The sequence below is a fragment of the Clostridioides sp. ZZV14-6153 genome, assembly GCF_020657855.1.
Taxonomy (GTDB): domain Bacteria; phylum Bacillota; class Clostridia; order Peptostreptococcales; family Peptostreptococcaceae; genus Clostridioides.
The window spans coordinates 230,685-288,355 of the sequence record NZ_JAGWCZ010000002.1; the positions used below are offsets into that span (position 1 = coordinate 230,685).

Below are 57,671 nucleotides of genomic sequence, written 5' to 3' on the forward strand. Positions count from 1 at the left end.
AATAAAAATCATCAAAGTTTTATTTTCAGTTATAAATGGAAGACTACTATCAAGATTGTTTTTTGCAACTAAATCTATACTCTTTTCTAGTTTACCACTATTATATATATTTAAAGTACCAACCTTAGTACCTTTTTTTACAGGCAAATCAATTTTATCTAGTTCAGTTTTAGTATTGTAGTCACCTTGAGATTCATTTTGTCCTAAAGTTATCTTATAACTATGTTTTGGTTCATAAATTAATTCATGCTGTTTTGTAAATAATACTTTTTTAGTATCAGTATATTTTTCTTTATCAACAATAGTAGCACATTTAAAATTATCAAATCCATAATCAATTAAGATGCGTGAATCTAAATATAAATCATAATTAGTTGAATTAAATACAGCAGCAATGACTCTTCTTCCATCTTTTACTGCACTAGATAAAAGGCATTTACCAGCAGCATCAGTATATCCTGTTTTTATGCCATCAACTATGTCGTATTTTATATCTATAGATTGACCTTTATATGTAATCTTATCATGTGATGTTAAAAATTTATTAGTATTTACAAAATATCTTTCATAAGGGTATGCTTTTGTAGCATCAAACTTAAGTGACTTAGTTTTTACAATTTGTCTAAAAACATCATTATTCATAGCTTCTCTAGCCATAAGAGCCATATCATGAGCTGTAGTGTAATGATTTGGGTCTGGTAATCCATGAGGATTGTTAAAATGAGTGCCAGTAGCTCCAATATTTTTTGCCTCAGAATTCATAAGGTCAACAAATTTTTGTACATCTCCTCCACCAACATATCTAGCTAATACAAATGCAGCATCATTAGAAGAATGAATTAAAAGAGCGTTTAATAATTGTCTTACAGTGAAAGCTTCTCCTTCTTTCAGGTACATACTAGAACCCTCTATCTGAGGTAGGTTTTTAATTTCTATTACTTGATTTAAATCCTTAACCTTTTTCAGAACTAAACAAGCTGTCCATGCCTTAGTTGTTGAAGCTGGATAAAGCTTAGAATCTCCAGATTTATTATATAATATTTTTCCAGTTTCATAGTCCATTAAAACGGCATGTTTGGCAACTATAGCTGGTTCATCATCTGCAAAAGATATATCAGAACTTCCTAAAAATGAAGCAAATATCAAGAAACAGATTAATAAAAGCGATAAATTTCTTTTCATTGTGAGCCTCCAAAATTTAAATTCATCTTTTAGTATAGCATATTTTTGTCAATAATTAAAATAAAGGAGTGATTAATATATGAAAAAAAAGGTAAAAATTATTTTGTTTTCCATCATATGTTTTTTAACATTATCAGCAATAATCATTAATCAGCTAGATATCTTTAAAGAAGATATTTATGTTGTAAGTAAAAATAATTCACATAATGAAAAAACAGATAAGGTAGACAAAATAGTTAAAAATGAAGGTAATCAGCATAATAAAGAAGAGGGGAAAATAGATAAAAATATTCAAATTAATAAAATAACTATATACATAAGTGGAGCAGTAAATAGACCGGGGATTGTAACTATAGAATCAGATAAGAGACTTTATGATGCTGTAGAATTATTAGGTGGAACAACAAAAGAAGCTGATTTAAATGGAATTAATTTATCACTAAAGTTAGAAGATGAACAACATTATATAATACCTAAAATAGGAGAAACAATATCTGTTACAAGTAGTAGTGATTCTAATAAATCAAGTCTAAAAAACGAACCTAAAAATGAATCTGAAAGTAAAAATAGTAAAAATCTATCTGATAAATCAAAAATAAATATAAATACAGCAACATTAGAAGAACTGGATGCTTTACCTGGAATTGGAGAGGCTACAGCTAATAAAATTTTACAACATAGAGAAGAAAATGGACAATTTGCTTCAATTGAAGATATAAAAAATGTGAATGGTATAGGAGATAAAAAATACGAAAATCTAAAAGATTTAATTTGTACAGACTAAAAATATAATACAAAACTCACTTATAGATATGGTATTATAAATATGTATGTATATGTGTGTATATGTGGAAATTTAGTAAAGGAGGTACTTTTATGAAGAAGGAACAAAAAAAACTTACAGAGATGACAACAGCAGGTGGATGAGCAGCTAAAATAGGGCCAGAGGTTCTGGCATCAGTTTTATCTCAACTGCCTAAAAATGATAATATAGAAAATTTATTAGTAGGATTAGATACAGCAGATGATGCTGCTGTATATAAATTAAATGATGATATGGCACTTATTCAAACACTGGATTTCTTTACACCAATGGTAGACGACCCGTTTGTGTTTGGTCAAATTGCTGCATCAAATTCACTATCAGATGTATATGCTATGGGAGGAAAGCCTTTAGTTGCAATGAATATTGTTTGTTTTCCATCATGTCATGATATGGATGTACTTGCAGAAATATTAAAAGGTGGATTTGATAAGGTAAAAGAAAGTGGTGCGCTATTAGTTGGAGGGCATACTGTAGATGACCAAGAACCTAAATATGGTCTTTCAGTTTCTGGAATTGTAAATCCAAATAAAGTTTTATCAAATGCCACTGCAAAGCCTGGTGACAAGTTAGTTATAACAAAGCCAATCGGTGTGGGTGTATTAAATACAGCCATGAAAGAAGGTATGGTAGAACAACATATATGTGATAAAGTAGTAGAAATAATGATACATTTAAATAAATATGCAGCAATGAGTTTTGATAGAATTGATGTAAATTCAGTTACAGATATCACTGGATTTGGTTTACTTGGGCATGCCTTAGAAATGGCTAAAGCTTCTGAGGTAAGTCTTGAAATTGATTCAAAGCATGTTCCAATTATCGAGGGTGCTATAGAAATGGCAGAAATGGGAATCATACCTGCTGGAATGTATAAAAACATGCATTATGTATCAAAGGATGTAGAAGTTGTAGGAGATGTAAAAGTTGCAGTTCAAGATATTCTATATGACCCACAAACTTCTGGAGGGTTATTGATTTCTGTAAAAGAAGAACTAGCAGAAGAACTTGTAAGAGATATGAAGTTAAATGGAGCAATAGAAGCAAAAATCATAGGTTCTGTAGTGAAAAAAGGGGAAAAATATATTACAGTTTTATAAAATATTATATATAGAGAAAGAGTGATTATTTTGAGCAAAAGAGAATTATTTGCAATGTTACCTTCAGTTGATGAAGTATTAAGTGATAATAGAATAGTAGAAATAATAGAGGAATATCCTAGAAGTTTAGTTTTAGAATCTGTAAGAGAAGTGATAGATTTTAAGAGACAATTTATATTAAGATTAAAAGAAGATGCATCTAATTCTGTAACAATAGAATTTGATGAAATAATAGAATCTTCAATAGAGAGAGTTAAATTAAATTACTCATTATCATTAAAAAAAGTTATAAATGCAACTGGTACAGTTATTCATACAAACTTGGGGAGGTCTTTACTTAGTGAAGATATAAAAGATGAATTATGGTGTGCTGCTTCAAGATATTCAAACTTAGAATATGATTTGGATAATGGAGAAAGAGGCTCAAGATATTCTCATTTAACTAATACAATAAAAAGACTTACTGGTGCAGAAGATGTACTAGTTGTTAATAATAATGCAGCAGCAGTGCTTCTTGTACTTAGTACAATGGCCAAAGGAGGAGAAGCAATTGTATCACGTGGAGAGCTAGTGGAAGTAGGAGGTTCTTTCCGAATTCCAAGTATAATGGCTCTTAGTGGTGCAGAATTAGTGGAAATAGGTTCAACTAATAAGACACACTTAAAAGATTATAAAGAAGCTATTACAGAAGAAACTAATGTATTGATGAAAGTTCATACAAGTAACTATAGAATTATGGGATTTACAGAGAGTGTATCTATAGAAGAGCTAGTTAATTTGGGTAAAAAATATAAGTTACCTGTAATAGAAGACTTAGGAAGTGGAGTATTTATAGATTTATCAAAATATGGATTATCTTATGAACCAACTGTATTAGATTCTATAAGACAAGGTGCGGATGTAGTTACTTTTAGTGGAGATAAAATGCTTGGTGGACCACAAGCAGGTATTATAGTTGGGAAAAAAGAGTATATAGAAAAAATGAAGAAAAATCAACTTACTAGAGCTCTTAGGGTCGATAAGCTTACAATATGTGCCCTTGAAGCAACTTTAAGAATGTACCTAGATGAAACAAAAGCTGTGGAAAACATACCTACTTTAAAAATGTTGACATATACCATTGAAGAATTAGAAGCAAAGGCAAACAAATTATTTGAAAAAATAACTACCTTGAATCTAAATGCTAAAATAAACATAGAAGATGGATTTTCTCAGGTGGGAGGAGGGTCTATGCCTCTTGAAACGATAGCCACAAAGGTAATAACAATAACTCCTGAGCATATGAATGTTTCGTCTTTAGAAAAAAAATTAAGACTCAGTGAAGCTCATATAATAGCTAGAGTATATGATAATAAATATGTTTTAGATGTAAGAACTATATTTGATGATGAATTTGATGTAGTAGTTGAGGAATTAAGAAAAGCCTTTAATTAACTAAATTTGAGATAGTAATACTGTTAATTTTAATTGAAAATTAGAAGCATTTAAGCTTTGATAGGGGGCAAAAAATGAAAAACGTAGTAATTGGAACAGCAGGTCATATAGACCATGGAAAAACAACTCTTATAAAAGCATTGACTGGAAGAGAAACTGATACATTAGACGAAGAAAAAAAGAGAGGTATATCAATAAATCTAGGGTTTACTTATTTTGATTTACCAAATAATAGAAGAGCTGGTATCGTAGATGTACCAGGACATGAAAAATTTATAAAAAACATGCTAGCTGGAGCATCAGGACTTGATATAGTTTTACTTGTTGTAGCAGCAGATGAGGGCGTTATGCCACAGACAGTTGAACACTTAGATATTTTAAGTTTTTTAAATATAAAAAATGGAATAGTAGTTTTGACTAAATCTGATACTGTAGACGAAGAATTTAGAGAACTAGTAAAAGAAGATATTTGTGAAAAAATAAAAGGTACTTTTCTTGAAAGTGCAGAAATAATTGAAGTTGATTCTGTATCTAAAAAAGGAATAAATACTCTTATTGAAAAAATAGATAAGATGAGTGAGGCAATAGAAGATAAAAACGAAAATTCTCCAGCAAGACTTAATATAGATAGAGTATTTTCTATAAAGGGATTTGGTACTGTAATAACAGGTACCTTAATAGAAGGAAAGATAAGTATAGAGGATGATTTGGTTATATATCCACAAGTATTAAAAACAAAGATAAGAAGTATACAAGTTCATGGGGAAAATAAAGATACAGCTTATGCAGGACAAAGGACAGCAATCAACATATCAAATGTAAAGGTAGATGATATAAAAAGAGGAGATGTCTTGGCGGCTCCAAATTCATTAGAAGAATCAATGATGTTAGATGTAAAATTATCATTAGTAAATCATTTAGAAAAAGGGATAAGACATTGGGATAGATTGAGATTGTATCATGGTACTAGAGAAATACTTTGTAGAGCAGTTCCACTAGATAAAGATTTAATTGAAAATGGAGAGAATGGATATGTTCAGCTAAGACTTGAAGAAAGTATAGTATCTAAGAAGGGTGATACTTTTGTTGTCAGACGCTATTCTCCAATGGAAACTATAGGTGGAGGTGTGATAATTGACCCATCTCCTAAAAAGCATAAGAGATTTGATGAAAAAGCTATAGAGGCATTAAAAATAAAAGAAAAAGGTGAACTTAAAGATATAATAGAAGAATACTTAAAGAGAAACCTAAAAAATTATCCAAATATAAAAGCAATAATGAGCTATAGTGGTGCTCATGAAGAACATGTAAAAAGAGCTATTGAGATACTTATATCAGAAAATAAAGTATTGCCTATTGGAAACATGTACATGCATATAAATCAATATAATAAACTGAAGGAAAGCACGATAAATCTTTTAAGTGAGTACCATAAGAAGTATAGATTGAGAAAAGGTATGTTAAAAGAAGAAGTAAGGTCCAAGGTAGAAAGTAATTTTAAGACTAGAGAAATGGATATTTTACTAGAAAAATTATCTACAGAAAATATTATAAAAATAGAAAATAATATAATATCATTATTTGATTTTGAAGTTATCTTAAATGACAAACAAAGAGAAATAGCAAAAAAAATAGAAAAAAGGCTAAAATCATGTGGAGTTTCTTCAATATTGACAATAGATGAAGTTTCTGAAGGAAATCATAACTATGCTGAAGTATTAGAGTCAATGATAGGTAACAAAGTAGAGAAATTGGATGATTTGTATATAATGGATAAAGATATTTATGAAGATGCAAAGAATACTTTAATAAATTATATAAAAGAAAATAAGGAAATAACACTAGGAGAATACAGAGATTTGATAGATTCTAGTAGAAAAAATTGTATGATTATATTAGAAAACTTTGATAGAAATAAAATAACTAAGAGAATAGAAAACAAAAGAATTTTGTTTTAGCGGAAAATGTCTGTTTTTGCTTTGAGGTATAAAGAAGGAATTATAATGTCGAGTATCGTATAAATTAATTAGTATAAAATATTAATTAAGAGGAAGTGTAAAGTATTGAAGAATATAATACCTGCTGTGAAACCAGATATAAAAGAAAGAGAAGACATGAGCCTTTTATTTATAATAATGGGCTCAGTGCTTTTGTTATTTATTATAAAAGATACAAATAAATATGAAATTTTACTGCATGCTGTATATGCTACATTCTTAATAGCTACAGGGATGATTATATTTAATACTACAAAATTTAAGGTAGATTCATTTTCTACATTTTTGGGGTTAGTATTTGCAGCAACTGGAGTATTGGAGTGTATATATTTATTTAATTGTTTAGGTGCTAGAGAAGAAGTTATAATTGGAACTAACATTACAATATCAGCAATAACAGATTTATTTCCTATACTAGGTGTGTATTTAAGTTTTAAATTTGTTAAAGATAATAAACAAATTCATTCGAGCATAATTTTATTTGTAGTAGCTGTAGTTTTGACAACATCATCTTTATTCATAATATCTGGAATTTGTAACTCTTTAGACAGAGGGACATTACACTATACCTTAGGGGTTGTTACATCTATATTTATGATAATTGCCTCTATTATGAGTGGAATTGAACTAAACTCAAGTTCAAACGTAAATAAATGGGAATATAGTGAAAAAAAGTTTTTTAATAGAATAATAATAATAACAATCTTATCAAGAGTTCCAAATTTACTACATATAGTAATTGGTAATAGGCATATAGAAGGTATGTTATCACAAATAATAATAAATGTATCATTATACTATTTATATAATTATATAGTATCTAAGAATATTAAGAAAACAGCATTGGAATTACATGATACAAATGAAGAATTAACAATAAAAACGGAAAGTTTGAAAGAAAAAAACAAAAAATTAATATATGAAACAGAAAAAATAGAAGAACTTAAAGAAATACTTATAAAAAGAGAATTACGATTACAGTCTACTTTAGATGTTGCTGTAAATAGTATAGTTGTGTTTAGTAAGGATGGAGAAATTACATATGCAAATAAAAGTTTTAGAAATATTTTTGGAGATTATAAAGAACAAGGTAAATTAAGTAATAAAGTTAAAAATTTTAATGACTTAATAGAAAGCATTAATTATGTATTTATCAATAAAAAAAATATAGAAAAATTTATTGATACAAGTGATAATAAGGTTTACCAAGCTATATTTGCTCCTTTAATCATAGCTACACAAATAGAAGGAGTCTTATGTGTATTAAAGGATAAAACTAAGAAAAAGGAATATGAACGAAAATTTATTGAAGCAAATAAGAGAAGTGAAGACTTTTTAGAAAGTGTTGGAGATGGTATAGTAGTACTTGAAGGTAGTAATAAAATATATGTAAATAATGCATGTAGACAAATATTTAAAGAGACGTTAGAAAATATCGATTTTTCATCAATATGTAAAAGTGAAGAAAGTATAGAAAAAAGGTATGTAATAGAGGGTGAAGTAAAATATGTAGAGATGAGTTTTTCTCATTATAATAATGAAGGAACTTATAAAACTATTATTGTAATACGTGATACAACTTCTCGAAAGATATCACAAATAAAACTTGAAGAAAGTCAATCATCTTATTCAAGATTTATAGATATACTACCTGATGGTATATGCTTGTTAAGAGAAGACTTAAGTGTAAATTATGCAAATAAGTCATTTTTAGATATGCTATCTTTTACAAGTATAGATGATGTAAAAGATTCTAATATTAAGATATTAATGAATGCAAATACTGAAGAAAAAATAAAATTTACTGAAAATATGACTAAAGTTTTAAATGAAAATAAAAGTATACTTCTACTAGAATATGAATTAATAAATAATTATGATGATATAGTAGAAGTAGAATTAAGTGCATTACCTTTTGCGATATATAACACTAGATATATAATGCTTATTATAAAAGATTTAGCACATAAAAAATACTCTGAACAAGCTGAAAAAGAGTTGCTTGAAAGATTTAAAACAGATAAAATAAAAACTGAGTTTTTCGCAAATATGTCTCATGAGTTAAAAACACCATTAAATGTTATATCAAGTTCAAATCAATTGGTAGATTCTTTTTATAGAAGCGAAAAAATAAAAGACTATAATAATAATATTAAATCTCATGTTGATTTAGTTAGACAAAGTTCCTATAGACTTCAAAGATTGATAAATAATATTATAGATTTGACAAAGATGGAGTCTGGGTTTTATACACTTAAACTTGCAAAATACAATATTGTATCTGTAATAGAAGATTTGTTTATGAATATAGAAGAGTATGCAAGTAGAAAAGATATAAGAATTCTATTTGATACAGAGCTTGAAGAAATCAATGTTTATGTAGACAAGGCTGAAATTGAGAGAATTATGCTAAATCTATTATCAAACTGTATTAAATTTACTGATAATGGAGGATGGATATACGTAAACATTTATTATAAAATAGATAAAGTAATCATAAGTGTTAAAGATACTGGCGTTGGTATACCTCAAGATAAATTGGAGTTGATTTTTGAAGAGTTTTCACAAGTTGACAAGACTTTATCTAGAAACACTGAAGGAAGTGGAATAGGACTTGCTATAGTTAAGAACCTAGTAAGTCTTCATGGTGGAGATATAGAAGTAATAAGTGAAGTTAATAAGGGTACAGAATTCTTAATTTCACTGCCAATGAAAAGTTTTAGTAATGAGTACTATACAGAAGATAAGAGAATATATAATCTTCAAGAAAAAATAAAAATAGAATTTTCTGATATATATTATTAAAAATTTATTATAATTGTAAAAATAAAATATCCTATATTTAGTATAGTATACTATAAAAGAAAAGCTAGACTATCATAAAAATGATTTTTTATGTTAGTCTAGCTTTTGTTAAAGTTAAATGTATTTTGTATCTATATGTGAGAGCATATAATTTCTAAATTACCTTCAAAGCCAAAATCTCCAAAGTTATTTGGTAATATAAAATGTATACCTTTTTTTAAATCATATTCTATAGAATTGTGTATCAATTTACCAGCTCCATCCAGTACACTGTACAAAGAAAAAGGTGTGTTGTGAGTAAAATTACATTTTCCAAAAATGTCTAATTTATAAACACTAAAAAATTCATTTGATACAAATGTTGTACATTTAAAGCTTGGTGTTGATACAGTTTTATAATCAGTATCAAAATTTGTATGAGGAACATTTGTAACTTCTATTGATTTTTGAACATGAAGTTCACGTTTATTTCCTAAGTTATCGGTTCTATCATAATCATAAACTCTATAAGTGGTATCTGAATTTTGTTGAGTTTCTAAAATTAATGTTCCCTTACATATAGCATGTATAGTTCCGCTTGGAACATAGAAAAAGTCACCTTTTTTTATATTAACTTTTCTAAGCAGTTTGTCCCACTCATTATTATTTATCATTTCTATAAATTCTTCACGAGATTTTGCATTGTGACCTATTATAATTTCTGCATCCTCAGAACAGTCTATTACATACCAACACTCTGTTTTACCTAATTCTCCATTTTCATTTTTTTGAGCATATTCATCATTTGGATGAACTTGAACCGATAAATTGTCATTGGCATCTAGTATTTTTGTAAGTAAAGGGAATTTATCTCCAGGTGTATTACCAAACAATTCTCTATTTTTCTCCCATAATTCAGATAGCTTTTTATCTTTATATTCTCCATTCTCTATCAGACAATCTCCATTTTTATGAGAACTTATAGCCCAACATTCACCTGTTGTTGGTGATTTTATCTCATAGTTAAATTTATCTCTAAGTGCAGTGCCACCCCATATTCTATCCATAAAAATAGGTTTTAAAAATAATGGTTCCATAATATTGTTCCTCCTATGATATTAAATTTATCCTACAAATAATTATATATAAATAGATTATAAAATCAATAGTAAAAAAGTTTTGTCCCTTGAAATGACATAAAGTATAAGGAGTTATGAAACAAGATAAACTATGATATATAATATAAAGGTTTAAATTGGAGTGATAATCATGGAGAGATTTAAAGAAGAAAATCAAAAATATAAAAAAGAATTCTTGAAATTGTTGGAGGAATGGGTAAGTATACCTTCCTTTTATGATAAAAATACTGTATCTAAAGATATGCCTTTTGGAAAAGGTGTATATGATGCATTAAACTGGTTTGAAAATTTAGGTAGAGAAAACAATTTCACTGTTAAAAATATAGATAATCATGCTGTTTATATTGAATATGGAGATGGTAAAGATTATATAGATATATTTGGACATTGTGATGTTGTAAATCCAGGAGAAGGATGGGATAGTGAGCCATTTAAGCTAGATATTATAGGTGATAAATTAGTTGCTAGAGGTGTTTCAGATAATAAGGGTCCTATGATAGCAAATTTTTTGGCATTAAAAATGATAAAAAGTCTAAATATAGATTTAAAGAGAAAAGTTAGATTAATTGCTGGAGGAAATGAAGAAAGTGGATTTAAGTGCATAAAGCACTATTATAGCAAAGAACCACATGGTGTATATGGATTTACCCCAGATGCTAAATTTCCTGTACTAAATGGAGAAAAGGGTGGAGCAATAATAAAGCTAATGCTGGATATAGATGATAAATATCTAGATTTAAGTGGTGGAATAGAGTTTAATACAATTCCAGATAAAGTGTATATAAAAAATATTAAAAATTTAAGTAATGACTATATAAATTCTGATTTTAATAATGTTTCAATAAGTTTTAATGATGGTAAGTATATTGTGAATGGGAAAGGTGGACACTCATCTAAACCTGAAAAAGCAATAAACCCCATATTAGATACAATTAAAGTTTTAGCAGAAAATCTTGATGAGGATTGGGCAAAAGACTTGTATAAGCTAATAAATAAAGATAATATAGATGGAAAACTGTTTGGCTTAAATGTTGAAGGGAAATGTGGAATTCTATCAATGGTTCCGACAATAATAAATATAAAAGATGGAAAGCTTGAAGTAATTTTAAGTGTTAGATATCCTGAAGTATTGACAGTTGAAGAGATAATAGAAAAATTTGATTTGTATATAAAAAGAAATAATATTAATAAATTTGAGTTTATTGGGGAAAATTTAAAGCAAGCAAATTATATAGATGAGAATTCAAAACTTGTAGAGAGTTTACATGAGATATATGTAAAGTATTCTGGAGACTCAAAAAGTGTTGTTAGAGTAACCAGTGCAGGAAGCTATGCAGCTGAAATGAAGAACTCAGTAATATTTGGGTGTGAATTTCCTGATGGTAGTTTTGGAAATGTTCATAGTGCAAATGAATTTGCTAGCTTAGATAGATTTATAACTGCAATAGGTATCTATGCGGAGGCAATAGTTACATTATGTAATAATATATAAATACAAAATGTCCCTTATATAGACATATTATATATATAACTAAAATTTTATTTGATATATAATTGAAATCAAAGAGAAGGTGATACAATGATAACTAAGAAACATGCAGTAATAGTAAAAAGTTTAAGCAATAAAGATGGATATATGACATCAAATGAACTAGCTATTAAATTAGATGTATCTACTAAAACTATTAAAAGATATATAGCAGATTTAAATGGTATTTTGAGTAAGTATGATTTAGAAATCGATTCTTCAAGAGGCATAGGATATAAGTTAAGTGGCTCTAAAACTAACATAGCAAAGGCTGTTAAAGAAGCAAATAAATATATAAATGGTTTCTTGGATGATTCTGAAGAAGCAAGGATATCAAATATAATATGTATGCTGATTAACAGAAATTATATGAGTATAGAAGTAATGGCAGAAGAATTAAATCTAAGTATAGCAGCCATAAATAAATTGTCTAGTAAGCTTAAAAGAAAACTTGAAAAGTATGACTTAGTTATAAAATCTAAACCTTATTATGGAAGCTATATATATGGTGAAGAAATTAATATAAGACAGTTGATTACTGATTATGCAATAAAGTTGGATGAGAAGAGTAAAATCAAAGTATTTTTGGATGATATCAGTGAAAACGATATAAATTCCATAGAAAGTATTTTAGAAAAGCATTTAAGAGAAAAAGAAACAATAATTTCAGATAAAGATTTTAATCTTTTACTTTCAAAAATAATAGTTTCTGTGTTTAGAAGTAAGAGAGGTCATAGTAAAAATATAAATTTAATAGATACAGGATATAGATTTCATAATTACAGTTTTATAGAAAAGCTTATGAAAGAAATATCTGATAAGGTTGGATTTAAACTTATTGAAGATGAAGTAATTTATATTTCAAATTATTCTGGTGTAATAGCATATAGAGGTGCACAGGGAATAAAAAATGCAAGTGAAATTGAAGAAAGAATAAGTTGTGTTATAAGTAGTGCTCTTCAAGATATACTACTTATCTCAGGAAGTGATTATACAAAAGATGAAGAGTTTATGATAGCGATATCTGACCATATAAAGAGGTTTTTAAATAGAGCAAAAGCTAATATAAAATCTAATAATCCACTACTTCATCAAATAAAAGAGAAATTTCCAATAGCTTTTAACTTAGCTGTGTTTTTATCAAATAAGATAGAAACTGAATTTAATTTAAAATTAGATGAGGATGAACTTGGATATATAGCTATTCATTTTGCTGCTTCAAATGAAAGAATGAAAAAAAATACAAGTAAGAAAATTTGTATAGTTTGTCACTATGGTATAGGTACAGGTCAGCTTCTTTCTGAAAAATTAAAGCAAAATATAAGTGATTTAAATGTTGTAGGTGTTTATCCATTTAGATATCTTGATATGGCAATAAGTCAAGATGTTGATTTGGTAGTATCGACGGTTGAATTAAAAGGATATGAAAAGCCAGTACTATATATAGAAAATATTTTTGATGATAGCGTAATTGAAAACGTAAACAAAGCCTTTTATGAAAAGGAAGAAAGAAGAAAAATAATAAGTAATATGTTTGATGAAAGAGCTTTTTTCAGTATAAAAGCAAATACAAAAGAAGAAGTTATACTTTCGCTTTCAAACAAGTTAAAAGAAAGAGACTTTATAGAAGAAAGTTCAATAAAAAGCATAATAGAAAGAGAAAATATTTCATCAACTGAAATAGGAAATCTAGTAGCTATACCTCACACAATAGTGAAGGGAGATAAAAAATCTATAATCGGAGTTGGAATACTTGAAAATCCAATAATTTGGGATAAACAAGAAGTTCAACTAGTATTTATGGTATTTTTTAATACTAAAGAAAAACATAATTTTTCAATATTTAAATACCTTTACAATTTTATAAAAGATGAGGGTGGTGTAAGAGGAATTATTAAAATATGTGACTTTGATAAATTAATGGCACTAATAGGTAATTAAGGAGGAAATTAACAATGGGAACAAACATATTTAACAAAGAATATGTATTTTTAAATACTGAGGCTAAGTCTAAGGTTGAGGTTTTAAAATTTATAGCAAAGAAAGCTAAAGAATTAAATTTAACAGAAGATGAAAATCTAGTATATGAAGGTTTAATAGCTAGAGAAGAGCAATTTACTACAAATCTAGGAGAATCTATAGCAATACCTCATACTAAAAATGATGCAATTGAAAATCCAGCAGTAGTGGTACTAAAGTTTAATGATGATGTTGTTTGGAACGAAGGTGAGGACAATGTCAAATTGGCAATAAGTTTACTTATGCCAGGAAAAAGTAAAGAAAACATACACCTTAAATTATTATCATCTCTTTCAAGAAAATTAATAAATAAAGATTTTAAAGATTCTCTTTTAAAGAGTGATAATGTGGAAGAAATCGCTAATTTAATAAATGAAGCTTTAGGTTTATAGATAAATACTAAGGTTAAAATAAAAAAATAATTAAAGTAAATAGGAGGAATTTAAAATGAATAAAAAATTAGTAGCATTATGTGCTTGTCCAATGGGACTAGCTCACACTTTTATGGCAGCAGAAGCAATAGAGCAAGCTGCAAAGGCATTAGGTTATGAAGCAAAAGTTGAAACTCAAGGTGCAGATGGTGTGCAAAATGAATTAACAAGAGAAGACATATTAGGAGCAACTATGATAATACATGCAGTAGCAATAACACCAGAAGGTATGGAAAGATTTGATGGTTGTGAAGTTTATGAGGTTGAATTACAAGAAGCTATAAAGAATGCAGAAGGTGTTATAAAGGAAATAGAAGAGGATTTAGGAATATAATAAATTTACTGTGGAGGAAATAGAATGGCAATCAAGAAAAAAGTTATAAACAGTTCAGGTGCTTCTACAACAGGAGGCAATAACGCAGGAAAAACTACTCCATCTAATCCAACTCAATCAAAGGGAAATGGAAAGTGGAAAGAAGTTAGTAAACATATAATGACAGGTATATCGTATATGATACCAGTCTTAGTAATGGGTGGACTTATAGGAGCTTTATCTCAATTAATACCATATGCAATATTAGGACTTGACCCATCTGTAGGTATAGTTGATGCTATGAACTCAGGTGAATTTACAGGATTTAAGCTTAGTCTTTTAAACATGGCACAATTAATGTCAAACTTCGGATTTACTCTGTTTGGATTTGCAATACCACTATTTGCAGCATTCTGTGCAAATTCTATAGGTGGAAAAACAGCCTTAATCGCAGGATTTATAGGTGGATATGTAGCTAATAAACCTGTAGGGGTACCACAATTCGTAGATGGACAATGGACAGAAGTTGTACCAGTTGCATCAGGATTCTTAGGCGCAATATTAATAGCATTTATAATAGGATATTTTGTAAAATGGTTAAATAAATCTATAAAAGTTTCTCATAACTGGTTAGCTTTTAAAACAACATTTTTAATACCACTAATAGCATCATTAACTTGTATGGTATTGATGATATTTATAATAACTCCATTTGGTGGATTAATTAATGAAAGTATGAAAAACTTCTTAACAGCAGCAGGAGCAGCAGGAGAGTATGTATATGCAACAGCTTTAGCAGCAGCTACAGCATTTGACTTAGGTGGACCAATAAATAAAGCAGCAGGATTCGTTGCACTTGGTTTGACTACAGAAAATGTATTACCAATAACAGCAAGAACAATAGCTATAGTTGTTCCTCCAATTGGATTAGGACTTACAACTTTATTAGATAAAAGATTAGTAGGAAGAAGAGTATATGATAGACAATTCTATCAAGCAGGAAAAACTTCTATATTCCTATCATTTATGGGTATATCAGAGGGAGCGATACCATTTGCACTTGAGAGACCAGGTTTTGTTATACCTTTAAATATAGTAGGAAGTATAATAGGAGCTATTACAGGTATAATTTTAGGGGCAATTCAGTGGTTCCCAGAGTCGGCTATATGGGCATGGCCTTTAGTAGATAACTTATTTGGATATGTAATAGGTATAGCAGTTGGTGCTATATTCATAGCTGTAGGGAATGTATTTTACAGAAATAAATTAATAAAAGATGGTAAACTTGTTGTAGATTATATTGATTAATTTATAAATTTTACTATCTAGAATAACCTTGGCTGGTAATATTGATTGAAACAATATTACCAGCCTTACCTATATGACTAATTAAGGGTGGTGAAGATAAAATTATGAATAAAATAGAAAAAATAAGAAAGTATCTTAAAGAGTATAATATAGATGGAATTCTTATTAATAGTTCTACCAATAAGTTTTATATTGGAAATTTATTTAGTTCATCAGGCTATGTTTTTATAACAAAAGATAAACAATATATAATAGTAGATTTTAGATACTTTGAAGAAGTTAAAAGAAAATCAGATTTATTTGATGTTATATTAATGGATAAAAATAGAAGGTATTTTGACATAATTAATGATATTTGTAGAAATCAAAATATAAAAGAAATTGGCTTTGAAGGAAGTGAAGTATCTTTTGACTCATATAAAAGTATGAGTAACAAATTAAATGTAACTTTAAAATCAGTTGATTTATCTACTCTAAGAAAAGAGAAAGATGAAGATGAAATAAAATATATAAAAAAAGCTTGTGAAATAGTAGATGCTACATTTTATCATATAATTGACTTTATAAAAGTTGGTATGAGTGAAATGCAAGTAGAAAATGAAATTGTACGATTTATAAAAGAATTAGGTGGACAAAAAGAGTCATTTGATACTATAGTTGCATCTGGTTTGAGAGGAGCCTTACCTCATGGAAAAGCAAGTGAAAAAATTATAGAGTATGGAGATTTTGTTACATTCGATTTTGGAGCAAAGTACAATAATTATTGTTCAGACATTACTAGAACTATTTGTATGGGAACTACAAATAAGGAGCTGGAAAAAATATATAATATAGTAAAGAAAGCTAATGAAGAGTGTATAAAAGTTTTAAAGTCAGGTATGACTACTGGTGAAATAGATAAGGTTGCAAGAGATATAATTAGTTCATATGGATATGGTGATAATTTTGGACACAATCTAGGTCATGGTGTAGGTATTATGGTTCATGAGTATCCAGCATTAGCTCCAGAATCAAATGAAGTATTAAAAGAAGGTATGGTTGTAACTATAGAGCCTGGTATATATGTACCAGAACTTGGAGGAGTAAGAATTGAAGATGATGTACTTATAACTCAAGATGGCTGTATGAGATTGACTACATCTACCAAAGATTTAATAGTTGTAAATTAAAAATAAATTGTAGCTAAGTATTTTTATAATAATAAGAAAAGACGAGGTAAATTTAAATGTATAATTTTGATGATAGACCAAATAGAGTAAGTGAAAAGTGTAGAAAGTGGGATTTGAACATTATAAGAGATAAATTTGGAGATATTAAAGAAGATTTTGTGCCAATGTGGATTGCTGATATGGATTTTAAAATACCAACAGAAATAGAAAATAAATTTATTGAAGCTGTAAAAAGAGGTGTATTTGGATATACATACTGTTATGACGAATTCTATGATTCAGTTATTGGATGGCAAAAAGATATGCATAAAGTAAATGTAGAAAGAGAATGGATTACATTGACTTATGGAACTGTGTCAACACTTCACTATGTAGTACAAGCTTTTTGTAAAAAAGGAGATAGTATAATATTAAATACACCAGTTTATGACCCATTTGAATCATCAGCTAAAAAGCAGGGTGTAAATGTAGTTTGTAATACATTAGATGTGATAAATGATAGATATTATATAAATTTTGATAGATTAGAATCTCAAATTAAAGAAAATAAACCTAAGCTAATGATGTTTTGTACACCACATAATCCATCAGGAAGAATTTGGTCAATTGAAGAAATGACGAAAGTAGCAATTATATGTAAAGAAAATAATGTTATTTTAGTTGCAGATGAAGTACATGCAGAGCATATTCATTATGGAGAATTTAATTCTATTCTTAAGCTTGAAAGGGAACTTTTAGAAAATATTATCCTATTGACATCACCAAATAAAGGTTTTAATCTTGGAGGATTAAAGACTTCTTATTCAATAGTCATAAATAAGGATATAAGAGATATTTTTAGAAATAAATTAAAACAAAATTCTATAACTTCTCCAAATGTGTTTGGAATAATAGGATTAATAACAGCTTATGATGAGTGTAGAGAGTGGTTAAGTGGTGTAAATAAATATATAAAATCAAATTATGAACTTTTAGAAACTTGGGTAAATAAATATAGTAAGATAAAATTGATGAAGATGGAATCATCTTACTTAGCTTGGATGGATATAAGTGGATTAGGTATAAGTGCAAGTGAGTTTACAGATAAGTTGGCTATAGATACGGGAGTATTGTTAGAAGATGGAAGTCATTTTGTAAAAGATGGTGAGAACTATGTTAGAATAAATTTAGGAACTCAAAAAGAAAACGTAATTGAAGCTTTAAATAGAATGGATTTGTTTGTAAAGTCACTATAAAAAGTTAGTTGTATTATTTATTGAAAATATAAAAATGTAGGTTGTTGTAGGGATATACTAAAAAACATCAAAAAATAAGGTTTATAGACAACAAGATGTAATTCAATTGTAAAAGTAAATATATTTAATGATAGGCATTTCTGATGAAATGTCTATTTTTATATATGTTTTGTAAAGTTTCCTTTACAAAAATAAAAGCAAGTGCTATATTATATATGTAAAGGAAACTTTACAAAAAGGAGGAAATATTTTTGAAAAACCGTGTAGAAGATTTAAGAAAGAAAAAAGGTCTTAATCAAGAGGACTTTGCAAAAATTCTTAAGGTTTCAAGGCAGACGATTAGTTCTATTGAAAATGGAAAATATAATCCATCTTTAGAACTTGCATTTCAAATATCTGATTTTTTTGAAATGTCGATTGAAGAAATATTTTTATGGAAGGAGATATAGTTCATGGAAAAGAGAAATTTAAGAATAGGAATTGTATTTGTAGTTTTAGGTGTTACTTTCTTGTTTCTTTGTTTAATGACTGGTAATAAGTTAGGTTCTTTGTTTGCTGGATTAGCAGGAGGATTTGGATTTGGTGGAATTTCTGCAATTTATCGATATTTTTACTGGAATAAGCATAAAGAGGAATACAAAGAAAAGCTTGAAGCAGAAGACATCAATCTTCATGATGAAAGGAATGTTATGTATAGAGATAAAGCAGGAAGATATGCTTATATTGTGTGTATGATAATAATTCCTATATCTGCTTTTGTTTTCTCTGTACTACATGCCTTAGATATATACAACTCATTGGTAATCATTATATATCTATCTGTTTTATGGATTGTTTTGTATGTTGTAGGTGTTATTTATTATCGAAAGTTAAAGAATAATGGGTAGTGTTTTATATAAATTAAACTATAAATATGGTATATACATAAGTACAATTTGTTTTAGATTACTTAGTATATACCATATTTTATATAAAACTTAAATTTTCATTAGTTGTATGATAACTATTTAAGTTCTTATGTATTTTGTATGTATATAGACATTGACATTATTTAAACTCACTATTTATTGAACTTTTCAATAGAAAAAGCCTTGTCTGTAAGTTTAAAATTATTTTGTATGCCATTAGTTAAATATACTTTTTTATCTTTGGTTATAAATATAGCATCTACATTATCAATACTATTAATTAAATCCATGCCTTTTTCAAGTCCAAGTCCAAATGTAGAAGTGGATAAAGCATCACAATTAATAGATTTATCAGATATTATTGTAACACTACTTAAGTTGTTCTCAAAAGGATACCCTGTAAATGGATTTAACATATGGTGATATATTTTGCCATCTTTTTCTATAAATCTCTCATAAATTCCAGATGTAACAACAGATTTATTTGTAGTTTCTATATTTCCTATAGATTCTCCATTTTTGCTAGTTGGGTCTTGAATACCAATTTTAAAAGGTTTGTTATTTTTGCTATCTTCTAGAGTAAATATATTACCTCCCAAGTTTACTAAAGCTTTTTTTACACCTTCTAATTTCAAATAGCCTACGATTTTATCAGCAGCATATCCTTTAGCTATTGCCCCTAAATCAATTTTCATATCTTCTTTAGCTAATTTTATAGATTTATTTTTTTCATCTAATATAATATTTTTGTAATCAATGAGAGGAAGAAGTTCGTTTATCTCAGAGTCATTTGGGACTTTAGCCTTGTCTGTTCCAATTGCCCATAGATTGGATAGTGGACCAATTGTTATATCAAAGTATCCATTTGACAACTTAGAGTATTCTATAGCCTCTTGTACAACAAAAAATGTATCATCAGAAACTTTGACAAAATCTTTACCAGCATTATCATTTATTTTAGAAACATCGCTTCCTGGTATATGAGTACTCATCTTGTTATCAATATATCTTAAAATTGAATCACATTCATTTAAAATTTTATCACTTTTTGATTCTTTTGTATTAAATATAGTAACTTCATTTACTGTACCAAGGTAATAGCTTGTCTTACTATATTTAGTATTTTGACTTGAACTCCTAAAAAATGAAAATAAAATTAATGCTAAAATCAATATCACAAAAATAAATGTGATTTTTTTCTTATTCATGGTATATTCCTCCTATGAAATTGTGTTATTATCTTATTATAGCATAATTTCATAGGAGGACAAAAAATGAAGAAAAAAGACATTCTTCTTATTTTAGGTGTTTTGATTGTTATTACAGCATGTTATGGAATAATAACTGTTATAAATTCTAAAAATGCTGGAAGTATTGAAATTTATGTAGATAATAAATTGTATAAGACTGTTTCAATAAATGCCAAAGAAGAATTTAAAATAGAAAATAGAGGAGGGTACAATATAGTTAAAATTCACGACAAAGGTGTAGAGATAATAGATGCTTCATGTCCTGATAAGGTGTGTGTACATACAGGTTTTATAAACAAACCAAGTCAAAGTATAGTTTGTATACCTAACAGAGTGAGCATAAAAATAAATACTAATGAAAAAAATGACAATCAAGAGGACATAATTTCTAAATAAAACAATAAATAAAAATAGCTGAAAGGAATTGGTGATAACTATGGTTAATTTAGGAAACGATTGGAATGAATTATTAAAAGAAGAATTTGAAAAAGAATATTATTTGAATTTAAGAAAATTCCTTATAGATGAATATAAGACACGTCAAATTTTTCCTAATATGCATAACATATATGAAGCTTTAAAACACACTTCATATAAAGATACAAAAGTTTTAATACTAGGACAAGACCCCTACCATGGAGATAATCAAGCTCATGGTTTAGCTTTTTCAGTTCAACCACAAGTAAAAACTCCACCATCTCTATTAAATATGTACAAAGAGTTAAAAGAAGATTTAGGATGCTTTATACCTAATAATGGATACTTAATGCCTTGGGCAGACCAAGGTGTTTTACTTTTAAATACAGCACTTACTGTTAGAGCACATGAAGCTAATTCTCATAAAAATAAAGGGTGGGAAATTTTCACAGATAGAGTAATTTCTATTTTAAGTGACCGTGAAGACCCAGTAATTTTTGTATTGTGGGGAAGTAATGCACGTAAAAAAGTAGAATTGATTGATACAAGTAAGCATTATATTTTGGAAGCACCTCATCCAAGTCCATTATCAGCAAGTAAAGGTTTTTTTGGATGTAATCACTTCTCTAAGATAAATGAAATTCTCGAAAAGCTAGGAAAAGAACCTATCAATTGGCAGATAGAAAATATATAAAGATAAAAGGTAACAAAACGATAACAAAACAACAATAAACAATGACATTGTTGTAACTAATAGAAATATGCTTTAATAGTTGAAAATACTATATATGCATATTTCTATTTTTTTGTCAAGTTGACAACTCTTGAAAAAATAGTTACAATTTAGTTACACAAAAAACAAAAAAGAAATTTACGAAGCAGAATATTACGAAGCAAAATATATAGTGTAAAAAATTTGAGGGAGGAAATTTTATATGAATTTAAAGAAATTGAGTAATGTTAAAGTCTCGGCAATGGCGGTTGTTTTATCAGTTGGAATTTTATCAGGATACTCTGCACTTAATAAACAAGTAACATTGGTAGTAAAAGGAGAAGAGAGAACTGTATCTACATTTAGATCTAATGTAGGAGACCTTTTGGAAGCTCAAAACATTAGCTATGATGGAAATGATATAGTTAGTTTGGATGTAAATTCAAAGTTATCTAATGGAGATAAAATAGAAGTAATTGATGTTAAGGAAAAAACAGTTGTAGAGACTAAAGACATTCCATTTGAAGTTACAGTTGTTGAAGATAACTCTTTGTCAAAAGGAGATTCTAAAGTTAAAGAAGAAGGAAAATCTGGTAAAAGTGAATTAGTATATAAAGAAACTTATCACAATGGTAAGAAAGTAGAAAAGGAATTTGTGAAAAAAGTTGTTACATCTGAGCCAGTTAATAAAGTTGTAAATAAAGGAACAAAAGTAGAAATGCAAGTAGCTTCATCAAGGGGAGAAAGTTCAAGAAGGATGGCTTCATCTTCTTCAAGTAGCAGTAGTAGTAACAATGGTAGAAGTATGAGAGTTGTAGCAACTGCATATTCTGGTCATAGTATAACTGCAACAGGAACAAAGCCTAAGTGGGGAACAATAGCTGTAGACCCTAAGGTTATACCATATGGAACGAAAGTATATATACCTCAATTTGATATGGTATTTACTGCTGAAGACTGTGGTGGTGCAATAAAAGGAAATAAAATTGATATATTTATGAATGATTCAAAGACAGTTTATAACTGGGGAAGAAAAACTATAGATATACGTATATTAAAATAATTAAATAATTTGTATTTATACTGGAAATTATATTTTGATTAAATAGAGGAAAATTCTTTATAGATAATTAAAATATGCTTTCCAGTTTTTAAGTTTATAAATATAATTATAAATATAATAAGAAGATATATAAATATTAATTGCTATAGATAAAAACTATTTAAAATATGATTTACTATCAAATTAATCTATAAAAATTGTTGCAAAGAGTCAAAATATATGATATTATAGATTTCGTTGAGAAACGTTTCGTTATGGGAGTGGATGGGTGCCGGTGTGCCCTCTAGTCTTCAAAACTAGTATGAGGGGTTAAGAGCCTCTTAGGTGGGTTCGATTCCCACGCATTCCCGCCAGTATAAAGGGTATCTTTTAATATTAAAAGATACCTTTTTAAATTTAAAAATTATTTTGAGATAATTTACTTTTAGTGATATATAATATTTAGTATTATATAATGTAAATTTTCTAATACTAATATTATGTATATAAAAGTGTAGGAGAGTGGAAAAATGGAAAATAACTTTACAACGAGGACTAGTTTTCTAGTTGGAGATGATGGGATAGAAAAACTTAAAAATTCAAATGTAATAGTATTTGGAGTTGGAGGAGTAGGTAGTTTTACTGTTGAAGCTTTAGCAAGAGCTGGAGTGGGTAATCTCACTATTGTCGATTTTGATGATGTAGATATAACAAATATAAATAGACAAATACCAGCATTACATTCAACTGTGGGAAAATATAAAGTTGATGTTATGGAAGAAAGGATTTTAGATATAAATCCTAATATTAATATAAAAAAAATAAGAAATCTTTATAATAAAGATACTAGCAGTGAAATATTAATTGAAAAATATGATTATGTTGTGGATGCAATAGATATGGTAAGCTCAAAGATACATTTAATTGAAACATGTGAAAAAAAAGGTTTAAAAATAATAAGCTCTATGGGGATGGGAAATAAATTAGACCCAACTAAAATAGTTGTTACTGATATACACAAAACAAGCACTTGTCCTCTAGCTAAAGTCATGAGAAAAGAGCTTAGAGATAGAGGAATTAAAAAATTAAAGGTGGTATATTCAACTGAACAACCAATAGAACTTAAAAAGAAAGTTATGAATGGGAAAAAGGTAACACCAGGTAGTGTATCATTTGTGCCATCTGCTGGAGGACTAGTAATTGCATCTGTAATAGTTAATGAATTATTAGGGGAATAAATGTTAAATGTTTTATTTATAAATTTTATAGACACATTTTAAAGGCTAAAAGCATCAATATAAAACCATTTTATGTTGATACTTTTAGCCTAGTTCTGTTATGTAGTTACAGTTTTATTTCTTATGTTAAGTGTCTATTTTATATTTGTGTTTTGTAAATATCATTTTACCATCACTATAAAAAACAATATCACCTATTTTATCTGTCCTATAAATTGATATATTGTTTTGTTTTAAATTATTGATAACTTCCTTATGAGGATGACCGTATTGATTTTTATATCCACATGATATTGCGGCTATATCTGGATGAATTTTTTCAATAAATTCTGACGTAGTTGATGAATTGCTTCCATGATGACCTATTTTTATAAAATTGATATTATCTAATTTAAAATAATGTAAAATTTCTTTTTCAATTGGTTCTTCAGCATCGCCCATAAATAAAAATGAGGTGTCATTAAAGTTTAATTTAAAAACTATTGAATTTAAATTAGATTCTTCTTGTATATATGAAGGACTTAATACATATATATTTATATTGTTATCAATATTTAAAACATCATCTCTGTATAGATACTGAATAGATAGTTTTTTATCATTACAAGAACTTATTAGGTTTTGATAAGCTTCACTTTCTGTTGATTGTTCAGGCATATAGATGGAGTTTACATTAAATTTTTTTATGACATTATCAAGACTACCTATATGGTCGGAATCTGGGTGTGTGGCTATTATTATATCGATGGTTTTTATTCTTTTTTGTTTCAAGTAACTAGTAACTATATTTCCACTATCTTCATCACCTCCATCAATTAATATATTTTTCTTTGTAGGTGTTTGTACTAAAAGACTATCACCTTGTCCAACATCTATCATATGTATAGATAGTAGAGATTTTTTGTCACAACCACTTAAAAGTGATATTATAATAAGTGTTAATAAAAAAATTTTATTTCTCAATAAAAAATCACTCCAGTCATTACATGTTTATATAATTTTATGATGGGTAATATAAGATATATGGGAACTATCCTATTTTATATTTTAGACAATATAAGTGAAATTAATACCATAACTAAATTGGAGTTTTTATAGATACAAAATAAAATTTTAAAAAATTAAGCAATAAAAAGGTAGGAGGATTTTATGTTTTTCAAAGATATTGAACTAAATTCAAAAAAGGAGCTAGACCCTTATTTTGATTTAGTAGATTATGAAGCTTGTGAGTACTGTTTTAGTACTTTATATATGTGGCAACATGTTTATAAGACAGGATATTATATAGGTGAAGATTTTGCTGTTTTAGTTGGTGAATACGAAGGAGATAGTTTCTCAATATTACCACTTGCTAAAAAAGACAAACTTCCAGAAGTTGTAGATTTTGTACTTGAGTATTTTTCACATAACAACAAAAAAATATACTTAAGAGGTATTACTACTGAAGTGGTAGAATTTCTAAAAGAAAAATACCCAAATAGATTTGAGTATATAGAAGAAAGAGATTTATTTGACTATATCTATGATGCAGAAAGTTTAAGAACATTAGCTGGAAAAAAGAATCAAAAGAAGAGAAATCACATAAATTATTTCTTAAAAGAATATGCAGGTAGATATGAAGCAAGATTATTAGATAAAGAAAACTTCAATGAATGTTTAGTATTAATGAAAGAATGGGAAAGTAACAAAGAAGAAAATAACGAATTTGATGAAAGCATGGATGATGAATTGGTTGGTATCAAAAAGATATTTAACAATTACGATATTTTAAAAGATAAAGTAAAAGTGTTTGGTGTATATGTGGATGGAAAATTAGAAGCATTTAGTATCGGAGAGCTTTTAAATAAAAACATGGCATTAATTCATATAGAAAAAGCCAATCCTGATATAAGAGGCTTATATCCATTTATAAACCAACAATTTTTAGTAAGTGAATTTGAAGATGTTGAATTTGTAAATAGAGAAGAAGACTTAGGTATTGAAGGTCTGAGAAAAGCTAAACTTTCTTACCACCCTTGTAGATTTGTTGAAAAGTACAGTGTTAGGGAGGCTTAATAAACTATATGGAGATTAGGTATGCTAAAGACGAAGAAATAGAAAGTATAAAAGAAATATGGAGTTATTGCTTTAATGACAGTGAAAGTTTCATGAAATACTATTTTAATGATAAATATAAATATGAAAATACTGTAATAGCTTTAGATGAAGGAAAAATTGTTTCCTCTCTTCAGCTAAACCAGTATAAATTAAGCTTAAATAGTAAGGTATACAATACATCGTATGTAGTAGGGGTTTCTACACTTCCTGAGGGGAGAGGAACTGGTTATATGAGTAAAGTTATTAAATTTACTTTAAATGAGTTGTATAAGAAAGGACAACTAGTATCTATATTAATGCCAATTGACTATAGACTTTATAGAAGATTTGGATATGAGCACTGTTATGACCAAATTGAATATACTATCAAAACAGATGATTTAAAAAATTTCAAGGCAAATGGAAAAATGATAAAAGCTGATTTATCACAAATTGATGATTTAATTAAAATAGATAAAGTATTTTTAAATGAGGTTAATGGTAATGTGTTAAAAGATGAACATTATTATGAAAACTTATTTAAAGAAATCCAAAGTGAAGACGGACATTTATATATCCATGAAGGTAATGAAAAAGATGGATATATAATTTATTTTCTTCAAGGAGATAAAATGTTTGTCAGAGAGCTATTTTATAAAAACATAGATGCTCTTAAATCAATGCTTAAATTTATATATAATCACAATACTCAATGTAAGATAGCTTCTATAGCTACTCCTACAATAGATAAGATAAGGTTTATATTAGACAACCCTAAAGATTGTGAGATAAAAATAAAACCTTTTATGATGGGAAGAGTTATAAATGTAAAGCAATTTATTGAAGATATAGATATTGATAAGGATATTAATAGTTCTATAAAATTATATATAGAAGATAAATTTATAGAAGAAAATAATGGACTATTCAAAGTCTCTATACAAAATAAGAAAGTAATAGTGGAAAAATTAAATAAAGAATGCACAGAAGGGCTTCAAGAGTGTTTTGATATTAAATTAGATATAAATGCTTTAACACAATTGGCATTTTCTTATACAGACGTTGAAGAAGCACTTTTATTAAATAATATAGAAGGTATTTCAAAAGAAACAATAGAAATACTTAATTGCATTTTTTCTAAAAAAGACAATTATATAAATGAATATATATAGAAGTGAAAATACGTCAAAAGATTTTAATAAATCTTTTGACGTATTCTTTTGTTTATAGAATAATTTCTTTTGTTTAAAAAATCTTTATTTGAAAATAATCTAAATAATATGTTTTATAGAGGAGTGATTATGATTCAAATAAGAAGACCTTTACTAATTATATTAATATTTGTGATAGCTGTATCTTTTATTATCACAAATAAGAAGAAAGAGGATGAAAAATTTAATGATAAGATAATAACTATACAAGGAACAGTCAAAGGAAGATTTGAAAAGCCTAGATATAATCAGTATAAAGTAGGAGCTTTCCTAATAAATGATTACACAAGAACTAAAAATTTGAAAATTGGTCAGAAAGTTAATGTTACAGGTAAATTTAAAAGTTTAGGTAAAATGAAATATGAAGATTTTGATTATGGAAGATATATAAAAAGTACTGGATATAAAGGTATAATATATATAAATAGTTATAAAATTATTGGTAAAAATAAAATATATGACTTAATAGGTAAAATAAAGCTTTACATAAATAAAACTTATAGATATTTATATAAGAAAAATTCAGATTTTATAAATTCTATATTGTTAGCAGAGGTTGAAAATTTGACAGATGAACAAAAAGAAATGTTCACTAGGACAGGAACTAGTCATGTAATATCTATATCTGGTCTTCATACAAGCATACTATGTGTTGTAATTGCTTTTCTATTAAGAGGTATAAATAAATTGTATAAATTATTAATATTGTCGATTTTTATATCTTTATATTGTATAATGGTAGGTGCGTCTCCATCTATAATTAGGTCTATAGCATTTGTTATGGTTTTCTATTTATCAGTCTTTATTAATAGAAAAAAGGATGGAATATCAACACTGTCTCTAATAGGGATAGTTTTAATTATAAATAACCCCTATGTTATATATAATGTAAGTTTTCAATTATCTTTTTTAGCTACATTCTCTATACTAATATTTTACAATAAAATAAATAGTATTATAAAATTAAGTATGGTATCATTGACAATATCGTCAAATATATTAACCTTGCCTATAATATATTATACATTTAAAGGTATACCATTGGTTTCAATCATAGGAAATTTAATAATAGTACCATTTATAGGTATAATAATGTATTTGAGTATTGCAAGTTTAATAATATTTAAAATAAGTGTAGTAATAGCTAAAATAATAGCTTTATTCAACAGCACATTGATAGAAATCATATTTTTTTTACTAGATAAACTCAGCAATTTAAATTTTGCATATATTGATATAGATAACCCTAAACTTTATATTGTAGTGATTTATTACATAGGAGTATTTTTTTACATATTTTACATAGAAGGAAAAGAGATAAAGGAGCAAGAAAATGGATTACAAGGATATTATAAGGAATATAAAAGATAAAAAACTTGAGAAAATGTATCTTTTTTATGGCAGAGAGTATTATTTAATAGAAAATGCAATAAAAGTCTTTAAAGAGAATTTAAACGAAGGAATGCTCGATTTTAACTTAGATATAATAGATGGAAAGGAAATAGTCTTAAATCAGCTTATAAGCTCTATAGAGACACTTCCTTTTATGGATGATAGAAAAATAGTAATAGTAAAAGACTTTGAGTTACTAAAAGGAAAGAAAAAGAATTTTACAGATAGCGACGAAAAATACTTGATAGAGCATTTAGATAATACTCCAGACACTACCACTATAGTTTTTGTTGTATATGGAGATATAGACAAAAGAAAATCTTTAGTTAAAAAGATAGGTAATAATGGAATTGTTTTTAATTGTGACAAGCTTTCTGATATGGACTTATTTAAGTGGATAAAAAAATCTTTTGCTCTAAATGAAGTTATAATAGAAAACTCTCAAATAATGTATTTTATTGAACAAGAAGGATATAGAGATAAAAGTAGTGAAAAGACTTTATCAGACTTAGAAAACGAGATAAATAAAATTAGTTCATTTGTTGGAAAGGGAAATAGTGTAACTAATGATGTAATAGATAAATTATCTCCTAAAAAGGTTGAAAATGATATATTTAAGTTAATTGATTATATTGGAGAGCAAAGTGCTTCTAATGCAATGAAAATATTGAATGATATGATACAAGAAGGCGAATCTGTTTTAGGTATATTTTCTATGATAGCTAGACAATTTAAAATAGTTATGCAAGTAAGACAATTACAACTAGAGGGATACTCAGCAAAACTTATAGCAGATAAATTAAAAATGCATCAATTTGTAATAGGAAAAGCATTAAAACAGACTAAAAACTTCTCTGATGATATAATCATAGAAATTTTAAACTATATATTAGAAAGCGATTATAAAATAAAAACAGGACTTATAAGGGATACTTTAGCAGTAGAAATGTTGGTTAGTAGATACTGTAAAAGGCAAGCAATGTAAAAAACTTATATATTAATAAAAAATAAATAGCAAGATATGTTATAGTTCAAAGTACAAGTAGGCTAAATTGAGTCTAAGAGTATATAATCAACTATAATATGTCTAACTATTTATTTTTTATTGTATAAATTTCCAAAATAAAAAACCCCTGCATAGGGGTTATTATATATAAGAAATATAAACTGGTAATTAAGCGTTCATACCGTTTAACTTTTGAGCTAATTTAGCTACTTTTCTAGCTGCAGCATTCTTATGTATAGTTCCTTTAGAAGCTACTTGGTATATTCTCTTTTGAGCATATTGGAACTTAACAACAGCATCCTCTCTGTTTCCAGCTGCAACAGCATCTTCGAATCTTCTTATTGCAGTTTTTATTTGAGATTTTCTAACTCTATTTAAAGCAGTTTTCTTTTCGATAACACTTATTCTTTTCTTAGCTGATTTTATATTTGCCACCGTGTTCACCTCCCTGTATTTTTTTCTCATATTCATCGTCAACATATTAGATTTTAACAGAAATAAATCTAAAAATCAAGGATTATTATTTATATATTTTAATAATGTTTTTTATTTTGATTTTTTAGACTATAGATTGTGTATAAATAATTTGCAATATCTTGTTTTTAGGTTGGTATATTTTGTGTTTTAAATATTTTAATATATATAAATTAATATTTCATTTTTGTAACAAATATTTTGATATAATACAAACTATTTACATACATTTTGATAGTATTTCCAATAATTATAAGATAATGCAAGAAATTACTCATTTTTGTAAATTTAATAAAAAATTTATAAAAATATAAATTTATATGTTTAATTAAGATAATTTTTCCAATAATTGAGATGTTTTTTTCATTTTATAGTATATTATTTAAGTAGAACTATAATATTTAGGAGGTATTTATATTATGAAAATATGTAAAAAATTATTAACTATGGGAATTTCATTCTTGTTAGTGATTTCTACTTTTCCAATAGTATCAAATGCACTAAGTTCGATTGATAGTATAAATGGTAAAGATAAGTATGAAACTTCAGCTATTATTGCAGATAGGCAGAATTATACTAAAGCCATCCTTATCAATGTGGATAATAGTTTAGCAGATGGATTATCAGCAAGTGGATTGGCTGGAGTTGAAAACGCACCAATATTATTGACTAAGAAAGATGAGATACCAGACTCAACATTAAAAAGACTTAATAATGTTAAAAAAGTGTACATAATAGGAGGAAATAATTCTATAGGAAGCAAAGTAGAGAATTTATTAAAGGAAAAAAATATTGACGTTGAAAGAATTGAAGGAAAAGATAGACTTAGTACAAGTTATAAGGTAAGTGACAAGATTTTAGAATTAAAAGGTACTTCAGGTAATGTACTGGTAGCAAATGGATTTAAAGGTGAAGCTGATGCTATAAGTGCAGCTTCAGTTGCATTTAAAAATGAGATACCTGTATTACTTACTAATGGCTCAGATATGCCTGAGCTTAAAATTAAAGGAGATAAAATATTTGCATTTGGTTCAACAAATACTATGAGTAATCAACTTGTAGAAAAATTAGGAGCAACTAGATTAGGTGGAATTGATAGATATGAGACTAATAAAAAGATAGTTCAACAGTTTTATGGTGGTGCTAAAGAATTTTATGTAGCTAGTGGCAGTGACCTAGTTTATCCGCTAATTGGCTCAACTCTAGCTGAAAGTAAACCAATTGTATTAGTTGGAAATGGAAGTAACAAAAGTATACTTAAAGGTGCTACTAAAATAACATCAATAGGGAATATTGATGCTTCTATAATAACACAATGTTTGAATGTAACTAATAATGTAGGTGACACTAATACAGGCGTAGTCAAAAACAATACAAACGAGGAGTATCCTTTAAAAGGAATGTTAGAGCAGTTTGGTCTTAATACAACAGGAAAATTTGGATGGGACATTAATTATGGTGGAAATGAAAATGGGAATGAACTTAGAGCAGATGGCAAATATTATTATATAAATAAAGGATATGCAGGATTAGGTGCATACGCTGCTGCATTTGCAGGTGAACCATACAAGAGTGTAATATTTAAAAATCTTGACCCTATAAAAATTATAGCAGGCAAAGAGTTGCTTACTTATGAGCAGACTAAAAATGAACTTGTAGTAATTAGAAATTTCCTAAATAGTTTCGATTGGAGAAATGCATCTGATATGGAAAAGGCGAATAGAGCTGCAAAACTGGTAATAGAGTCAAAATATGTGAGTGGGATAGCACATGATACAAATGTATATGGAAATCTTGTTGAAAAACGTGGTTCATGTGGAAGTTTTGCAAGTAGCTTTCATGTATTGACAAGGCTAATGGGAATGAATTCGATATATCAGGAAGATGGAGCCTTAAACCATACTTGGAACTATGTGCAAATTGACGGTAAGTGGTATGAATTTGATGGTTCTGAAGTTGTATTATATAGAACTTCAGCAGAGTTTAATTTTTCTAGACTAGAAAATGCAACAAAAACTATGCCTAAGTACTATGATGCTAAGGCATTATCTGTATTAGGCTTCAACCAATAAAACAAGAAAGGTTCTTTAGGGAGCCTTTTTTATGATTGAATATCTTTAAACTCTTCAAAAAGTTGGATAAACACTTTCAAAAATATGTTTATCATTTAATTATTTATATTGAAAAAACATGTACATATATGATGGATTTTATAAATGTATTATTAACAATAAAATAAATATCGAAAAACTAACATGATTTTTAACGTTTTTACATTGAACAGTTGAATAGACTATAATATTTTTATAGATTAAAGAAAGGGATGATAAGATGGATGTAGTAAAATTGATTCTAAATCCTGCTAGACTTCGTATTTTACAGTATATTCGACTTCATGGCAGTGTTCGTACATCTGATATAGTGAAGTATTTGAATGATATTCCTCGCGCAACGGTTTATCATCATGTCAAAATTTTAGAAGAGAATAATATGATTGAAGTAGTCAAAGAAAATCGTGTGCGTGGTACGATTGAAAAGGTTTATGCACTAAAGGAAGATGAAGTGCCAATGGAAGGTGAGGCATTTGTTGCACTTTCTACAGCATTTCATATAGGGTTAATGCAGGAAATGAATGAGTATTTTAGCAGGAAAAATCAAGACCATAAAAAAGATAATGTACTTTTTACTTCAGCATTGTTATATATGACTGATAATGAATATAAAGATCTTCTTCAAAATATAGCTAATTTATTGAAACCATATGTAGATCAAAAACCTAAATCGAATCTAAGGCTTCGAAAACTCTCAATTATATCTTCTCCACCTGTAGTGGATGATGACAAGAAGAAATAACATTCATTTTATTTTTATAAGGAGAGGTGACATATGAAATTTCATGAATTTGGAAATAAAAAAAGTCCACATATAATGTTGATTCATGGAGGTGGGAACGCATGGTGGAACTATTTACGACAAGCACAGGTCTTGTCTGAAAACTATTATGTAATACTTCCTACATTGGATGGTCATGGAGAAGAATATGAGAATACATATATTTCCACAGAGGATACAGCAGACAAGTTAGTAGAATATATAGATAAAGAATGTGGTGGTCATATTTTTGCTTTGTGTGGTGTGTCACTTGGTGGTCAAATTGTGATGGAGCTTTTATCTCGAAAACCTGATATTACCCAAAAGGCAATTATTGATGGTAGTATATGCTACCCAAGACCTACTATGGCAAGGTTTTGTATTGCTGGTATTCGTTTTTGTGGAGGACTTCTATTTAGTGAGAAGGCCTGTCGTTTTCAAATTGCTATGATGCCAAAGCTATTACCTAAAAATATGCAGTACCCAGATGAAATCAAAGCATATTATATGCAGGATATGCCACATGTCAGAAAAGAAACATTATATAATATGTATCGTACTTATATGATGCAATATACACTTAAGGATAGCGTCAAAAAAACCACAGCACAAGTGATGTACTGGTATGGAGAAAAAGAAATGAAGTGTGTCAAAAGCTCTGCGAAAATGTTTCAGTCTTATGTGGCCTCATGTAGGATTTATGAAGCTAAAGGTTATAATCATGGTTATCTCTCTCTTTATCTTCCAAATGAGTGGCTAGCAATTGCTGAACCATTCTTTCAACAGAAATAAATGAAGTGAACAAGTCATTCTACTATGAACATAAAGTTTAGAAGATGCAACAAAGAACATGCCTATTTACTATGATGCTAAAATATTATCTGTATTAGGCTTCAACCAATAAAACAAGAAAGGTACTTTAGAGAGCCTTTTTTATGATTGAACATTTTTAAACCCTTCAAAAAGTTGAATAAACACTTTCAAAAATATGTTTATCATTTAATTGTTTTAGAGGAAATATATAATGAATGAAATCTTGGGAAGAAAGTGATAAATAGATTAAAAGGTAGCGCCTATGTAAATAGTTGCTACCTTTTTATATTTGTAAATAAATGATAGATAAGGAAGTTTACTGACCATTTACTGACCAAACTCGATTTTCTTACATTGAAAGCCTTAATTTTACTTGTTTTAAATAAATTTATAGTTTTTTGTTATAAAATACTAAATTTTGTTAACAATTATAATTAGCATTTAATTTATACTGGAGGTTTATATGATTAATGTAAGAACAGATTTAGCTTTAGAAGCTAGTGAAATGTGTGAAAAGTCTCAAGAAGGAAGTAGTATTCCTGGGGTAGAAATAGAAACTAAAGAATTAGAAAATTGTATTGTAACAAAAGTTGAAGTAATAGATGAACAAGGTTCAGAGATAATGAACAAAGATATAGGAAAATATATAACCCTAGAAAGTAATCTTATGAAATTTGATGATGATGAGTCAAGAGAAGAAATGATAAGTTATTTAAAAGATGAATTGGTAGATGTGTTTGGACAAGACAAAAACAAAAAGACACTAGTAATTGGTCTTGGAAATAGAAATATTACTTCTGATGCATTGGGTCCAAAAAGTGTATCTAAAACACTGGTAACTAGACATCTCTTTAAAAATTATAACAAGGATTATGATGATGATTTTACTGAGGTATCAGCTTTAAGCCCAGGGGTTATGGGTGTTACTGGAATAGAAACTAGTGAAGTAGTGAAGTCATTAGTTGAGAAAGTGAAGCCAGATAGAGTAGTAGCAATAGATGCACTAGCATCAAGAAAAATGGAAAGAGTAAACTCTACTATACAAATATCAACAGCAGGAATATCACCTGGTGGAGGTGTTGGTAATACAAGAAAATCTCTCACTAAAGAAACTTTAGGAGTGGATGTTATTGCAATAGGAGTTCCAACTGTGGTTGACGCAGCAACTCTTACTATAGATGTTTTGGATATGGCAATAGATAATTTAATATCTCAGTCAGAAGAAACAGAAAGTTTTTATAATATGTTGAAAAAACTTAAAGAAGAAGAAAAATATCATCTAATAAAAGATTCATTAGACCCATATGATAAGAATTTAATCGTAACACCAAAAGATATAGATGATACAATTGAAAATCTATCTATAATAATAAGTGAAGGTCTAAATAGGTCTTTACATCCAGGTAGATTGTAAAATAAGGAGGAGCAAATATGTTTAAAAAATGCATTAAAGTAGTAACCTTGACTTTTATATTAGCATGCATTTTACCAGGAAAATCATTGGCTTTAAATCAAGATGACTTTTTGAAATTTTTAGTAAATTCATCTTATCCAGAAGCTAAAGTCGAAGGAAATAATACAGAAAATAAAAAGAGTGATAAAAATAAAGAAACAAGTAAAGAAAGTAAAGATGAAAATAAAAAATCTGAGGATGTAAGTAAAGCTGATAATAAGAAAGAAAGTGAAAAAGAATATATAAAACTTTATGTTGGTAAAGAAAATGTTCCAGACATTGAGTCAAAAAACTCAGATACAACTGAAACTAGTACTGCATCTAGTGAAGATTATAAAGATGATTTAAGAGTGACTAAAGAAAATCCAAGAATCTTGATATATCATACTCATGGATGTGAAACTTATTCAAATTCACCTGATGGAAATTATCATTCAAGAGATAAGAAAAATTCAGTAATGGAAGTAGGAAATGCATTAACTAGTGCTTTAGACAGTAAGGGATGGGGTGTAGTCCATACTACTAAATACCATGACTATCCATCTTATAATAACTCTTATGCAAGTAGTTTAAAAACAATAAAAAGTATACTCCCTAAATATAATACAGTGGACATAGCAATAGATTTACATAGGGATGCTAGGGATTTAACTAATCCAGCCACTAAAGAAAAAGACCATTTAAAATATACAACTATGATAAATGGAGAGAGAGTATCTAAATTCTTCTTTGTTGTAGGAGGAAAAAATGAAAATAAAGCACAGCTTAGAGCTTTAGCAGATGATATAACTGCTTTTGCTGAAAAGAAATATCCAGGCTTGGTGTCTCCAATAGTAGAAAAAGATTATGCTAGATTTAATCAATTTGCAGTTAAAAATCACATGTTAATAGAAATTGGAAATAATGCAACAAGTATAGAAGAATCTAAGGCTACTACAAAGTATCTTGCTGAAATTTTAGATGAATATTTTAAACAAAAAAATTAGATTGTTTAGTATAATTAGGAGCATGTTGAATGAGCCGATTAGAAAGAAATATAGAAGGTAAAAGTAAACAAAGAAAATATAAGTATATTATGAGAATTATATTTTTAGTTATTATGATTATAGGTACATCAGTTTGTGTATTTATAGTTGACAGTAATGCTAAAAGTATGTTGGGAATAAAACAACATAATTATTTCTCAAGTATTAAATTTGATATTACAAAGCTTGATATACCAAAGCTTGATATACCAAATTTTGATATACACAAAATTGTTGAAAAATTTAATAAGTAGTAAATAAGTGAATAAGGTTTATTGATTAAAATAAGCCTTATTTTAGTTATGTATCTTTAATTGTATAAAATAAAAATACATTAACTATCTTTTATAGGATTTACTTTAAGTTTATGATATTATATAATATTTAGTGTTAGGCTTGATAATCCACATATAATGTGGATAATTTTGTTTAATGCCAATTAGTTTATATTCAAAAATTTAAAATTTGATATATAAAAAGTTTTTATATAATATAAAATGATAACTATAAGAATAATCAAGAGGAGGGAATTTAAGGTGGACAATAAACAAAGTAGAACTAGAAATTTTAGTATAATTGCACATATAGACCATGGAAAGTCTACCTTAGCTGATAGATTAATACAACAAACGGGGCTTGTCAGTGAAAGAGACATGAAGAGTCAATTACTCGATAACATGGATCTTGAAAGAGAAAGAGGAATCACTATAAAGCTCCAAAATATAAGATTAATGTATAAGGCGAAGGATGGAAATGAATATTATTTAAATCTTATAGATACACCAGGACATGTAGACTTCAATTACGAGGTATCAAGAAGTTTAGTTGCGTGTGAGGGAGCATTATTGGTAGTTGATGCAGCACAAGGTGTTGAGGCACAGACTTTAGCTAATGTGTATCTTGCAATAGACCAAGATTTAGAAATATTACCAATAATAAATAAAATAGATTTACCAAGTGCAAGACCAGATGAAGTAAAACATGAAATTGAAGATATAATAGGGCTTGATGCAAGTGAAGCACCTCTTATTTCAGCTAAAACAGGTTTAAATATAGAAGATGTTTTAGAAGATATTGTAAAAAATGTTCCTGCACCTAAAGGAGATAATGAAGCTCCATTAAAGGCGTTAATATTTGACTCTTATTACGATGCTTATAAAGGTGTTGTAGCCTATGTTAGAGTGTTTGAAGGAACTGTTAAAAAAGGTATGACAATAAAAATGATGAATACTAAGAAAAAGTTTGAAGTAACTGAAGTTGGTGTTATGGCTCCAGGGCAAACTGAACTTAGTGAATTATCAGCAGGTGATGTTGGTTATGTTGCTGCTAGTATAAAAGATATAAGAAGTTGTCGTGTAGGGGATACAATAACAGATTCAAATAATCCTACAGAAGAACCTTTACCAGGATATAAAAAAGCTACTCCAATGGTATATTGTGGTATATATCCAGGAGAAGGTGAAAAGTATGAAAATGTAAGAGATGCTCTTGAAAAATTACAAGTAAATGATGCTGCTCTTGAATATGAGGCTGAAACTTCAGCAGCACTAGGGTTTGGGTTTAGATGTGGATTTTTAGGTCTTTTACATATGGAAATAATGCAAGAAAGACTTGAAAGAGAATTTAATCTTGATATAATCACTACAGCACCATCTGTTATATACAGAGTTACAAAAACTGATGGAGAAGTTGTAATGATACAAAATCCTGCAAATTTACCAGAAGTAGCTGAGATAAGAATGATAGAAGAACCTATAGTAAAAGGAGATATAATAGTTCCTAAAGATTATGTAGGTGTTGTTATGGAACTTTGCCAGGAAAGACGTGGAAATATGTTAAACATGGAATATATAGATGAGAGAAGAGTAATGCTTCATTACGACCTTCCTCTTAATGAAGTTGTTTATGATTTCTTTGATGCCTTAAAATCAAGAACTAGAGGATATGGTTCTCTTGATTATGAGATTAAGGGATATGTTGCATCTACTCTTGTAAAACTTGATGTTTTAATTAATAAAGAGCAAGTTGATGCACTTAGTTTTATTGTACATGAAACTCGTGCTTTCCCTAGAGGAAAGGCAATGTGTGAGAAATTAAAAGGAGAAATTCCAAGACATCAATTTGCTATACCTATACAAGCTGCTGTTGGTAATAAAGTTATTGCAAGAGAGACAATAAGTGCTTTAAGAAAAGATGTACTTGCTAAATGTTATGGTGGAGATATATCTCGTAAGAAGAAACTTCTTGAAAAACAAAAAGAAGGTAAGAAGCGTATGAGACAAATTGGCTCTGTTGAAGTTCCTCAAAAAGCATTTATGTCTGTACTTAAGTTGGATGAATAATTTATTAAATTTTTATAAATTTAGATAAAAATACTTAAAAGCTAGAGTGAATTTAGAATTATTTCTAAATTAATCTAGTTTTTTTGTGGTATATTTTAATTAAACACATAGAGAATATAAGTAAGTGTATATTAAAGAAAAAATAAAAAAAGGTGATATTTATGACTAATATAGAAATTCCTAAAAAAGTGGATTATATAATTAAAGAATTAGAAAAAAATGGTTATGAGGCATATGTAGTTGGAGGATGTGTGAGGGATTGTTTATTAGAAAGAATTCCAAATGACTGGGATATAACAACTAGTGCAAGACCTGAAAAAGTAGTAGAGATATTTGAAAGAACTATTCCAACTGGTATACAACATGGTACTGTAACAGTCATGATTGAACATGAGCCATTTGAAGTGACAACATATAGAATAGATGGAAGCTATAGTGATGGTAGACATCCAGATTCAATAGAATTTACAAATGATATAGTTAAGGATTTGTCAAGAAGAGACTTTACTGTTAATGCAATTGCATACAATTCAAAGACTGGATTAGTTGACCCATTTAATGGCTGTGAGGATATACAAAATAAGTGTATTCGTTGCGTTGGAAATCCAATAGACAGATTTGAAGAAGATGCACTTAGAATGCTTAGAGCGATTAGGTTTTCTGCACAGCTTAATTTTAAAATAGCTGAAGGTACTAAACAAAGCATATACAAAAAAGCAGATTTAATAAAATGTGTGTCTATGGAAAGAATTCAAGTAGAATTCAATAAAATGCTAGTATCTGATTCATCTAAGTTAAATTTATTAATTTCAACAGGATTATTGAAATTTATAATTCCTGAAATATGTGATTTAGAAGATGTTATTCAACATAATCCATATCATATTTATAATGTTGGGAAACATACTTTGATAGCTACTGAAGTAATTGAAGATGAATTATATCTAAAGCTTACAATGTTATTTCATGATTTGGGTAAAAAAATTACTAAAACGACTGATAAAAATGGAATTGACCATTTTTATAGTCACAGTAGGGAGTCTGTTAAAATAGCAAAGCAAATTTTAAAGAGGCTTAAGTATGATAATTATACTATTAATAAAGTTCTAATATTAATACAATATCATGATTATAGAATAGAACCAAAAAGAAAAATTATTAAAAAGTTATTAAATAAACTGGGAGACATTGAACTATTTGAAGATTTAATAAAAGTTAATTGGGCTGACACACTTGCTAAAAACCCAAAATATGCAAAACAGAAAATATTAAACCTTATTGAGAGTGAAAAGGAATTTAAACATATAATAAGCCAAAATGAATGCTTTCATATTAAAGACTTAGCTATTAATGGAAACGATTTAATGTCTATAGGTGTTAAACCAGGTAAAGATATAGGGTATCTATTAAATAAGATGCTTGAAATTGTCATCAATAATCCAGAACTAAATGAAAAAGAAATTTTAAAAGAAAGAGTATTAGATATATACACATTTTAAGCTAGAAGATTAAACTTTAATTTAAGATAGAAAATATAATCCACATTTAAAAAATAGACAATCTTTAAAGATTGATATTCTATAATTTTAAATGTATAGCAAATTAATATAAAACTAGTAAGTTAATATAAAATTAGTAAATTAATATAAAAAAAAACTTTGGGAATACTAAAACCATAAATTTATAAAATTAATATTTTATGCACTTATAAAACAGTGAGGAGGGACATCATGCGTACTCAACTACAAAAGACTATTGGTCTTTCAGCAGCTCTTTCTACTGTTGTAGGTATGGTTATAGGTTCGGGAGTTTTTTTTAAGCCACAGGCAATATATACTACAACTAATGGAGCTCCAGGTCTAGGTATTATAGCATGGCTTTTAGGTGGATTTATAACAATAACTGCTGGACTTACAGCTACAGAAATATCAGCTGCTATCCCAAAAACTGGCGGTATGATGATTTATATTGAAGAGATATATGGAGAAAAACTAGGATTTTTAACTGGATGGATGCAAACTGTATTATTTTTTCCAGGCACATCAGCCGCATTAGGGGTAATATTTGCCCAACAAGCATCTGAACTTTTAAATATGAGTCCGAACAATATGTCAGTTGTGCTTCCAATAGCAATTGGAGTAATACTGTTTTTATCATTACTTAACATAATAGGTTCATCATTGGGAGGAAAAGTTCAGACTGTAGCTACTATTGGAAAAATGATACCATTAGCTCTAATAATAATCTTTGGATTTATTAAAGGTCAAAGTAGTGAAGTATTAAATCCATTTGTAGGTGATGGAGTTAATGTATCAAGCGCACTTGGACAAGTATTAATAGCAACATTGTTTGCATATGATGGATGGATAAATGTTGGGGCTATCTCAGGCGAGATGAAATCGCCAGAAAAAGATTTACCAAGAGCAATAGTTGGTGGGTTATCATTAGTTATGGCAGTCTATATTATAATAAATGTAGCATATCTTCGGGTTGTACCAGCAAGTGAATTAGCAACTGTTACTTCACCAGCAACATTAGTTGCAACAAAATTATTTGGAAATTTAGGTGGAAAAGTAATAACTGTGGGTATATTAATATCAGTGTTTGGTACATTAAATGGATATTTATTAACAGGGTCAAGAATACCATATACATTAGCTGAAAGAGGAACTTTGCCAGCTTCTAAAGTTTTATTAAAAGTAAATTATGGTGGGTCTCCTGTAAATTCAATACTGCTTATAACTGTATTAGCATGTATATATGCTTTATCTGGTCAATTTAATCTTTTGACAGACTTAACTATATTTTCAATATGGGTATTTTATGTATTGACTTTTGTTGGGGTTATAAGGCTTAGAAGAGAACAACCAGATTTACACAGACCATATAAAGTTCCTTTATATCCAATAATACCAATTATAGCTATATTAGGTGGGTTATTTGTAATAATAAATCAAATATTGACTTCAACAGCAATATCCTTAGGTGGTATATTCATAACCATACTTGGATTACCAGTTTATTATTATATGAAGAAAAGATAATCATTTGTTTTAAGTTAAAAAATTTGGATAAAAGTAAAAATCTACTTTTATCCAAATTTTTTATGATATTACATAGTGAAAATGTTTTATATGTGGCTTGATGAGTTATTTTGTTTGATTTATAATTTAATAACTGATGCTTTAAGATAATTTTAAGAAATGAGGAATATAAAATGTTAGGACTTTATATACATATACCATTTTGTGTGAAAAAATGTAAGTATTGTGACTTTAATTCTTATAAAATGGACCTAGATTCAAAAAAAAGATATATAGAAGATTTGAAAATAGAAATGGAGTTACACAGCAATAAATTAAATAGAGATGATAAATACAAAAATAAAGAAGATTTCAATTTAGACAAAAACAATATAATAACAAGTATATTTATAGGTGGAGGAACACCTAGTATTTTGACATCTGAAGAAATAAGAGAAGTATTTGTAAGTATAAAAGAAAAATTCAATATAGATAAAAATGCAGAAATAACTATAGAATGTAATCCTGGTACACTTACACTAGAAAAATTAGAAACTATGAAAGAAGTTGGTATCAATAGACTTAGCATAGGGTTACAAGCTGTCCAAGAAAAGCATTTGAACTTTATAGGAAGAATACATAGTTATAAAGAATTTGAGAAAAACTATATGGATGCACTGAGTGTAGGATTTAAAAATATTAATGTAGATTTAATGTATAGTCTTCCTAATCAGACACTATGTGATTGGAAGGAAACTCTTGAAAAAGTTACAGATTTAAATCCAACACATATATCAGCATATTCTCTTATATTAGAAGAAGGTACTGAACTATATAATATGTATGAAAATAATCAATTTGACCTTATAGATGAAAATATAGATATAGAAATGTATGAGTATACAATAAACTATTTAAAGTCAAAAGGATACAACCAATATGAAATATCAAATTACTCACAAGAAGGCTATAATTGTAAACATAATATTTTATATTGGGAATGTGAACATTATATAGGTCTTGGAGCAGGAGCTTCTGGTTATATTGATAATAATAGATATAATAATTTAGAATCTTTAGAGGATTATCATTTAAGTCTGATTAAAAGAGAGAAGCCAATAGAAGATAGTGAAAATCTTTCTATAAAAGATATGATAGAAGAAAAGATATTTATGGGTCTTAGAATGAATAAGGGAATAAAATTTAAAGATTTTGAAAAAAAATTTGGAATAGATTTTAGAGAAAAATACAGTAAGCAGATAGAAATGTTACTAGCTAGAAACCTTATAAACCAAAGCTTTGAGGGCATACAATTAACTCAAAAGGGAAGAGAAATATCTAATAGTATATTTATAGAATTTATGGAATGATTTTTAAGGTGTTGACAAAATAAATTTATAATGGTATATAATATATATAATCTTTTTAGCACTCGAACTTAGTGAGTGCTAACAGCTAGGAGGTATAATAATATGGAATTAAATGAAAGAAAATTAAATATCCTCAAAGCTATAGTTAAAGATTATATAGAAACAGCTGAAGCTATAGGTTCTAGAACAATATCTAAAAGGCATGATTTAGGTGTTAGTGCTGCCACCATAAGAAATGAAATGGCTGACCTTGAAGAATTAGGATATTTAATTCAGCCACATACTTCTGCGGGTAGAGTACCATCTGAAAAAGGCTATAAGTTATATGTAAACTCTCTTATGAGTAAAAGTGAATTGGATGATAATGATAAGATTCTTATTGAACAATGTATGAATCATAACATAAATCATATAAAAGAATTAATTCATGAAACGTCTAAGCTATTATCTCAATTAACTAACTACACAACTGTAGCAGTTACTAAGAGTTTGATAAATCAAAGCGTCATAAAGCATATACAGTTAGTTGCTATGAATGACAATAATATTTTACTTATAGTTGTAACAGATAAAGGGGACTTAAAAAAAGCTAACCTTACAACTAATGTATATTTAGATCAATCTAAGTTAAATTTGATTTCTGATAATCTTACAAAGAAGCTCTCAGGAAAAAGTATAACAGATTTAGATGATAATCTGATTGCTTTTATTAAATATGAAATAAGTGAGTATTCAGGGTTTATAGATGAACTTTTAAATGCCCTAAACTCAAATATGGAAGAAGAAGATTTTTCTCTATCATTAAATGGAGCCACTAATATATTTAGTTATCCAGAATTCAATGATGTGTTAAAAGCAAAGTCATTTTTAAATATGTTAGAAAGAAAGGAAACAATAGCTGACATAATTAAATCAAAGGGAATACAAAAAGAAAATCTAAATATAATAATTGGTAGTGATAATGATTGTAAATTGGCACAGGATTGTAGTATAGTTACAGCAACTTATAATGTAGACAGAGACTTAGTTGGGCGAATAAGCTTCATAGGACCTACAAGAATGGATTACGCTAGAATTTACTCTATAATAAATTATATGAGTTTATTAATTAATAGAAAGTAAAGAAATTTTAAATTGAGGGGTGTAAAGTCTTGGATAAAAAAAATGAGCAACAAGAAGTAAAAGAAGAAAATGATACTTCTATTAACCAAGAATCTGAAACTCAAGTAGAGTTAGAAGATGAAGTTGTTAATGAAGAATGTGAAGAGTCAAGCGAAAAAACTGATGAAGAAAAAGCTGATGATGAAAATGTAACAGATATAAATTCTAAATTAGCAGAAAAAAAATTAAAAGATGAAGTAGATGAATTAAATGACAAATATCAAAGACTTCAAGCCGAATATGCAAACTATAGAAGAAGAACTCAACAAGAAAAAGAAACAATTGGTGTGTTTGCAAATGAGAAAATAATAACTGAGTTAATACCAGTTATAGATAGTATGGAAAGAGCCTTAGATGCATGTGAAGATAAGGAAGATACTATGTATAAGGGTATAAGCCTTGTACATAAGCAATTAATAGATACTCTAGTAAAATTTGGAGTAGAAGAAATAGAAGCAGAATCTAAGGAATTTGACCCAAACTTACATCTAGCAGTTATGCAAGAGAGTGTAGATGGAGTAGAAGCAAATCAAATAGTGATGGTACTTCAAAAAGGATATAAACTAGGAACTAAAGTTATAAGACCTTCAATGGTTAAAGTTTCTTGCTAAGTATATAAATTAAGGTTAAAATATTTAGCCTAATATAAAATACACAAATAAGTAAAATTTAATTATACAATTACTCAAGGAGGATTTTTAGTCATGGGAAAAATAATAGGAATAGATTTAGGAACAACAAATTCATGTGTTGCAGTATTAGAAGGTGGAGAAGCACAAATAATAGCAAATAATGAAGGTATGAGAACTACTCCATCAGTAGTGGCATTTACAAAAGATGGTGAAAGAATAGTTGGAGAACCTGCAAAAAGACAAGCAGTTACAAATGCAGATAAAACAATAACTTCAATAAAAACTCACATGGGAACTGATTACAAAGTAAATATAGATGGAAAATCATATACTCCACAAGAAATATCAGCAATAATATTACAAAAATTAAAATCAGATGCAGAAAGTTACTTAGGACAAACAGTAACAGAAGCAGTTATAACAGTTCCAGCGTACTTTACAGATGCTCAAAGACAAGCTACTAAAGATGCTGGTAGAATAGCAGGGTTAGATGTTAAGAGAATAATAAACGAGCCAACAGCAGCTGCACTTGCTTATGGTATGGACAAATTAGACCAAGAAAAGAAAATATTAGTATTTGACTTAGGTGGAGGAACTTTTGACGTATCTATACTTGAAATAGGTGATGGTACTTTTGAAGTTTTAGCTACAGCTGGTAACAATAGATTAGGTGGAGATGACTTCGACCAAATAGTAATAGACTATTTAGCAGATGAATTCAAAAAGGCTGAAGGTGTAGATTTAAGAAATGATAAGATGGCTCTTCAAAGATTAAAAGAAGCAGCAGAAAAGGCTAAGAAAGAATTATCATCAACAATGAATTCAAACATAAACTTACCTTTCATAACTGCTACAGCAGAAGGTCCAAAACATTTGAATATAGATTTATCAAGAGCTAAATTTGAAGAATTAACTAGAGGTTTAGTTGAAAAAACTATGGAACCAACTAAGAGAGCTTTACAAGATGCAGGACTTTCTACAAGTGAAATAGATGATGTATTACTAGTTGGTGGTTCTACAAGAATACCAGCAGTTCAAGATGCTGTTAAGAAATTTATAGGAAAAGATCCTCATAAAGGTATAAACCCAGATGAATGTGTTGCAGCAGGAGCTTCTATACAAGCAGGCGTTTTAGCAGGAGATGTTAAAGACTTATTACTACTAGACGTTACTCCATTATCTCTTGGTATAGAAACTATGGGTAATGTAATGACTAAGATAATAGAAAGAAACACTACAATACCAACTAAGAAGTCACAAGTATTCTCAACTGCTGCTGATAATCAAACAGCTGTTGATATACATGTACTTCAAGGTGAAAGAAGTATGGCTTATGACAACACAACTTTAGGAAGATTCCAATTAACTGATATACCACCAGCACAAAGAGGAATACCTCAAATAGAAGTTACATTTGATATAGATGCAAATGGTATAGTTAATGTTTCAGCTAAAGATTTAGGTACAGGAAAAGAACAAAAAATAACTATAACGTCAAACACTAATTTATCAGAAGCAGATATAGAACAAAAAATAAAAGAAGCTGAAATGAATGCAGAAGCTGACAAACAAAAGAAAGAGAAAATAGAAGCATTTAACCAAGCTGAATCTACTATATATCAAACTGAAAAAACTTTAAATGAACTTGGAGATAAAATAAGTGCAAGTGATAAAGAAGATATAGAAAAAGCAATAGCAGACTTAAAAGTTGTAAAAGACAATCAAGATGCTACAGCAGAAGAGCTTAAGAAAGCTACAGAAGAAGTAATGACTAAGTTCCAAAAAGTATCTCAAGAAATGTACCAAAATGCAGCACAAGAACAGCAAGCAGCCCAAGGTGCAGAGCAAGCTCAAGATAATGGACCTAAAGATGACAATGTAGTAGATGCTGACTTTAAAGAAGTAGATGAAGATAAATAAGCTATATAATATAACATCAAATGATAATTGAAGAATAGATTATTTATGAAAATCATATAGATATTAAAGATATATGGACAATATACATCATAAAGAATATAATATATCATAGATTATATAACTTAAAGTAGAATATAAGAATTAATGATAGCTTGTAGTTTATTATTCTACAAGCTATCATTTTGTAAAATGAAGGTGGTGTCAATTTTTGAGTACAAAAAGGGATTATTATGAAGTCTTAGGTATCAGTAAAGGTGCAGAAGCTCAAGAGATAAAAAAAGCTTACAGAAAGTTAGCAATGAAGTACCATCCAGATAGAAACCCTGGTGATGAAGAGGCTGAGGAAAAGTTTAAAGAAATAAATGAAGCTTATGAAGTACTTTCAGATGATACAAAGAGAAAGACTTATGACCAATTTGGACATGATGGGCTAAATGGTCAAGGAGGCTTTGGAGGCCAAGGTGGATTTAATGGCCAAGGCTTTGGTGGATTTGAAGATATGTTTGGAGATATATTTGGCGACATGTTTGGAGGAGGCTTCGGAGGTGGAAGACAAAGAAGAAGAGGTCCTCAACGTGGTGCAGATATAAGACAAAATGTTACTATATCTTTTGAAGAAGCTGCATTTGGTAAAAAAATGTCTATAAAGTTAAATAGAAGTGAAGAATGTGATGAGTGTGATGGAACTGGAGCAAAACCAGGAACATCAAAGAAAACTTGTTCAACTTGTAATGGAACTGGTCAAGTTAGAACTGTTCAAAGAACTCCATTTGGAAATATAGCAAGCTCAAGACCTTGTAGTACTTGTAATGGAACTGGAGAAGTAATTGAATCTCCTTGTAGCAAATGTCATGGAACTGGAAATACAAGAAAAGTTAAGACTATAGAAGTAGATATACCTGCAGGTATAGATGATGGTCAAATGATAAAACTTGCTGGTCAAGGTGAAGTGGGAGAAAAAGGTGCTCCAAGAGGAGACTTGTACATTGTAGTTAATGTAAAGTCTCATCCACTGTTTACTAGAGATGGAAATGATATTTACTTTGAAATGCCAATTACATTTGTTCAAGCAACTTTAGGTGATGAGATAGAAGTACCTACTTTGGATGGAAAAGTTAAGTATAGTGTGCCAGAAGGAACACAAACTGGAACTGTATTTAGACTTAAAGAAAAAGGAATTCCTAGAATTAGAGGTAATTCAAGAGGAGACCAATATGTTAAAGTTGTAGTCGAGATTCCTAAAAAATTAAATGATAAGCAAAAAGATCTATTAAGAGAATTTGCGAAGGAGTGCGGGTCGAACGTCCACGAAAAGAAAAAAACATTCGGACAGAAAATAGAAGATATGTTTAAGAAAAAGTAGTTAAAATAGCCAATATAATGTAATCATATTCTTTAGAATCTAAATTATTTAGTTATAAGATTTTGAATTAATATAATATGATTTTTATATTGGCTATTTTTAATTTTATAAATATATAAAAATAGTTTTTATTAAAAAAAATAAAACTGAATATAAATAATTTTCTGAAAAATGCTTGTCCCTACATATATAATATGCTATAATATAATCAAATAAGAGAAAGGGGTGATTCCAGTGGGAACGGATGTGGCACAGCCAAATGATGAAGAAAACTCAATTATAATCTATGAAATAAAGTTAGATGCTTTTAGTGCTATATTAAGTACTGGAAAAACTCAAAAGCTGGGATAATTATTGGAATTGCCTAGACTTAAAATTTTGGTAGTAAAGTAGTCATATTGTATAGCCAAAGCATCTAAGTTTTAAAGTTATTTGTAAGAATTAAAACTTTTGCAAATTGCATATTTGCTTATAATTTAGTTAGAAAAATTTACGTAAAAAATTGCTTTCGATATGTGCATGTGTAAAGAAATATGTATGTATGGTTAGGTAATAGGCTAGATATGTATGTAAAGAAATATGTATTTAGTCAAATATATGTATATGTAAAGAAATATATATTATGTGTATAAGATTTTTAGTATAGATTGGTGAATAATAAAAGCAACTTATTATGTTATGGAAAACTAATTTATGTTTGTAAAAAATATATTTAAGATTTGGTTGATATATAGTTGCAAAAATATTGTTTAGTACAAAAAAATAAGTCAAGATAAGAGTTTAAAATAATTGATTTAAATATAGTTTGTTTTGACATCTAATAAATTGAAATAATTTATAAAAATAGACACCTTCTCATAGTGAAAATATACTATGGGAAGGTGCTTTTGTTTTGTATTAAAGATATTATTAAAAATTTGCATGGTTTTACATTTTAATATAATATAAACATGATAAAATATATATATTAATAAAATTTAAAAGAGAAAGGTGAAAAAGATGTATTATATAGGTGTAGACATTGGAGGAACAGGCATACAAGCAGGTGTGGTTGATAATCAAGGAAAGATACTTTTTAGAACAGAATGTAAAACTGTGGTTAAAAAGGGCTTTGAAGGAATACTAGATGATATAAAAATAATGATTGATAAACTGTTAGAAGAAAACAATCTAAATATGAAAGAGATAAAGTCTATTGGATTTGGAGTACCTGGGTTTATAAATAAAAAAGGTTTAGTAACTTGTGTAAACTTAAAATGGGATGGAGAAAGTTTTGAGAATGAACTAAAAAGAAGGTTTCCAAATGTTGAAATTCATGGAGAAAATGATGCAACAGTAGCAGCACTTGGAGAATCAAAGTTTGGAAGTATGAAAGGTGCAGATGTTGGAGTTTTATATACTTTAGGAACTGGAGTAGGTGGAGGAATAGTAATTAATCAAAAAGTTTTTTCTGGAGCACATGGATTAGGCTCAGAAATAGGTCATCAAGTAATAGGAGAAAACTATTTTGATTGCAATTGTGGAAATAATGGTTGTGTGGAAACTTTTTGTTCAGCAACTGCCATTATAAAATATTCTCAAAAACTTATACAAGAAGGTAGAAAAAGCAGGATTTTAGATTTAGCAGAAGGAGATTTAGAAAAAATAAATGCAAAGATGGTGTTTGATGCATATAGAGAAAACGACATAGTTGCAATTGAAGTAATAACTAGATTTAAATCTTATTTAGCAAAAACATTTGCAAATACAATAAATACATTAGACCCAGAAATTATATCAATTGGAGGAGGCGTTTCTAAAGCAAGTGATATAATACTTGATGGGATAGAAGATTTGGTAAGAAAATACATATTGTACAAAAAAGAAGATATAGCAAAAATTGTATGTGCAACTTTAGGTTCAGACGCAGGGATTATAGGAGCTGCTTTTTTATAAGGGAAATGAATTGCTTATTGGAGGCGTGATATATGGGTAAAACAAACACTAGAAGAACACTTTTTTTGATAGCAATAGGTTCAGGAACTATGCTGAATCCTCTTAATTCTTCTATGATTTCACTTGCTTTACATAGTATACAAAATGATTTTCATATTAGTTTTACAACTGTATCTTGGATTGTTTCAGCATTTTATTTAGCTAGTGCTATTGCACAACCAGTTTCAGGTAAGATAGGAGACTTAATAGGTAGAAAAATCTTATTTTTGAGTGGTTTGATACTGGTAATTTTATCAGCATCTATAGTACCATTTGTTCAATCATTCTTTATATTGATTTTTATAAGAGTAATTCAGGCAATTGGAACAAGTACCCTATATCCATCTGGGGTTGCTCTTATACAAAATAATATAAAGGAAAGACAATCTTCTGCCTTAGCAGTCCTAACCATTTTTGCTTCAACTACAGCAGGATTAGGTCCAACACTTGGGGGATTATTGTTGGATTTAGGAGGATGGCATGCTATATTTCTCATAAATATACCTATTGTTGTGGTTTCTATATGTTTAGGATATTTTTTATTTCCAAAAGAAGCAAAAGAGAAAAAAGGTGTAAAGGAGACTTTAAAAAATGTTTTATCAAGATTAGATATTATTGGTATACTTCTATTTTCAATTGCTATGATTTTTTTATTACTATTCTTGCTATCTATGAAAGAGTCTTTTAATTTAGAACAACTTGTATTAGGTGTAATATTGATATGTCTTTTTATTTGGCATGAGCTGAGAACAAAATTACCATTTATAGATATTAAACTATTTGTAAATAACCCTAAATTGTCAAAGGTTTACTTACAGTTTATTATATTAAATTTCTTTAATTATATTTTGTTTTTTGGTCTTCCTAGTTATTTTCAAGATGCATTACATTATAGTGCAAAAGCAACTGGTCTATTTATGTTGTTCATGTCTGGTATAGGTATATTTATATCTCCATTGACTGGAAGATGGATAGACAAATCTGGAACTAGATTGCCTCTTATGATGTCATCAATTTTTATGCTGATTAGTGCAGTACTTCTTTCAGTAATTTTTGTTTATATACCAGTAATAGGTAAGGGAATTATTTTATCATTAGCAGGTGTTAGTTATGGAATTGGTAATGTAGCATTACAATCTTCAATGTTTAAAGAAAGTCCTCCTGAGAGCATAGGTACAGCCTCTGGTCTGTTTCAAACTAGCCGTTATTTAGGTTCTATTTTTGCTACTGTACTACTTGGAATGGTATTTGAAGCAACCATAACATCAGGACAATTTAAAATATTAGGATATGTTATGGTGATTTTAGGTACAATAAGTTTTTTATTGAATTTTGTTTTAAAGAAAGAATTAGGAAAAGTAAGATAGTGGATTTATTTAATAGGTCTAGTATTTAATAAATTTAAAAATACTATTTGCAAAATATGACTGATTGGATATTCATAAACTTGAAGTACAGAATACTTTATAGGTATACAATATTTTGAATTAAAATTAAGCAGAAATTTGAACTAATATACAAAATTTCTGCTTAATTTAGTAGTTAAATTTTTTTATATAGAAAATAAGATTTTACACTTAGATAAAAAATCATTGCATTCTCAAAGTTTTTTAAATCAAGGTTGAGTATTTCATTAATTTTTTCTAGCCTATACACCAGTGTATTTCTATGTAAAAACATATCACTAGATGTTTTAGAGATGTTTAAGTCATTATTTATAAATTTTATTCCTGTAGATAGAAGCTCTTCATCAATAGATTTTATCTTATTGAAGTCTATCAGTCTATTAAGTACATCGTCCTTGTTAATTAAGTCTAAAGTTTTATATCTAATAAGGTCAAATAAATTTAAAAATTTATCTTTAGCATTATCTTTTACAATATGAGATAGTAAATCAGAGCATAACTGTAATCTAAAATTAAAATCAGATTTGTTATCTAACTCACCAAGATAAAAAATATAAGTACTTTGATAAGTTTCAGTTTCAATTATATTTTGTGTAGTTACATTAATATCTAAGTTATATTTAGAGTTTACTACAAAAAAACTACTATGTTGCATTATATTTATATCATCATATAAGTTATAAAAAATACCTTTTAAATATTCAAAATCTATATGTGGCTGATAAATTAAATAAAAGTGACCATTTAGATTATCTAAGTTATTTTCATCTAAAAAATCAATAACATAAATAGTATCATTAAAAGTAACTAAATGACTATTGGCATCTAAACTTTGATTTTTATAAGGGTAAATATTTATTTTTTTATTGAGTTGTTTTTCAAAAAAACTTTTCAAGTCTTCCATAAAGTCTCCTTAGAAATAAGATTATACTCTTATCTTATAGCTAAGTCAGTTTCTTTGTCAAATAAGTGTATTCTATTATTATCAACTGAAAGTGTTAAGTTATCACCAACATCAACTCTATTTTTGCTGTCAAATCGAATTGTTATTGTATTTACATCTAATTTTAAATGAGCATAAGTCTCTGCTCCCATAAGTTCTTTTATTTCAACTGTTGACTTAAAGCAAGTATCTTGATTAGCTTTAATAAAAGTATCTTCTATATGTATATCCTCTGGTCTAATACCCATAATAACTTCTTTTCCAATATAGTTGTCTTTTATTAAATCATAGTGTTTTTCTCTATTTAATTTTATCTTAATGTATTCGTTTTTAGCATATATTTCTTCATTCTCTTCTATCAATGTCACATCAATAAAATTCATCTGTGGAGCTCCAATAAATCCTGCAACAAACACATTAGCTGGATAGTCGTATACATCTTGTGGAGTTGCAATCTGTTGTACCACTCCATCTTTCATTACCACTATTCTATCGGCCATAGTCATAGCTTCAACTTGGTCATGTGTTACATAGATGAATGTAGTTCCAAGTTGTTGATGTAACTTAGTTATTTCTGTTCTCATGGCAGTTCTCAGTTTTGCATCCAAGTTAGATAGAGGTTCATCCATTAAGAATACCTTAGGGTTTCTAACTATTGCACGTCCTAGAGCAACCCTTTGTCTCTGACCTCCAGACAATGTTTTAGGTTTTTTATCTAAAAGAGGAACTAAATCCAATATTTTAGCAGCTTCTTTAACTTTTTTATCTATTTCATCTTTTGGCATTTTTCTAAGTTTAAGTGCAAATGCCATATTTTCATAAACAGATAAGTGAGGGTATAAAGCATAATTTTGAAAAACCATTGCTATATCTCTATCCTTTGGTTCTATATCATTGACAAGTTTATCTCCAATATATAATTCTCCAGAAGATATTTCTTCAAGACCAGCAATCATTCTAAGCGTTGTCGATTTACCACAACCAGATGGGCCTACTAAAACAATAAATTCCTTGTCTTTAATATCTATATTTATATTTTTTACTGCATTAAATCCATTAGAATAAAGTTTTGATATATCTTTTAATATTACTTCTGACATTATAGTTCTCCTTAATAATTTAAATTTTAATTATATAATATCAGATGATTTTATTGTAGGAAACATATAAAATAACTAAAAATTTTTGTTTAAAATGTACATTTTGGTGATTTGTATGTAATAAATATAATGCTCACTGTTTAAAATGCATTTAGGAAAAAGTATAATCAAATAAAGTGCTAAAAATAAGCTAGACAATTTATTATAAATTAAGTAAATTTACTATAATATAGATATAAACTAATAAAAAATTTATAAAACAAAAAAGTATGATATTTATGATATAATAAAAGTTATGGAAAAATAGGAAAATTAATATAGAAAAGAGAGGTAAACTTATGAATAATTGGATAGAAGTAACTATAAAAACAACAACAGAAGCAGTTGAAGCAATAACAAATATACTATATGAACAAGGAGCTGGAGGAGCTGTAATAGAAGACCCAAAAGATTTCTTATTTCAAAAGAAAAATGAATTAGATTGGGATTATGTAGAAGAAGAAGTATTTAAAAAGAACGAAGAAGAAGATGTATTAATAAAGACTTATGTTTCAGAAGAAAAAAATGTGATGGAATTTGTCGAAATTATAAAACAAAAAGTTTTAGGCTTAAGAGATTTTGGTATAGATATAGGTGAAGGAAGTGTGTCACTAGACCAAGTAAATGAAGCTGATTGGGCAAATGCATGGAAAGCATACTATAAACCAACAAAAGTAGGACAAAGGGTAGTAGTAAAACCTACATGGGAAGATTATAATATGCAAGAAGGGGATTTGATAATAGAACTTGACCCTGGTATGGCTTTTGGTACAGGAACACATGAGACTACTAGTATGTGTATTAGAGAATTAGAGAAATATGTAAATAAAGATTCTAAAGTATTTGATATTGGCTGTGGTAGCGGAATTCTTGCAATAGCAGCAGCTAAATTAGGGGCAAAAGAAGTTGTAGCTGTAGATTTAGACGAAGTTGCAGTAAAAGTTGCAAAAGAAAATGTGCTTGAAAATAAAGTTGAAGAGAATGTATCTGTAATGCATGGTAATTTAACAGATGTAATAAAGGATAAAGCTGATGTTATAGTTGCAAATATAATAGCTGATATAATAAAAATACTTGCAAAAGATGTACAAAATTTTATGAAAGAAGATGCTATATTTATATCTTCAGGTATAATTTTGGACAAAGTAGAGGAAGTTAAAGAAAGTTTAATCGAAAATGGATTTGAAATAGTTGAGGTTCAAAAACTAGGCGAATGGTCGGCAATAGTTTCTAAACTTAAAAAGTAAAAGGCAGGGTGGAGTGTAATGGATAGATTTTTTGTTGAAAAAAATAATATAAATTTACAAGACAAAGCCTGCATTATAGAAGGTGAAGATGTAAAACATATTTCAAAAGTTTTAAGGTGTAAACTAGGGGAAAAACTTGAGATATGTGATAAAGATAATAATGAGTACATTTGTGAGATAACAAATATAGAAAAAAATATGGTTAATTTAAAAATTTTAGAAGAAGTTGATATAAATAGAGAATCTAAACTGAGGGTAAAGTTATATCAAGGTCTTCCAAAAGCTCCAAAGATGGAAATGATACTTCAAAAATTAACTGAAGTTGGTGTAGATGAAATAATATTAGTTCAAACTAAGAGAAGTGTTGCTAAAGTTGATGATAAAAAAGAAGATAAAAAATTTGAACGTTGGGAAAGAATAATTTATGAAGCCGCAAAGCAAAGTAAAAGAGGTAAAATACCAAATTTAAGAGGTGTTTTAAGTTTCAAAGAAGCTTTAGAAGATATGAAAAAAAATGATGTAAATATCTGCCCTTATGAAAATGAAAGAACTGTCTCAATAAAACAGGCACTTAAAAGTTGTGATTCTAATATAGATAGGGTTGGAATTTTTGTAGGTCCAGAGGGTGGTTTTGCTGAGGAAGAAATAGAACAAGTTCAAAAAAATAATTGCAGCATTGTATCATTAGGACCTAGAATATTGAGAACTGAGACAGCTTCTGTTGTAGCATCAACAATAGCTTTGTATGAGCTAAGTGATTTAGGAGGAGAATAATAAATTGAAAAAAGTAGCTTTTTATACACTTGGGTGTAAAGTCAATCAATACGAAACTGAAGCTATGCTAGAACTATTTGAAAAAGATGGATATGAACAAGTTAATAGTGAAGAATATGCAGACGTTTATGTTATAAATACATGTACAGTAACTCATATGAGTGATAGAAAATCTCGTCAATATATAAGACGAGTTAAAAAGAAAAATCCAGATGCAATAATAGCTGTTGTGGGATGCTATTCGCAAGTATCGCCAGAAGAAATTTTGGATATAGAAGAAGTAAACCTAGTCATGGGTACAAATGATAGAAGAAAGATTGTTGAAGAGATTAGAAAGATAGATGCAAGTAAAAAAGTTAGCACAGTTGATGATATAATGAAGGTAAAGGCATTTGAAGAAATAGAAATTAGTCAGACTAATGGAAAGACTAGAGCATTTATGAAAATTCAAGATGGATGTGACAGATTTTGTACCTATTGCATCATTCCTTATGCCCGAGGACGTGTTAGAAGTAGGGATATTGATAGTATAGTTGATGAAGTGAAAAAATTGGCTAAAAATGGCTATAAAGAGATTGTATTAACAGGAATACATGTAGCATCTTATGGAAAAGATTTAAAAGATAAGAATATTAAACTTCTTGATGTAATAAAACAAATAAATGAGATAGATGCAATAGAGAGAATTAGACTTAGCTCTGTTGAACCAATTTTGTTTACTGATGAATTTGTGAATGAAGTTTTAAAGATGGAGAAGGTTTGTCCTCATTATCATCTATCACTTCAAAGTGGATGTGATGAAACTCTAAAAAGAATGAATAGAAGATATACAACTTTAGAGTATAAGACTATTGTGGATAGATTAAGAGATAAAATGCCAAATGTAGCAATAACTACAGATGTAATAGTAGGTTTTCCAGGAGAAACAAATGAGGAATTTAAACAAACATACGAGTTTTTAAAAGATATAGAGCTTTCACAAATGCACATTTTTAAATATTCGCCAAGAAAAGGAACTCCAGCTGCAACTATGGAAAATCAAATTGACCCTCAAATAAAACACTTTAGAAGTGAACAACTTTTAAATTTAAGCAAAGAAAACTTTAATAAGTTTGCAACTAAATTTATTGGCAGTGAATTAGATGTTTTATTTGAACAAAATATAGAGGGGAATAAGTTTGAGGGACTAACTTCAAATTATATAAGAGTTGTTGTTGAAAGTGACAAAAACATACAAGGTCAGATATTAAAAGTAAAAATAAATGATGTAAAAAATGAATATGTAGAAGGAATTTTGCTATAACATGTAGAAATTATAATATTTATAAGATAGGAGGTGGAAGGAAATGGATTGTATATTTTGTAAAATAGCGAACGGAGAAATACCTTCAACTAAAGTTTATGAAGATGAAAGAGTATTGGCATTTAATGATTTGAACCCAGTTGCTCCATATCATATATTAGTTGTACCTAAAAAACATTATGATAGTGTAATTGATATTCCTGATATAGAAATGGATATTGTGTCACATATTCATGTTGTTATTAATAAAATAGCTAAAGAGAAAGGTTTTGACCAAACTGGATTCAGAATCATAAATAATTGTGGAAGCGATGGAGGGCAAGAAGTTAAGCATTTGCACTATCATATTTTAGCAGGTAAAAAGCTTCCTAATTACGAAGCAGAACAAAACTAAACTAAATTATTGAAAAATTGAGTTCCTTCTTGATAAAAATACTTGATAAAAGTAAAAATTTAGTTTATAATAAACAAAGTGTTAGGTTGTAATGCATATTATGCAAAAAGAACATAGTTACAGTCCCAGCATAATTGCGCTATTGGAGGGAGGGAAAAAGAAATGTCAGAAGTAAGAGTTAGAGAAAATGAAACATTAGACAGCGCTTTAAGAAGATTTAAGCGTCAATGTGCAATGTCTGGCATCATGTCAGAAGTAAGAAAAAGAGAGCACTATGATAAGCCAAGCGTTAAGCGTAAGAAAAAAGCTGAAGCAGCAAGAAGAAAAAAC

The 57,671-nt window shown here is 28.2% G+C and carries 50 protein-coding genes and 1 tRNA gene (2 of these 51 cut by a window edge); 44 read left to right on the top strand and 7 right to left on the bottom strand.

Annotated elements, in window-relative coordinates; all coding sequences use genetic code 11:
* A protein-coding gene (locus tag KGF46_RS03825; RefSeq protein ID WP_227828173.1) for a D-alanyl-D-alanine carboxypeptidase family protein crosses the window boundary here: on the bottom strand, positions 1–1,182 show its 5' portion. 108 nt of this gene lie to the left of the window's left edge; 1,182 of the gene's 1,290 nt are visible here — the first part of the coding sequence; the start codon lies at positions 1,180–1,182; the stop codon falls past the left edge of the window.
* A gap of 79 nt (positions 1,183–1,261) precedes the next feature.
* On the opposite strand from KGF46_RS03825, the gene KGF46_RS03830 reads away from it, so the two are divergent.
* The 5 genes from KGF46_RS03830 to KGF46_RS03850 all read left to right on the top strand — a co-directional run bounded on the left by KGF46_RS03830 (position 1,262) and on the right by KGF46_RS03850 (position 9,341).
* Positions 1,262–1,966, top strand: coding sequence for a DUF655 domain-containing protein (locus tag KGF46_RS03830; RefSeq protein ID WP_227850110.1), 705 nt, complete (start codon positions 1,262–1,264; stop codon positions 1,964–1,966).
* 92 nt (positions 1,967–2,058) lie between these two features.
* Positions 2,059–3,105, top strand: a complete 1,047-nt coding sequence (selD, locus tag KGF46_RS03835; protein WP_227850109.1) for a selenide, water dikinase SelD — start codon at positions 2,059–2,061, stop codon at positions 3,103–3,105.
* Between the two features lie 54 nt (positions 3,106–3,159).
* Positions 3,160–4,539 carry an L-seryl-tRNA(Sec) selenium transferase gene (gene selA / locus KGF46_RS03840; protein WP_227842364.1) on the top strand — a complete coding sequence of 460 codons (1,380 nt, stop codon included), beginning with the start codon at positions 3,160–3,162 and terminating at the stop codon, positions 4,537–4,539.
* A 74-nt stretch (positions 4,540–4,613) separates the two neighbouring features.
* A complete protein-coding gene (selB, locus tag KGF46_RS03845) occupies positions 4,614–6,497 on the top strand; it encodes a selenocysteine-specific translation elongation factor (RefSeq protein WP_227828175.1) in 1,884 nt (627 codons plus the stop codon).
* A 105-nt stretch (positions 6,498–6,602) separates the two neighbouring features.
* Positions 6,603–9,341, top strand: a complete 2,739-nt coding sequence (locus KGF46_RS03850; protein WP_227839964.1) for an ATP-binding protein — start codon at positions 6,603–6,605, stop codon at positions 9,339–9,341.
* Between the two features lie 131 nt (positions 9,342–9,472).
* Here the strand turns inward: KGF46_RS03850 and manA are convergent, their stop codons facing one another.
* Positions 9,473–10,417, bottom strand: a complete 945-nt coding sequence (gene manA / locus KGF46_RS03855; RefSeq protein WP_227861803.1) for a mannose-6-phosphate isomerase, class I — start codon at positions 10,415–10,417, stop codon at positions 9,473–9,475.
* 172 nt (positions 10,418–10,589) lie between these two features.
* On the opposite strand from manA, the gene KGF46_RS03860 reads away from it, so the two are divergent.
* From KGF46_RS03860 to KGF46_RS03900, 9 genes are all read left to right on the top strand, one after another.
* The gene (locus KGF46_RS03860; protein ID WP_227828178.1) at positions 10,590–11,951 is read left to right on the top strand and encodes a Sapep family Mn(2+)-dependent dipeptidase; all 1,362 of its coding nucleotides are present in this window, start codon (positions 10,590–10,592) and stop codon (positions 11,949–11,951) included.
* 87 nt (positions 11,952–12,038) lie between these two features.
* A complete protein-coding gene (locus KGF46_RS03865; RefSeq protein WP_227828179.1) occupies positions 12,039–13,928 on the top strand; it encodes a BglG family transcription antiterminator in 1,890 nt (629 codons plus the stop codon).
* A gap of 14 nt (positions 13,929–13,942) precedes the next feature.
* Positions 13,943–14,398 (top strand): PTS sugar transporter subunit IIA, encoded by a 456-nt coding sequence (locus tag KGF46_RS03870; RefSeq protein ID WP_227828180.1) that lies wholly within the window; start codon positions 13,943–13,945, stop codon positions 14,396–14,398.
* Positions 14,399–14,453: 55 nt separating this feature from the next.
* Positions 14,454–14,771, top strand: coding sequence for a PTS fructose transporter subunit IIB (locus KGF46_RS03875; protein ID WP_227432546.1), 318 nt, complete (start codon positions 14,454–14,456; stop codon positions 14,769–14,771).
* Between the two features lie 24 nt (positions 14,772–14,795).
* The gene (locus tag KGF46_RS03880; protein ID WP_227839974.1) at positions 14,796–16,058 is read left to right on the top strand and encodes a PTS fructose transporter subunit IIC; all 1,263 of its coding nucleotides are present in this window, start codon (positions 14,796–14,798) and stop codon (positions 16,056–16,058) included.
* Positions 16,059–16,162: 104 nt separating this feature from the next.
* Complete coding sequence (locus KGF46_RS03885) at positions 16,163–17,227, top strand: aminopeptidase P family protein (RefSeq protein ID WP_227828182.1); 1,065 nt, start codon at positions 16,163–16,165, stop codon at positions 17,225–17,227.
* 56 nt (positions 17,228–17,283) lie between these two features.
* Entirely contained in the window at positions 17,284–18,462 is a 1,179-nt protein-coding gene (locus KGF46_RS03890) for a MalY/PatB family protein (RefSeq protein ID WP_227842127.1), read from the top strand.
* Between the two features lie 251 nt (positions 18,463–18,713).
* On the top strand, positions 18,714–18,911 hold the full coding sequence (locus tag KGF46_RS03895) for a helix-turn-helix transcriptional regulator (RefSeq protein ID WP_227828184.1): 198 nt from the start codon (positions 18,714–18,716) through the stop codon (positions 18,909–18,911).
* A 3-nt stretch (positions 18,912–18,914) separates the two neighbouring features.
* Positions 18,915–19,349 carry a tellurium resistance protein TerC gene (locus KGF46_RS03900; RefSeq protein WP_227828185.1) on the top strand — a complete coding sequence of 145 codons (435 nt, stop codon included), beginning with the start codon at positions 18,915–18,917 and terminating at the stop codon, positions 19,347–19,349.
* A 173-nt stretch (positions 19,350–19,522) separates the two neighbouring features.
* Here KGF46_RS03900 and KGF46_RS03905 read toward each other — a convergent pair whose 3' ends face one another.
* Positions 19,523–20,578 (bottom strand): FAD:protein FMN transferase, encoded by a 1,056-nt coding sequence (locus tag KGF46_RS03905; protein ID WP_227828186.1) that lies wholly within the window; start codon positions 20,576–20,578, stop codon positions 19,523–19,525.
* Between the two features lie 66 nt (positions 20,579–20,644).
* Here KGF46_RS03905 and KGF46_RS03910 point away from each other — a divergent pair, with 66 nt between their 5' ends.
* From KGF46_RS03910 to KGF46_RS03930, 5 genes are all read left to right on the top strand, one after another.
* The gene (locus KGF46_RS03910; protein ID WP_227828187.1) at positions 20,645–21,016 is read left to right on the top strand and encodes a NusG domain II-containing protein; all 372 of its coding nucleotides are present in this window, start codon (positions 20,645–20,647) and stop codon (positions 21,014–21,016) included.
* A gap of 40 nt (positions 21,017–21,056) precedes the next feature.
* Positions 21,057–21,731: a uracil-DNA glycosylase gene (locus KGF46_RS03915; protein WP_227828188.1), complete on the top strand. Its 675-nt coding sequence runs from the start codon at positions 21,057–21,059 to the stop codon at positions 21,729–21,731.
* Positions 21,732–21,972: 241 nt separating this feature from the next.
* Positions 21,973–22,812, top strand: a complete 840-nt coding sequence (locus tag KGF46_RS03920) for a G5 domain-containing protein (RefSeq protein WP_227828189.1) — start codon at positions 21,973–21,975, stop codon at positions 22,810–22,812.
* Between the two features lie 256 nt (positions 22,813–23,068).
* A tRNA-Sec gene (locus KGF46_RS03925) sits at positions 23,069–23,165 on the top strand.
* Positions 23,166–23,321: 156 nt separating this feature from the next.
* Positions 23,322–24,029 (top strand): tRNA threonylcarbamoyladenosine dehydratase, encoded by a 708-nt coding sequence (locus KGF46_RS03930; RefSeq protein ID WP_227861804.1) that lies wholly within the window; start codon positions 23,322–23,324, stop codon positions 24,027–24,029.
* Between the two features lie 126 nt (positions 24,030–24,155).
* Here KGF46_RS03930 and KGF46_RS03935 read toward each other — a convergent pair whose 3' ends face one another.
* Positions 24,156–24,992: a ComEC/Rec2 family competence protein gene (locus KGF46_RS03935; protein ID WP_227828191.1), complete on the bottom strand. Its 837-nt coding sequence runs from the start codon at positions 24,990–24,992 to the stop codon at positions 24,156–24,158.
* Positions 24,993–25,178: 186 nt separating this feature from the next.
* Here KGF46_RS03935 and KGF46_RS03940 point away from each other — a divergent pair, with 186 nt between their 5' ends.
* The 4 genes from KGF46_RS03940 (at position 25,179) to holA (ending at position 29,693) form a co-directional block, all read left to right on the top strand.
* Positions 25,179–26,084 (top strand): DUF2156 domain-containing protein, encoded by a 906-nt coding sequence (locus tag KGF46_RS03940; RefSeq protein WP_227828192.1) that lies wholly within the window; start codon positions 25,179–25,181, stop codon positions 26,082–26,084.
* 8 nt (positions 26,085–26,092) lie between these two features.
* Positions 26,093–27,277, top strand: coding sequence for a GNAT family N-acetyltransferase (gene eis, locus KGF46_RS03945; RefSeq protein ID WP_227828193.1), 1,185 nt, complete (start codon positions 26,093–26,095; stop codon positions 27,275–27,277).
* A gap of 129 nt (positions 27,278–27,406) precedes the next feature.
* Positions 27,407–28,687: a ComEC/Rec2 family competence protein gene (locus KGF46_RS03950; RefSeq protein ID WP_227828194.1), complete on the top strand. Its 1,281-nt coding sequence runs from the start codon at positions 27,407–27,409 to the stop codon at positions 28,685–28,687.
* Positions 28,650–29,693 carry a DNA polymerase III subunit delta gene (gene holA, locus KGF46_RS03955; RefSeq protein WP_227828195.1) on the top strand — a complete coding sequence of 348 codons (1,044 nt, stop codon included), beginning with the start codon at positions 28,650–28,652 and terminating at the stop codon, positions 29,691–29,693. Before KGF46_RS03950 ends, holA begins: the two co-directional genes overlap by 38 nt.
* Before the next feature lie 189 nt (positions 29,694–29,882).
* Here holA and rpsT read toward each other — a convergent pair whose 3' ends face one another.
* On the bottom strand, positions 29,883–30,149 hold the full coding sequence (gene rpsT / locus KGF46_RS03960; RefSeq protein ID WP_227432754.1) for a 30S ribosomal protein S20: 267 nt from the start codon (positions 30,147–30,149) through the stop codon (positions 29,883–29,885).
* 458 nt (positions 30,150–30,607) lie between these two features.
* Between rpsT and KGF46_RS03965 the strand changes: the two genes are divergently transcribed.
* The 16 genes from KGF46_RS03965 to KGF46_RS04040 all read left to right on the top strand — a co-directional run bounded on the left by KGF46_RS03965 (position 30,608) and on the right by KGF46_RS04040 (position 51,502).
* A complete protein-coding gene (locus KGF46_RS03965) occupies positions 30,608–32,260 on the top strand; it encodes a cell wall-binding repeat-containing protein (RefSeq protein WP_227861805.1) in 1,653 nt (550 codons plus the stop codon).
* Between the two features lie 259 nt (positions 32,261–32,519).
* Positions 32,520–33,041: a helix-turn-helix domain-containing protein gene (locus tag KGF46_RS03970; protein WP_227828197.1), complete on the top strand. Its 522-nt coding sequence runs from the start codon at positions 32,520–32,522 to the stop codon at positions 33,039–33,041.
* Between the two features lie 75 nt (positions 33,042–33,116).
* Positions 33,117–33,851, top strand: a complete 735-nt coding sequence (locus tag KGF46_RS03975; RefSeq protein ID WP_413926589.1) for an alpha/beta fold hydrolase — start codon at positions 33,117–33,119, stop codon at positions 33,849–33,851.
* A 484-nt stretch (positions 33,852–34,335) separates the two neighbouring features.
* Positions 34,336–35,286, top strand: coding sequence for a GPR endopeptidase (gene gpr, locus KGF46_RS03980; RefSeq protein WP_227828199.1), 951 nt, complete (start codon positions 34,336–34,338; stop codon positions 35,284–35,286).
* A gap of 17 nt (positions 35,287–35,303) precedes the next feature.
* The gene (gene spoIIP / locus KGF46_RS03985) at positions 35,304–36,311 is read left to right on the top strand and encodes a stage II sporulation protein P (RefSeq protein ID WP_227828200.1); all 1,008 of its coding nucleotides are present in this window, start codon (positions 35,304–35,306) and stop codon (positions 36,309–36,311) included.
* Between the two features lie 29 nt (positions 36,312–36,340).
* Positions 36,341–36,604 (top strand): hypothetical protein, encoded by a 264-nt coding sequence (locus KGF46_RS03990; RefSeq protein WP_227842133.1) that lies wholly within the window; start codon positions 36,341–36,343, stop codon positions 36,602–36,604.
* A 282-nt stretch (positions 36,605–36,886) separates the two neighbouring features.
* A complete protein-coding gene (gene lepA, locus KGF46_RS03995) occupies positions 36,887–38,692 on the top strand; it encodes a translation elongation factor 4 (RefSeq protein WP_227861032.1) in 1,806 nt (601 codons plus the stop codon).
* A 161-nt stretch (positions 38,693–38,853) separates the two neighbouring features.
* Positions 38,854–40,191 (top strand): CCA tRNA nucleotidyltransferase, encoded by a 1,338-nt coding sequence (locus KGF46_RS04000; protein ID WP_227828203.1) that lies wholly within the window; start codon positions 38,854–38,856, stop codon positions 40,189–40,191.
* Positions 40,192–40,422: 231 nt separating this feature from the next.
* Positions 40,423–41,736 (top strand): APC family permease, encoded by a 1,314-nt coding sequence (locus KGF46_RS04005; protein ID WP_227842137.1) that lies wholly within the window; start codon positions 40,423–40,425, stop codon positions 41,734–41,736.
* A gap of 173 nt (positions 41,737–41,909) precedes the next feature.
* Positions 41,910–43,085, top strand: a complete 1,176-nt coding sequence (hemW, locus tag KGF46_RS04010) for a radical SAM family heme chaperone HemW (protein WP_227842140.1) — start codon at positions 41,910–41,912, stop codon at positions 43,083–43,085.
* A 102-nt stretch (positions 43,086–43,187) separates the two neighbouring features.
* Positions 43,188–44,207 carry a heat-inducible transcriptional repressor HrcA gene (gene hrcA / locus KGF46_RS04015; protein ID WP_227828206.1) on the top strand — a complete coding sequence of 340 codons (1,020 nt, stop codon included), beginning with the start codon at positions 43,188–43,190 and terminating at the stop codon, positions 44,205–44,207.
* 29 nt (positions 44,208–44,236) lie between these two features.
* Positions 44,237–44,857 (top strand): nucleotide exchange factor GrpE, encoded by a 621-nt coding sequence (grpE, locus tag KGF46_RS04020; RefSeq protein WP_227432572.1) that lies wholly within the window; start codon positions 44,237–44,239, stop codon positions 44,855–44,857.
* A gap of 93 nt (positions 44,858–44,950) precedes the next feature.
* Complete coding sequence (gene dnaK, locus KGF46_RS04025; RefSeq protein ID WP_227828207.1) at positions 44,951–46,798, top strand: molecular chaperone DnaK; 1,848 nt, start codon at positions 44,951–44,953, stop codon at positions 46,796–46,798.
* Positions 46,799–47,006: 208 nt separating this feature from the next.
* Positions 47,007–48,161: a molecular chaperone DnaJ gene (gene dnaJ, locus KGF46_RS04030; RefSeq protein WP_227432574.1), complete on the top strand. Its 1,155-nt coding sequence runs from the start codon at positions 47,007–47,009 to the stop codon at positions 48,159–48,161.
* Positions 48,162–49,160: 999 nt separating this feature from the next.
* Positions 49,161–50,096 carry an ROK family protein gene (locus tag KGF46_RS04035; protein WP_227828208.1) on the top strand — a complete coding sequence of 312 codons (936 nt, stop codon included), beginning with the start codon at positions 49,161–49,163 and terminating at the stop codon, positions 50,094–50,096.
* 32 nt (positions 50,097–50,128) lie between these two features.
* Positions 50,129–51,502, top strand: coding sequence for an MFS transporter (locus KGF46_RS04040; RefSeq protein WP_227828209.1), 1,374 nt, complete (start codon positions 50,129–50,131; stop codon positions 51,500–51,502).
* Between the two features lie 175 nt (positions 51,503–51,677).
* On the opposite strand, the gene KGF46_RS04045 is transcribed toward KGF46_RS04040, so the two are convergent.
* Entirely contained in the window at positions 51,678–52,445 is a 768-nt protein-coding gene (locus KGF46_RS04045) for a helix-turn-helix domain-containing protein (RefSeq protein WP_227828210.1), read from the bottom strand.
* 29 nt (positions 52,446–52,474) lie between these two features.
* On the bottom strand, positions 52,475–53,584 hold the full coding sequence (locus KGF46_RS04050; RefSeq protein ID WP_227828211.1) for an ABC transporter ATP-binding protein: 1,110 nt from the start codon (positions 53,582–53,584) through the stop codon (positions 52,475–52,477).
* Positions 53,585–53,922: 338 nt separating this feature from the next.
* Between KGF46_RS04050 and prmA the strand changes: the two genes are divergently transcribed.
* The 5 genes from prmA to rpsU form a co-directional block, all read left to right on the top strand.
* Positions 53,923–54,870 carry a 50S ribosomal protein L11 methyltransferase gene (gene prmA, locus KGF46_RS04055; RefSeq protein WP_227828212.1) on the top strand — a complete coding sequence of 316 codons (948 nt, stop codon included), beginning with the start codon at positions 53,923–53,925 and terminating at the stop codon, positions 54,868–54,870.
* 18 nt (positions 54,871–54,888) lie between these two features.
* Entirely contained in the window at positions 54,889–55,644 is a 756-nt protein-coding gene (locus KGF46_RS04060) for an RsmE family RNA methyltransferase (protein WP_227828213.1), read from the top strand.
* 4 nt (positions 55,645–55,648) lie between these two features.
* The gene (gene mtaB, locus KGF46_RS04065; RefSeq protein ID WP_227828214.1) at positions 55,649–56,947 is read left to right on the top strand and encodes a tRNA (N(6)-L-threonylcarbamoyladenosine(37)-C(2))-methylthiotransferase MtaB; all 1,299 of its coding nucleotides are present in this window, start codon (positions 55,649–55,651) and stop codon (positions 56,945–56,947) included.
* A 43-nt stretch (positions 56,948–56,990) separates the two neighbouring features.
* Positions 56,991–57,341 (top strand): histidine triad nucleotide-binding protein, encoded by a 351-nt coding sequence (locus tag KGF46_RS04070; protein WP_227432586.1) that lies wholly within the window; start codon positions 56,991–56,993, stop codon positions 57,339–57,341.
* Positions 57,342–57,503: 162 nt separating this feature from the next.
* A protein-coding gene (gene rpsU, locus KGF46_RS04075; protein WP_003416618.1) for a 30S ribosomal protein S21 crosses the window boundary here: on the top strand, positions 57,504–57,671 show its 5' portion. It continues 12 nt past the right edge of the window; the window shows 168 of its 180 coding nt (coding positions 1–168); the start codon lies at positions 57,504–57,506; its stop codon lies beyond the right edge, outside the window.

What these genes read in the sequence shown, in the direction of transcription:
- KGF46_RS03900 (WP_227828185.1), top strand. Translation starts at nt 18,915, where the DNA reads ATGGAAAAGAGAAATTTAAGAATAGGAATTGTATTTGTAGTTTTAGGT.
- KGF46_RS03865 (WP_227828179.1), top strand. Translation starts at nt 12,039, where the DNA reads ATGATAACTAAGAAACATGCAGTAATAGTAAAAAGTTTAAGCAATAAA.
- KGF46_RS03930 (WP_227861804.1), top strand. Translation starts at nt 23,322, where the DNA reads ATGGAAAATAACTTTACAACGAGGACTAGTTTTCTAGTTGGAGATGAT.
- selB (WP_227828175.1), top strand. Translation starts at nt 4,614, where the DNA reads ATGAAAAACGTAGTAATTGGAACAGCAGGTCATATAGACCATGGAAAA.
- selA (WP_227842364.1), top strand. Translation starts at nt 3,160, where the DNA reads ATGTTACCTTCAGTTGATGAAGTATTAAGTGATAATAGAATAGTAGAA.
- dnaK (WP_227828207.1), top strand. Translation starts at nt 44,951, where the DNA reads ATGGGAAAAATAATAGGAATAGATTTAGGAACAACAAATTCATGTGTT.
- holA (WP_227828195.1), top strand. Translation starts at nt 28,650, where the DNA reads ATGGATTACAAGGATATTATAAGGAATATAAAAGATAAAAAACTTGAG.
- KGF46_RS03910 (WP_227828187.1), top strand. Translation starts at nt 20,645, where the DNA reads ATGAAGAAAAAAGACATTCTTCTTATTTTAGGTGTTTTGATTGTTATT.
- KGF46_RS03965 (WP_227861805.1), top strand. Translation starts at nt 30,608, where the DNA reads ATGAAAATATGTAAAAAATTATTAACTATGGGAATTTCATTCTTGTTA.
- KGF46_RS04070 (WP_227432586.1), top strand. Translation starts at nt 56,991, where the DNA reads ATGGATTGTATATTTTGTAAAATAGCGAACGGAGAAATACCTTCAACT.
- KGF46_RS04040 (WP_227828209.1), top strand. Translation starts at nt 50,129, where the DNA reads ATGGGTAAAACAAACACTAGAAGAACACTTTTTTTGATAGCAATAGGT.
- KGF46_RS03905 (WP_227828186.1), bottom strand. Translation starts at nt 20,578, where the DNA reads ATGAATAAGAAAAAAATCACATTTATTTTTGTGATATTGATTTTAGCA.
- KGF46_RS04045 (WP_227828210.1), bottom strand. Translation starts at nt 52,445, where the DNA reads ATGGAAGACTTGAAAAGTTTTTTTGAAAAACAACTCAATAAAAAAATA.
- KGF46_RS03915 (WP_227828188.1), top strand. Translation starts at nt 21,057, where the DNA reads ATGGTTAATTTAGGAAACGATTGGAATGAATTATTAAAAGAAGAATTT.
- KGF46_RS03920 (WP_227828189.1), top strand. Translation starts at nt 21,973, where the DNA reads ATGAATTTAAAGAAATTGAGTAATGTTAAAGTCTCGGCAATGGCGGTT.
- KGF46_RS03860 (WP_227828178.1), top strand. Translation starts at nt 10,590, where the DNA reads ATGGAGAGATTTAAAGAAGAAAATCAAAAATATAAAAAAGAATTCTTG.
- KGF46_RS03970 (WP_227828197.1), top strand. Translation starts at nt 32,520, where the DNA reads ATGGATGTAGTAAAATTGATTCTAAATCCTGCTAGACTTCGTATTTTA.
- manA (WP_227861803.1), bottom strand. Translation starts at nt 10,417, where the DNA reads ATGGAACCATTATTTTTAAAACCTATTTTTATGGATAGAATATGGGGT.
- KGF46_RS04060 (WP_227828213.1), top strand. Translation starts at nt 54,889, where the DNA reads ATGGATAGATTTTTTGTTGAAAAAAATAATATAAATTTACAAGACAAA.
- KGF46_RS03890 (WP_227842127.1), top strand. Translation starts at nt 17,284, where the DNA reads ATGTATAATTTTGATGATAGACCAAATAGAGTAAGTGAAAAGTGTAGA.
- KGF46_RS03950 (WP_227828194.1), top strand. Translation starts at nt 27,407, where the DNA reads ATGATTCAAATAAGAAGACCTTTACTAATTATATTAATATTTGTGATA.
- KGF46_RS03875 (WP_227432546.1), top strand. Translation starts at nt 14,454, where the DNA reads ATGAATAAAAAATTAGTAGCATTATGTGCTTGTCCAATGGGACTAGCT.
- hemW (WP_227842140.1), top strand. Translation starts at nt 41,910, where the DNA reads ATGTTAGGACTTTATATACATATACCATTTTGTGTGAAAAAATGTAAG.
- KGF46_RS04035 (WP_227828208.1), top strand. Translation starts at nt 49,161, where the DNA reads ATGTATTATATAGGTGTAGACATTGGAGGAACAGGCATACAAGCAGGT.
- KGF46_RS03870 (WP_227828180.1), top strand. Translation starts at nt 13,943, where the DNA reads ATGGGAACAAACATATTTAACAAAGAATATGTATTTTTAAATACTGAG.
- KGF46_RS04005 (WP_227842137.1), top strand. Translation starts at nt 40,423, where the DNA reads ATGCGTACTCAACTACAAAAGACTATTGGTCTTTCAGCAGCTCTTTCT.
- KGF46_RS03940 (WP_227828192.1), top strand. Translation starts at nt 25,179, where the DNA reads ATGTTTTTCAAAGATATTGAACTAAATTCAAAAAAGGAGCTAGACCCT.
- spoIIP (WP_227828200.1), top strand. Translation starts at nt 35,304, where the DNA reads ATGTTTAAAAAATGCATTAAAGTAGTAACCTTGACTTTTATATTAGCA.
- eis (WP_227828193.1), top strand. Translation starts at nt 26,093, where the DNA reads ATGGAGATTAGGTATGCTAAAGACGAAGAAATAGAAAGTATAAAAGAA.
- gpr (WP_227828199.1), top strand. Translation starts at nt 34,336, where the DNA reads ATGATTAATGTAAGAACAGATTTAGCTTTAGAAGCTAGTGAAATGTGT.
- KGF46_RS04050 (WP_227828211.1), bottom strand. Translation starts at nt 53,584, where the DNA reads ATGTCAGAAGTAATATTAAAAGATATATCAAAACTTTATTCTAATGGA.
- KGF46_RS03880 (WP_227839974.1), top strand. Translation starts at nt 14,796, where the DNA reads ATGGCAATCAAGAAAAAAGTTATAAACAGTTCAGGTGCTTCTACAACA.
- KGF46_RS03885 (WP_227828182.1), top strand. Translation starts at nt 16,163, where the DNA reads ATGAATAAAATAGAAAAAATAAGAAAGTATCTTAAAGAGTATAATATA.
- KGF46_RS03990 (WP_227842133.1), top strand. Translation starts at nt 36,341, where the DNA reads ATGAGCCGATTAGAAAGAAATATAGAAGGTAAAAGTAAACAAAGAAAA.
- KGF46_RS03830 (WP_227850110.1), top strand. Translation starts at nt 1,262, where the DNA reads ATGAAAAAAAAGGTAAAAATTATTTTGTTTTCCATCATATGTTTTTTA.
- prmA (WP_227828212.1), top strand. Translation starts at nt 53,923, where the DNA reads ATGAATAATTGGATAGAAGTAACTATAAAAACAACAACAGAAGCAGTT.
- KGF46_RS03975 (WP_413926589.1), top strand. Translation starts at nt 33,117, where the DNA reads ATGTTGATTCATGGAGGTGGGAACGCATGGTGGAACTATTTACGACAA.
- KGF46_RS04000 (WP_227828203.1), top strand. Translation starts at nt 38,854, where the DNA reads ATGACTAATATAGAAATTCCTAAAAAAGTGGATTATATAATTAAAGAA.
- hrcA (WP_227828206.1), top strand. Translation starts at nt 43,188, where the DNA reads ATGGAATTAAATGAAAGAAAATTAAATATCCTCAAAGCTATAGTTAAA.